This window comes from Alicyclobacillus fructus (assembly GCF_017329605.1).
Lineage (GTDB): Bacteria > Bacillota > Bacilli > Alicyclobacillales > Alicyclobacillaceae > Alicyclobacillus > Alicyclobacillus fructus.
The window spans coordinates 57,672-115,342 of the sequence record NZ_JAFMTY010000008.1 but is presented as its reverse complement, the minus strand read 5'-3'; the positions used below and the strand labels follow the sequence as shown (position 1 = coordinate 115,342).

Below are 57,671 nucleotides of genomic sequence, written 5' to 3'. Positions count from 1 at the left end.
GCGGCGTCCGGCGGTGCTCATGTTCACCTCGGGCACCACGGGCGAACCGAAGGGCGTGCTGTTGACCCACGGTCATCTTTGGGCCGCAGTCCAGAACGTGATCGGAAGCCACCGACTGACGCCTGCCGACGTCGCGTATTGCATCTTGCCGCTGTTTCACATCAACGGGCAGGTGATCGTGCTGCTGTCGACGCTGGTGTCGGGCGGCCGGATCGTCATGCGCGACAAGTTCCACGCGTCCCTCTTCTGGGACGACATTCGCCAGCACAGGGTCACCTGGGTCTCCTGCGTCCCGACGATTTTGTCCATCGTCGCGAAGCGGCCCGCGCCCAAGGGGGCGCTCGAATCGCTTCGCTTCCTGCGCTCGGCTTCGGCGCCGCTCACGCCGGCCGTGGCCGCGCGCATCGAGGCGGCGTTTGGTGTGCCAGTCATTGAGGCGTACGGCATGACGGAGGCGGCGGGGCAGATCTGCACAAACCCGCTGCCGCCGGAGGTGCGGAAGCCGGGATCGGTCGGCAAGCCGGTGGGGATGTCGCTTGTCATCGTGGATGCGGATCGGAGGCCGCTCGCGCCTTATGAGCTCGGCGAGATCGCCATCCGGGGCGACAACGTCATCGAGCATTACGTGGGCATGGAACCCGCGCCCGACTACGGCTACGGGCCCGGGTGGATTTACACGGGCGATCTCGGCTACATGGACGAGGACGGCTATGTGTACATCACCGGGCGCGCGAAGGAGATGATCAACCGGGCGGGCGAGAAGATCTCGCCGCGGGAGATCGAGGATGTGCTGAACGCGCACGAGGCGGTGGCGAGATCGGCCGTCGTGGGGATGCCGGATCCGCTGTACGGGGAGCGGGCGGTGGCTTGGGTCGTCCCGGAGGAGCCGGATGGCGTGGACGCGGACGCCCTGCGCGCCGAGCTGGAGTCGTTCTGCGCGGCCCATCTCGCCAAGCCCAAGCGGCCGGCGCAAATCGTCATCGCGCGGTCGCTTCCGGTGAACGCCACGGGCAAAGTGCAAAAGCACGTGTTGCGAAACCTGGAGCCCCGTGATAGGCTTGCTTGAACTGGGATATGGAGCCCAGGGTGCGGAAGGTCTGAAGGAGGATGGCATTGAAGAAGGAACGGTGGATTTCCGGGTTCGTTGGCGCGTGCGCTGGGGCGCTGATCGTGGGCGGCGTGTGGTTTGGCACGTACGCCGCGCACGGGGGTGGATCGGTGGTGGCGATGGTGGGGAAGACCCCCATCACGAGGCAGGAGCTGGCGCAGCAGTCAGAGGCTTATGCCGGATCGGCCATGCTGGAGGAGCTCATCGCCAACGCCCTCATTGAGCAGGCCGCGGCGCAGCGGCACATCACGGCGACGGACGCGGAGATCAATCAGCAGATCACCGCCATCGAGATGCAGAACGGGATCACCTCGGAGGCGCAGCTGAATTCGCTTCTCGCGCAGAACCACATGACCAAGGTGCAGTTTGTCGAGCAGATTCGGGACAACATCCTGGCCACCAAGCTGGCCGAGTCGCAGGTCCAGGTCACGGACAAGCAGATTGAATCGTACTACAGGCAGAACACGTCCATGTTCACCGTGCCGGAGACGCGCAAGATCGCCATCATTCGGGTGAAGACGAAGGCGGACGCGGAGAAGGCCCTCGCGGAGATTCAGTCCGGAAAGTCCTTTGCTTCGGTGGCCCAGGCCGTGTCCATCGACACCGCCACCCGATCCAAAGGCGGCTTGCTTGGCACATTCACGGAGGATGAACTGAAGGCCGACGATCCGGCCATCGCCTCGGCCGCGTTTGCCCTCAAGGCGGGAGCGGTGAGCCAGCCGATTCAAGTGCAGGGCGGGTACGAGCTGGTTCAATGCCAGGCCGTCACGCCCGGCCATGTGGAGCCGCTCTCCGCCGTTCGCTCGCAGATTGTCCAGGCCATCAAACAGCAGAACGCCGAGAGCGAACCGAAGCTCGTGGCGCAGCTCGCGAAGTCGGCGAACATTCAGATCCTCGACAAGTCGTACGCGGCGGTGCTCACGGCCATCAAGAATCCGACGTCGACCTGAGGGCGTGATCGCGGTGGTGGCCCTCGCGGCCGCCCGCTGCGGGGGGTTCCAACGCCTTGTCCTCAACTTGCGATCGCCTCAAATTTCGAGTATCGTAATGTTTACAACGCCATCATTTTGTCGCGATCGAAGCGGCAGCGCTGAATTCCTCCTGTCGGAGGAAGCGGGGGAACCACATTCTGGGGTGAAACGACTCGTTCGTGGGGCGCCTTTCCGACCCAACCCGTCAGCTAACCTCGTAAGCGCAAGGAAAGGGGACGATCACGTGCATGCCGCACAGCAGGCGAATCCTGTGGAAGACGCGAAGTTCAGCCGATTTCACCTCAAGCTCACCGTGTATTCATCCGGCGGGCCGTTTCTCGACGGCTACATCTTGAGTATCATCGCCATAGCGCTGACGCAGATCACGCCCGAGTTGCACCTCGACGCCATGTGGAGCGGGCTCATCGGGGCGTCCGCGCTGATGGGCATTTTTATCGGCGGCCTGCTCGGGTACGTGACGGATCGGTTCGGCCGCCAACTGATGTACACCGTCGACTTCATCCTGCTGATTGTCGCTTCCCTGCTTCAGTTTTTCGTCCAAAACGCGTGGGAATTGTTCCTTCTTCGCGTGCTCCTGGGCATCGCGGTCGGCGCCGATTATCCCATCGCGACGTCGCTTCTCACGGAGTTCGCGCCTCGAAAATACCGCGGCGCGATGCTCGGCGTGACGGTCATCGCGTGGTACGTCGGGTCTGTCGTCGCGTATGTGGTGGGGCAGTGGATGCTCGCCATCGGCCCCAACGCCTGGCGGTACATTCTGGCGTCGAGCGCGGTGCCTGGGATCGCGTTGGTCTTGCTCCGCCTCGGTACCCCGGAGTCGCCGCGCTGGCTTCTGCAGCAGGGCAAACCGCGTGAGGCGCTCAAGGTGCTTCGGGAAGTGTATGGTCCGGGTGCCAGCTTGAAGCACATCGTGGTCCCCGAGGAAAAGCGGACGCGCACGAGCTACTGGACGCTCTTCAACCGCACGTATCTGAAGCGCACGCTGTACGTGAGCGGGTTTTTCACGGCCGCGGTCGCGCCGCTGTTTGCGATTTTGACGTTTGGACCGACGCTGTTGACATCCTACCACCTGTTTGACGGATCGTCCGGCTACGGTTCGGCGCTCGTGAGCCTTTTGTTCATCGCCGGGTGCGTGCCGGCGCTCTGGCTCGTCAACCGCATGGGCAGGCGGCTGACGATGATCGCGTCATTCGCCGTCATGACCGTCGGCATGTTGCTCCTTGGGCTGTTTCCGAATGGGCCGCTCTGGATCATTGGCCTGGGTTTCCTGCTGTACGCCCTGTTTTCCGGAGGGCCGAACATCATGGAGTGGCTCGCGCCGAACGAGTTGTTTCCGACCGAGGTGCGGGGCACGGCGGTCGGGGTGACGACGTGCATCAGCCGCCTGGGGGCGGTGGCCGGAACCTACCTCCTGCCGTGGGCGCTGAGCCAATATGGCGTTGGCCCCACCATGCTGGCGGGCGCCGTGGTCACGTTCGGCGGCTTTCTCGTCTGCCTGTTCCTCGCGCCGGAGACGCGCGGACTCACGCTCAACGCGGCGAGCGTGGGCGAGGAAGACGAGGCGGCCGCGGAGGCGCGCGGCCGCCGGTTGCGCGTCGGCGAGTGACGCTTCCTGAACACGCAGAAGGCCCTGGCGCGACGACGCTCGTTCGCCAGGGCCTTTGCGCGCGGCCGCTTGGTCAGGTGCGAACCGCCTGACTTTTGACCAGCACAGCGACCAGTTGCCACAGCGCGCCGAGTCCGACCAGCGCGTACACGAACTGCGAGAGCCACGTCGCGCCGAAGATGGCACCCACGAGGTTGTAGTTGGCAAATCCAATCAGGCCCCAGTTGATGCCGCCGATCACGATGAGCGCCCAGGCGATCCAATCCACGGCGTTCCAACGCACGGTCTCACCTCCAAACCGGATCTGTCGCTAGCATGTTCCTCAGCCCAGGGCGGTATGCGCGTGCGCTGGACCGCAAATTTCCGTTGCCCCGCAGGCCGGTGCGCGTATATACTTGTGTCTGAATCTTTATTCAGGTTCGTGCAGTCCAGTCGAGGCGCGGCCCAACAGAGAGACCAGGGCGGATTCAGAGAGACGATAGGAGTGGACGGCGTGAAATCAGAACACCTGTTGGACGTGAGTCCGGGGGTCGACGCGCATTTTCCGAGAAATGAAGAGGGCCACCTTCTCATCGGCGGCGTGAGCGCGGTCGATCTCGTCGCGCGGTTCGGCACGCCGCTCATCGCGTACGACGAGGGGCTCATTCGCGAGACCATCCGCGCGTTCCATCGCGTCTTTCAAGAGGAAGGCGTGCCGTATCAGATTTCGTACGCGAGCAAAGCGTTCTGCACCATTGCGATGTGCCAGCTCGCGCACGAGGAGGGGATCGGCATCGACGTGGTGTCGGGCGGGGAACTGTACACCGCGCTCGCGGCCGGCGTGCCGCCGAAGAAGCTGCACATGCACGGAAACAACAAGACGCCTGAGGAGCTCGAATATGCCATCGAGAGCGGCATTGGCGCCGTGATCGTGGACAACTTTGACGAGATCGACCTGTTGGCCGACATCCTGGAACAAAAGGATGGCGCGGTCGACGTGCTGGTGCGCGTGGCGCCGGGCGTGGAGGCGCACACGCACGACTACATCTCCACCGGGCAACAGGACTCGAAGTTCGGTTTCGACCTCGCCAGTCACCAGGTGGAGGAGGCGTTTTTGCGCCTGAGTCAGGTGGAACGCGCGCGCGTCATCGGGGTGCATGCGCACATCGGCTCGCAGATTTTCGACGTGGAGGGCTTTCGGCTGCTCGCCGAGCGGATGGCCGGCGTGTACGAGGCGGGGCTGCGCCGGTTCGAACTGCCGTTTTCCGTGCTCAACCTGGGCGGCGGATTTGGCATCCCCTACACGGATGAGGACGCGCCGCCCGTTGCCGATCTCGTCCGCGGCGTGATCCGCGCCGCGAAAGACGCCTTCGCGGCCCGGGGCATGGATGTGCCGGTGCTGTGGATTGAGCCCGGCCGCAGCATCGTCGGGCCGGCGGGCGTGACGCTGTACCGCGTGGGCAGTCGAAAGGTCATCCCAGGCGTGCGGAATTACGTCGCCATCGACGGAGGGATGACGGACAACCCTCGCCTCGCGCTCTACGGCGCAAAATATCACGCCTGCTATGCGAACCGGCCGGCCGAGGAGCCGGATCGACCTTGGTCCGTGGCCGGGAAGTGTTGCGAGAGCGGCGACATGCTGATCTGGGATCTGCCGCTCGCCGATCCGCGGCCTGGAGATCTCCTCGCCGTCTTCGCGACAGGTGCGTACACGTACGCGATGGCGAGCCACTACAATCGCATTCCCAAGCCGGCTGTCGTCTTTTGCCGCGACGGCGAGGCGCGCCTCGTGGTCCGGCGAGAAACGTGGGCCGACGTGGCGCGGCTGGACCTTCCGCTTCGATGAGGGGCCTCTCGGGGTCCCTCTTTTCATGGGCCGATGATGCCGCGATTCCGGGTTCTCGTGCGCCAAGTGATATACTGAAGAAGGGGCACCAGGCACGTGCTGTGAAAGGGGTAGTGGCAAGTGGCGACGAAAGCGTTTGATAGCTTGCTGGAATTGATCACGGAGACCTCCACGAATCTGCCGCCGGACGTGCGCCGGGCCATCAAGCGGGCACAGCTTCAGGAGGAGTTGGGCAGCCGCGCGTCCATCGCGCTGAACACCATCGTCGACAACATCGTCTCCGCAGAGGAGGACGTCCAACCCATCTGCCAGGACACGGGCATGCCGACCTTCATCGTCCACTGCCCGGTCGGTTTCAATCAAATCGAGTTCGAGCGCGAGATTCGGAGGGCGGTGGCGGAAGCGACGCGCCTCGGCAAGTTGCGGCCCAATTCGGTCGATCCGCTGACCGGCAAGAACACCGGCGACAACCTCGGTGAAGGTACGCCCATCGTGCACTTCCACCAGTGGGAGAAAGACGAGGTCGAGGTCAAACTCATCCTGAAGGGCGGCGGCTGTGAGAACAAGAACATCCAGTACGCGCTGCCAACCGATCTTCCCGGCCTCGGCCGTGCGGGGCGCGATCTCGACGGCGTCCGCAAGTGCATCCTGCACGCGGTCTACCAGGCGCAGGGTCAAGGATGCAGCGCGGGCTTCATCGGGGTGTGCATCGGCGGCGATCGCACGAGCGGCTATGAGGGTGCAAAGGAACAGCTGTTCCGGCCGCTGGACGATGTCAATCCGAATCCGCAGCTCGCGGAACTCGAACAGTACATCCTTGAGAAGGCGAACCAGCTCGACATTGGCACCATGGGCTTTGGCGGCAAGGTGACGCTCCTCGGCTGCAAGATCGGCGTGCGCAATCGCATCCCCGCGAGCTTCTTCGTCTCGGTGGCGTACAACTGCTGGGCCTTCCGGCGCCTCGGCGTGGTCCTGGATCCCGAGACCGGCGAGATTCGCCGCTGGTTGTACAAAGACGGCGAAGGGAAGCTCGAGCGGCCGAAACAGGCGTTTTCGACGGAGGACGCGATCGTGCTTCAGGCGCCCATCAGCGAGGAACAGATCCGCAAGCTGAAGGTGGGCGACGTCGTGCTCATTCGCGGCGAGATTCACACGGGGCGTGACGAGCTTCACAAATACCTCATGCATCACGATTCGCCCGTGGATCTGCGGGGGGGAATTCTCTACCACTGCGGTCCGGTGATGCTGAAGGATGAGAACGGCGAGTGGCACGTGAAGGCCGCGGGCCCGACGACGAGTTCGCGCGAGGAGCCGTATCAGGCCGACATCATTGAGAAATTCGGCATTCGCGCGGTCATCGGCAAGGGCGGCATGGGAGAGAAGACCCTGCAGGGACTGAAGAAGTCAGGCGCCGTGTATTTGAACGCGATTGGCGGCGCTGCGCAGTTCTACGCGCGTTGCGTGACGAAGGTGAAGGGCGTCGACTTCTTGGATCAGTTCGGGATTCCCGAGGCGATGTGGCATCTCGAGGTGGACAACTTCCCAGCCATCGTCACGATGGATGCGCACGGCAACAGCTTGCACAAGGAAGTGGCCGAGGAATCGATGCTCAAGCTCGAGGACCTCAAGGATCCTGTGTTTGTGTGATGGCTTGGAAACGGCGTGTCGGAAGCTGTCCCGGATCCATTCGCAAGGGTGGTGAAGGGGCAGCTTTCTTTTCCATGCAGCACCCTCGGTTGCTTTCCTTCAACGGTTGTTGTCATCTGGCAGGACCATGTGACGCCAGGTCGTCGACGCCTCATGCGTGATGATGTGCGTGACCCTCCCCTCTCCTTTTCGCACGCTGGTTGGCTTTCCTGATGCTCACCCGGGCCCGTCCATTTCACGTGGTCCACTTTCCCCAAACCAAAAATTTTTCCTCAGGTCAAATGTGCGGGTCACAAATCGCCGAGAGCGTCGTATAATAGGGTCAGAAAGTTTCCTTGGGCTAAAAATCTTATCCGAACGCAACTCGTGCCCGGCGTGTCGAGACGATGGAGGAGATTCCGGGTAGAGGGGGCGATGAGGTGAGTGTGACGACCACGAGCATGCAAACGTCCGATTCCAAGGCTGTGCGAGCCGCGAGAGCGGCGTTGGATCATCGGCGCAGAGGTTTGCGCGCGCTGCTGCCGTTTCTCGGCCCGGCGTTTGTCGCCTGTGTGGCGTACATCGACCCGGGCAACTACGCGACCAACATCCAGAGCGGATCGGAATTTGGGTATCGGCTGCTGTGGGTGGTGGTGCTCGCCAACCTGATGGCGATGCTGATTCAGCACTTGTCCGCGAAGCTCGGCATCGCGACGGGCAAGAGCCTGCCCGAGATGTGCCGAGATCACTTTCCCAAGTGGCTGACCTACGTCATGTGGGCGTTCTCCGAAGTGGCGGCCATGGCCACGGACATCGCGGAGTTTTTGGGCGCGACCGTCGGCCTGAACCTGTTGCTCCACATCCCCATGCTCTGGGGGACGCTCGTCACGGGTGTCGTGACGTACCTGATTTTGACGCTGGACCGCCTGGGATTCCGCCCGCTGGAGAAGTTCATCACGGCGTTCGTCCTCATCATCGCCCTGTGCTACGTGGTGGAGACGGCGTTTTCGAAGCCGAACTGGGGCCAGGTCGCGTACCACAGCGTGGTGCCGTGGCTCGGCAATCAGGCGGCGGTTCTGCTCGCGGTGGGCGTGATCGGCGCTACGGTGATGCCGCACGTGGTGTACTTGCATTCGAGCCTCACGCAGAATCGGATTCAGCCGCGAGATGAGGAAGACAAGGTGAAAATCGCGCGGTTCAGCACGAAGGAAGTCGCCATCGCCATGTCGCTCGCTGGGCTCGTGAACTTGTCGATGATGTTCATGGCCGCGTCGGTGTTTCATAACACCGGTCACACGGGCGTGGCGGACATTTCGACCGCGTACAAGACGCTCACGCCGCTGCTCGGCCCGGCGAGCGCCGCGGTGTTCCTCATCTCGCTGTTGGCGTCTGGCTTCTCCAGCTCGGCCGTCGGAACCATGGCCGGGCAGGTCATCATGCAGGGGTTTGTCGGCTTCACGATTCCGCTCTGGCTCCGGCGCGTCATCACCATGATTCCGACGGTCATCATCGTCGCCCTTGGCATCGATCCGACGCAGACGCTCGTGTTGAGTCAGGTGGTCCTGAGCATTGTGCTGCCGATGCCCGTGGTGGCCCTGATTTACTTCACCCGCAGGCCGGACCTCATGGGGCGATTGGTCAACCGCCGCTTGACCACGTGGGTGGCCAGTCTGTGTGCCGCCGTGATCGTCGTCTTGAACATGCTTTTACTCTATCTGTCCTTCGGCGGCAGGTTTTGATGGCCGCTTGAAGCCCGGCATGCGCCGGGCTCTTTTTATGGGGTGCGGGCCGCTCGCGGGCGAAGCTTCCGGACGAGGTCGAGATACGGGGCGAGATCGCCGCGGGTCACGCGCCAAAGCGCCCGGCTGTCGCGGCCGGAAGCGCGCCGATACCAGGTGACGTACAGGGCGAGCTCCAAGACGTACGACAGTGTCGAGGCGATGGATGCGCCGTACATCCCTGCGAGCGGGATGAGACCCAGGCACATAAGCGCGTTCGAGGCGATCACGGCCAGGTTCACCCAGGTGAGAGCCGTCGGCCGGCCGAGGGCGTTGGTGAAGTACTGCGCGATGACGTTGGCGGTTGCCTTCAGCACAAGCCCCGGCAGCAACACGTAAAACGGCCCGAGGCTTCCCCCGTACTTGTGCCAGCTGTAGATGAGCACGATGACGGGCATGCCCGCGGCCAAAGCGCACGCGGCGAGAAAGGACGTGACCAGCGTCTGGCGCGACGCGTTCTCTGTGATGGCTCCGGCGTCGTCCACGCTGGCCGCGGTCACCCGGTGAAAGACCATGGTGGCGATGGTCTGGGTGAGGGTGTTGAGAATTTCGGCCGCCGCGACGGCCACGCCGTAGATGGAGAGCGTGGTGGCGTTGTGCATCAGGGCGAGCATCCAGAAATCCGTCCGGTAGTTGACGTAGCCCGTGACGATGGCCAGGGACGATGCTGTGCCGTATCGGTACAATCCTCTCCATTCCGCTCGGTGAAAGCGCCACTTGAGCGCCTCGCCGAAGCCGAGCTTGTGGTAGGTGACGGCGAGCGTCAGGGCGACGCACACGGCCCACGAGACGAGCCAGATGCGAAACGTCCACGCGAGCCGGGGTCCTTCGGGCATGTGCCAGTGCGATGCGATGAACGCGAGATACAGTGCGAGAAAAGCGGTGGCCTGCGCGATGTTCACGCGGTTCAACCACGAGATTTCCCCGAGCGAGTTCAACAACTTCGAGCCGTAGCCAAACAGAAACGTGAACGGAATGCCGACCATGGCGTAGGCGATGGAGATAGGCGGATGCCAGATCCAAATGGCGATCACGGCGAACAGCCAGACGGCGATGCTGAAGAGGAACATGACCAAGTTCCCCATCTGGACAATCTGCGCCTTGTCCTGCGGCCTGCGGGGCAGCGCGTAGGAGAAGTAATTCGTGTATCCGCCCGAGAACGACTGCCCGAGCGTGGCGACCGTGGTGGAGAGTTGAAATTCGCCCCGGCTCGCCGTCGGAAGGTAGCGCGCGGCGATGGCGCTGTTGGCGAAGGTGAGGAACGAGGACAGCCCCCGATAGGCGAAACTGTATAGCGTGAGTTTGCGTCCGGTCACGATGGTTCGTCTCCATTTCCGGCGTAGCCAAGAATCGCGCGCAAATCTGCCACGTATCACTTTACTGAAGTCCGTCCCATCCGTGAAGGGGAATTGCGCGCATCGAGGCGCGGACGAGCCGCGCGGCGCTGTGGTACGATGGACGCGAATGACCTCGAGACGAGAGGGTGGCTTACGATGCGAGCGGTGGACGTGATCGACAAAAAGCGGAGAGGGGAGGCGCTGACGGAAGAGGAACTGCGCTTTCTGATCGAGGGCTACGTGGGCGGTAAGATTCCCGACTATCAGATGAGCGCCTTTCTGATGGCGGTGGTCTGGCGCGGCATGACGCGCCAGGAGACCTTCGCGCTGACGAGGCTCTTGGCGGACTCGGGCGAACGACTGGACCTCTCGATGATCCCGGGCATCAAGGTTGACAAACACAGCACGGGCGGGGTGGGCGACAAGGCGACGCTTGTCGTGCTGCCGCTCGTCGCATCGCTCGGCGTGCCGGTCATGAAGATGTCTGGGCGCGGGCTCGGGCACACGGGCGGGACCATCGACAAGCTCGAGTCCATCCCGGGGTTCCGAACCGATTTGAGCGTCGCGCAACTCGTGGCGCAGGTGAAGCAGGTGGGCATCGCGCTTGGCGGGCAGACGGCCGATTTGGCCCCGGCCGACAAGAAGCTGTACGCGCTTCGGGACGTCACGGGGACCGTCGAATCCCTGCCGCTTATCGCCAGTTCTGTGATGAGCAAGAAGCTGGCCGGCGGCGCGGACGCCATCGTGCTCGACGTCAAGGTGGGGGACGGCGCGTTCATGAAGTCGCTTCCCGAAGCGCGCAGGCTCGCGCGGCTGATGGTGGAGATTGGCGAAGCCGCGGGGCGGAGGACGGTCGCGGTCCTCAGCAACATGGATCAGCCGCTTGGGTGCGCCATCGGGAACGCGCTCGAGGTCGCCGAGGCCATCCGCGTGCTCTCCGGCGAGGGGCCGTTCGATCTCGCCGAAATGGCCCTCGCCCTGGCCGAGGAAATGGCGGTCCTCGCGGGCGCGGCCGCGACACGCGAAGAGGCGCGCCACAAGCTGCGGGCGTCGGTCGCCGAGGGCCGAGCCATCGCGACCCTGAAGCGCTGGATTGCGGCGCAGGGCGGCGATCCGTCCGTGGTGGACGATCCAAGCCGGCTCCCGCAGGCGCCGGTCGTGAAGCCGTATCTTCCTCCCAAGGCTGGCTTTGTCGCCAAGCTGCCCGCGCTCGCGTTCGGCCTCGCGGCGATGCGCCTTGGCGCGGGACGGGAGACCAAGGATGCGGCCATCGATCCATCCGTCGGCATTGTGCTGCACGCCAAGGTGGGCGATCGCGTCCAGACGCACCGCCCGATGTTCACCGTGCACGCGCGCACGCAGGAGGACGCTATCCGCTGCATCGAGGAACTCGAGCGCGTCATCGAGATCTCGGACGATCCCGTCGAGGCGCCGCCGCTGGTTTTGGCCCGCATCGACCGAAGCGACGCTGCGCCCCACGCGGATCTCATGGAGGCCGCGCGAGAGGCGCGCGAGCGGGCGTATGTGCCGTATTCCGGCTTCGCGGTGGGCGCGGCGCTGGAGCTGGCGGACGGGCGCATCGTGACGGGCGCGAATGTCGAGAATGCTTCGTATGGGCTCACCAACTGCGCCGAGCGATCCGCCGTATTTCGCGCCGTGGCGGAGAGCGCGCCGGGCGCGAGGCCCGCGATTCGCGCGGTCGCCGTCATCGCGGACAGCCCCGATCCCGTCTCGCCCTGCGGCGCGTGCCGGCAGGTGCTGGCGGAATTCTGTTCGCCCGAGACGCCCGTGTATCTCGGCAATCTGAGCGGCGCCGTCGCGGAGACCTCTGTGGGCGCGCTTCTTCCGGGCGCGTTTAGCGATGAACAGATGGCCAACGTCAGGCGTCAGGACAAGGAGGCGTGAACCTTGGCATCACCCGTCATTTGGGCGCGCGATGTGCGCGGCAAAGCGAGAGACGAGATCGATCCGGAGTACCGCTGGAATCTCGAAGACATCTATCCGGATGAACAGGCGTGGCGCAAAGACGCCGAACGGGCCCGTTCACTCGCCGGGCAGTTCGTTCAATATCGCGGCCAGCTGAATGCCTCGGGCGAAAAGCTTCTCGATGCGCTCCGCGCGCACGACGAATTGAGTCAGGTGCTCTGGAAGCTGTTCGTGTACGCCAAGATGAAGCTCGACGAGGACACGACGGAGAGTTGGCGACAGGCTCTCTTTGCGGAGGCTCAGCGTCTGGCGGCCGAAATTCAGGCGCTGACGTCGTTTTTCTACCCGGAGCTGGTTCAACTGCGCCCCGACGACGTGGAACGCTGGCTGAACGAGGTGGAGGGCCTGAAGCTGTACCGGTTCTTCCTCGAGGAGACGCTGCGCCAGCGCGATCACGTCCTCAGCCCGGAGCAGGAGGAGGTCTTGGCGCAGTTCAGCGAGGTGCTTCACGCGCCGTCCGAGATCTTCGAGATGTACAACAACGCCGACACGGTGTTTCCGGTCATCCAGGACGAGAACGGCGAGGCCGTGCAAGTCACGCACGCCTTGTACCACGAGCTGTTGGAGCGGCGCGATCGCGGCGTGAGAGAGCGCGCCTTCCACGCGGTGTACGACACGTACAAGAAGCACCGCAACACCATCGCGGCGCTGTATGCGGCGAACGTCAAGCGAAACGTGGTGAACGCCCGCGTGCGCCGGTATCCTTCGGCGCTCGATGCGGCGCTCGACGGCGACAGGATTCCTCGGTCGGTGTACGAGAACCTGATCCGGGCCGTGCGCGACTCCATTCCGGCTCTGCAGTCGTATCTCGCCTTGCGCAAGCGGGCGCTCGGGCTCGACGAGCTGCACATGTGGGATTTGTACGTGCCGCTCGTGGGCGAGATCGACTGGAAGGTGCCCTATGCCGAGGCGCGCGAGACGGTGCTTGAGGCCGTGAAGGTGTTTGGCGACGCGTACGCGAGCGCCGCCCGGCAGGGACTGTACGGTCGATGGGTGGACGTGTACGAGACGCGTGGCAAGCGATCCGGTGGATACTCGTGGGGCACGTACGGGACACACCCGTATATCCTGCTCAACTACACGGATTCCGTCCAGGACATGTTCACGCTGGCGCACGAGCTCGGGCACTCGATGCACAGCTACTTTTCCCGCAAAACACAGCCCTACATTTACAGCGACTACACCATCTTTGTCGCCGAAGTGGCGTCGACGGTGAATGAGACCATCCTGTACGACTTTCTTCTCGGCCGGGAACAAGATCTCCGCCGGCGGGCGTACCTGCTCAACCGGCAGGTGGAGACCATCCGCACGACGCTCGTCGCGCAGACGCTGTACGCGGAGTTCGAGAAGCGGACGCACGAGCGCATCGAGTCAGGGGGCGCCATCACCGCGGATTGGCTGGACGAAGTCTTTTACGAGCTGAACCGGGCGTATTACGCGCCGGAAGTGACGGTGGACGACGACATCGCTCACGGTTGGATGCGGATCCCGCACTTTTACTCCGCGTTCTACGTGTACAAATACGCGACCGGCATTTCGGCCGCGCTCGCCCTCGTGGAACGGATCCGGAGCGAGAAAGATGCGGCGGTCGAGCGATATCTGCAATTTCTTTCCTCGGGGAGTTCGAACACGTCGATTGAGCTCCTGCGGATGGCGGGCGTCGACATGACGAGCGACGTCCCTGTTCGCCAGGCGCTCGAGCGGTTCGGGCGGCTGACGGAGGAACTTGGGGGACTCTTGGCGGCGCGCTGACTATGCGCGCCGCAGGGCGCACCTGGGGATGTCCACAGTGACCGTCGTGCCTGTTCCGACCTGGGAACGAACCGAGATGGAACCGCCGTGCGACTCGACGATGTGTTTGCACACGAACAGTCCGAGGCCCGTTCCGCTGGATTTGGTGGTGTAGAACGGCCGGAAAATGTGCTCCACGTTTTCGATCCCGCAACCGTTGTCGGTCACCTGGACGAGCACACGGTCTTCCCGCCCGGCCACATCCAGCGCCACCACGGCGTTCGGGCGTTCCCGGCAGGCCTGAATGGCATTCTGAACGAGATTGATGAGGACCTGCTTGATTTGAGAAGGGCGGACGGCGGCCAGGATTGGGGTGGCGGGGACGCGGAGCTCAAGTTCGATGCCGCAGAGGCTCGCTTCTGGCCCGAGGAAGCGATGGACGGATCGCGCAAGTTCGGCCATGTCCACTTCCGCCGCCGCTTCGCGTTCGGGGCGGCACAAGCCCATGAAATCCTCCAGCAGTTCCCGTATCCGGTCCAACTCGCTGATGGTCAGTTCGAGGTAAGCGCGATCTTTCTCGTCGCACCGCTCGGCAAAAAGCTGCAAAAATCCGCGGGCGGTGGTGAGCGGATTTCGAATCTCGTGCGCGATGCCGGCGCACAATTGGGCCAAGGCCGACAATTTCTCGAATTCCTGCAATTTCTTTCGCGTGCGTTCGATCACGGATTGGCTTCTTCGCGCAAGCATCCGCTCGCAGGTCGTCCACGCTTGGGTCGCGGCGTGGGCGAGGTGCAGCGCGAGGCGCGCGAGATGGCGCGGATCATCCCACGGCATACGCCGGACCACCGCGAGATGGCGCGCTCGTCCGACGGCCGCGGGCAGCCTCGTCCATGCGGTCCACCACCGGTCGACGCGCGCGACGGACACCCGTGGTTCACCCGCATCCCTTGGCGCAAAGGGCCGCGGTTCGTGCGCTACCGAGGCGAGGGTTTCGCACCATGCCGTGTTCAGGAAGGCGTCGATCTCGTCCGGCCTCCAGTCGCCGTGCGCTGCGCTGGTCAGGACGCTGCCTTCGGCGTCCAGGATGAGGCACAGAAAGGGTTCGGCGTCCGGATGTGTGGCGGCGAGATCGCGCAGGAACTCGAAAAAGGACGTTTCGCGCGCGCTCGCTCGGACCAAGCGGGAGGATGCCCGGAGGCGGGCGGGAGATGATGTGTCCGAGACCTCTTCAGGCCTGCAGACCTCGTTGTCGTTGGAAGCCATGGGTGCGTATCCAGAGCCCAACTTGACGACCACCTTTGACGTCATGCCGAACACATTTCTACACTTGTATTCATTATGCGACTTGCGAGAGTAGCGCACAAGGTGGTGAATTCCAGTTCACGCCCGTTCGACAAAACTTGTCAAATCTCGATCTCGAACGGCGCGCTTCGAACCTCTTTGCGCAAGCGGTTCAAAGCGGGGGCGGCGCGTCCGGATGTCCGCTCGCAAAGCGCGCGGTGCGGCGGTGGAGGTCGGCGAACACGCTTTCGGCTTGCGCGAGCGCCGCAAGGCCTGCCTCGGTGACGCCGCCTGGCACGCAGATGGCGTCCAGCACTTCCGCGAAGGACCAGCCGGTCTCCAGCAGGCGCGCGAAGCCGATGGCGGTCTCCCGAATGAGCGCGGCCGCTTCGGCGCGGTCCATCGATCCGACGGCAGCCGCGGCGTTCGACCAGGCGAGACAGAGCCGCGCAAGGAAAGCTGGGCCGCAGCTGGTGAGATCGGCCGCGAGGCGCACCTGTTCTTCCGGGACGGAAAACGGCTTGCCAAGGGGGGCGAGGAGTCGCTCGACGCGCCGCTTGACGTCTGGATGAGTCGCCTCAGGGTAAATGACGACAATGACGCCCGCCTTCGCCCATTGGGTGAGGCTCGGCACGATTTTGACCGGCGCGGCGGGAGTGAGGCGGCGCCAGGCGGCGAGATCGGCCGTCGAGATGGTGGTCACGAGGAGGCTGCTCGGCATAAGCCGCGGGCCGATGTCGCGAACCACGCCTTCTCCGTCCGGGGCGCGCGTGCAGATGAACACCGCGTCGCACATGTCCGCGATGGTCTGGAGGTCTTGGGCCACCTCGATGCGGGGATGGCGTGCGGCCACGAGGGCGGCCTTTTCCGGCGTGCGGTTGAACACGAGGACGCGATCGCCAGACGTCTCCGCAAACAAGGCGGCCAGCATGCCGCCCATGTTTCCGGTCCCGATGATGCCGATGGTCATGGTGGGCCACCCCCGATGCGATCTCGCTCTTGCCATGTATATGTCGCCCTTCAGCCCTTTAGACGCGCGCGGCAGGGTCTGGTACAATACAAGCGGAACAGCACCCGAGATCAGACGAAGCTTGGAGATGGGAGGATTTCTGTGCCAAAGAAGACGGTGGAAGATGTCGCGTGGCAGGGCAAGCGCGCGCTGGTGCGCGTCGACTTCAACGTGCCCATGGACGATGCGCGCCGAATCACGGATGACACGCGCATTCGCGCGGCGCTGCCGACCATCACCTATCTGTCGGATCGCGGCGCTCGCGTCATTTTGATGAGCCACCTCGGCCGGCCGAAGGGAGAGCCGAATCCCAAGTACTCCCTCCAACCGGTGGCGGAGCATCTGGCGTCGCTTCTTCCGGGGAAACGCGTGTCGTTTTGCCCGGCGGCCGTCGGGGATGAGGCGCAGGCGGCGGTGTCGGCGCTCGCGGACGGGGACATCCTGCTCTTGGAGAACGTCCGCTTCTACCCCGGTGAGGAGAAGAACGATCCCGCCTTCGCCCGGCAACTGGCCGATCTCGGCGACGTGTTTGTGAACGACGCGTTCGGTTCGGCGCACCGCGCGCACGCGTCGACGGCCGGGATCGCGGCCTATCTGCCCTGCGTGGCGGGCTTCCTGATGGAGAAGGAAGTCGGCATCATGGGCAAGGCGCTCGCCCATCCGGAGCGTCCGTTTGTCGCGATCATCGGGGGCGCCAAGGTGTCGGACAAGATCAAGGTGATTGAGAATCTGCTGCCCAAGGTGGACGCGCTCATCATCGGAGGGGGCATGGCCAACACCTTCCTGGCGGTCGAAGGCCACGACATGGCGAAGTCCCTCGTCGAGGAGGACGCCAAGGATACAGCGCGGCACCTGCTCGATCTCGCCCGCACATCGAACCGCAAGCTGCTGCTTCCGGTGGACGTGGTGGCGGCCAAGGCGTTTGCGCCGGACGCGGAGCACACGGTGCGGCTCGTGAGCGAGCTGCAGCCCGACGAGATGGCGCTCGACATCGGGCCTGTGAGCGTGGAGATGTTCCGCAGCGAGATCCTCGGCGCAAAGACCGTCATCTGGAACGGGCCGATGGGCGTGTTCGAGATGCCCGCGTTTGCCAAAGGCACGTTTGCCATCGCGCAGGCCATGGCGGAGGCGGATGCCACCACCATCGTCGGCGGCGGCGATTCCGTGGCGGCGGTGGAACAGGCCGGCGTGGCGGATCGGATGACGCACGTGTCCACGGGCGGCGGCGCGTCCCTCGAGTTCTTGGAGGGCAGGACGTTGCCTGGTGTGGCCGCGATCGAGGAAAAGTGAGGAGGTCTTTTGGATGGCGAGGACGCCCCTTCTCATGGGCAATTGGAAGATGTACAAGACCGTGGCGGAGGCCCGCGCGTTTGCGGAAGCCTTGGGGCAGCAGTCGCAGAGGCTCGACGGCCGAATGGAGTACGCCATCTGCGCGCCGTACACATGTCTGCACGTGCTGCGCGTGATGCTGCCGGCGCAGGTGCGGCTGGGTGCACAGAATGTATTCCCAGAAAAGGAAGGTGCTTATACAGGCGAAATCGCGCCGGGCATGCTTGCCGAGTTCGGGACGAAATATGTCCTGGCTGGACACTCAGAGCGCCGCATGCTGTTCGGGGAATCGGATCAGTTCATCAACCAGAAGGTGAAGGCCATCGCAGCGAACGGCATGACGCCCGTCCTGTGCGTCGGTGAGAATTCATCGCAGAAGGAGGACGGCGTGACCAAAGAGGTGGTCACGGGCCAGGTCCTGCAGGGACTCGATGGTCTCTCGGCCGAAGAGGTCGCGCGCGCGGTGGTTGCGTACGAGCCGGTCTGGGCCATCGGCTCCGGCAAGGCGGCGACGCCCGCCGATGCGGAGGAAGTGGCACAGGCCATTCGCGCCGCGGTCGCGGAGGCGTGGTCGGCGGAGGCGGCGGAAGGGTTGCGCGTCCTGTACGGAGGCAGCGTCAAGCCCGAGAACGTCGCTTCGTTCGTGCGGGAGCCCAATCTCGACGGCGCGCTCGTCGGCGGCGCGAGCCTCGATCCCACGTCGTTCGCGGCCATGGCGGAAGCCATCAGGGAGGTGCTGGAATGAGCGGATTCGCGCGCAAACCGCGCCCGAACGGCAAAGGGCCCGTTGCGCTCATCATCCTCGACGGCTTCGGGCTGAGTCCGCACCACGAGGGGAACGCCGTGTATCTGGCCAGGACGCCGAATTTTGATCACTACTGGGAGACCTACCCGCACACGACGCTTCAAGCGTCGGGCGAGGCCGTGGGCTTGCCGGAAGGGCAGTTCGGCAATTCGGAAGTCGGCCACTCGAACATCGGCGCGGGCCGCGTCTTGTATCAGGATCTGACTCGCATCACGAAAGCCATCCGCGAGGGCGACTTCTTCCAGAACGAGGTCCTCGTGCGGGCCATGGATTTGGCGATCCGCCGCAAGAAGACGCTCCACATCTGCGGCCTCGTGTCGGACGGCGGCGTCCACAGCCACATCGATCACCTGTTCGCCCTCCTGCGGATGGCGGCAGGGCGAAAGGTGCCGCGCGTTGCGGTGCATGCGTTTCTCGACGGCCGGGATACGCCGCCGACCACGGGGGTGGGCTACCTGACCCAACTTCAGGCGCTCATGGACGATCTCCAGACAGGCGTCATCGCCACGGTGATGGGGCGGTACTACGCGATGGATCGCGACAGGCGCTGGGAGCGCGTCAAACAGGCGTACGACGCGATGGTCCACGGCGAGGGCGAGCGCCAACAGGACGTGATCGCGGCGGTCAAGGCGAGCTACGAGGCGGAGGTCACGGACGAATTTGTGAAGCCCATTGTGCACGTGGACGCGGACGGCAAGCCGCTGGCGACGGTGGAAGACGGAGACAGCCTCATTTTCTTCAATTTCCGGCCGGATCGCGCCATTCAGCTGTCGCTCGCCCTCACGGACCCAGGGTTTGACGGGTTTGACCGCGGCCCGAATCCGCCGAAGGTGCACTTTGTCTCGATGACGAAGTACAGCGACGACGTGAAGAGCGAAATCGCGTACCCGCCCGATTTTCCGAAGGAGACCTACGGCGAGGTCGTTTCGAAGGCGGGGCTCACGCAGCTTCGCATTGCCGAGACCGAGAAGTTCCCGCACGTGACCTTCTTCTTCTCCGGCGGGCGCGAGGAGCCGTTTCCGGGCGAGGAGCGCGTGCTCATCCCGTCGCCCAAGGTGGCGACGTACGACCTGAAGCCGGAGATGAGCGCCTATGAGGTGGCGGACGCCGCAGCCAAGCGGATTCGCTCGGGCGAGATCGACACCATGATCCTGAACTTCGCCAATCCGGACATGGTGGGTCACACCGGCTCGCTCGAGGCGGCCATCAAGGCGTGCGAGGCGGTCGACGAGTGCCTGAAGACCGTGATGGACGCCATTTTCGACATGGACGGCGTCGCCATCATCACGGCCGATCACGGCAACGCCGACGTGATGATCTACCCCGACACGGGCGAGGTGTGCACGACGCACACCACGAACCCTGTGCCGTGTATCGTCACCGTGCCGGGGCTCAAGTTGCGCGAGGGCGGCATTTTGGCCGATCTCGCCCCGACGCTGCTCGATCTGCTCGGCGTGCCGCAGCCCGCGGCGATGACCGGCAAGACGTTGATTCAACACTGAACGCACACACGCACGAAAAGGAGAGGATCGCGATGTCCGAGATCTTTGACGTCCATGCGCGAGAGGTGCTCGACTCCCGAGGCAATCCCACGGTCGAGGTGGAGGTGGAGCTCGAGTCCGGCGCGAAGGGCCGCGCGATTGTGCCGTCCGGCGCGTCGACGGGCGCCCACGAGGCGGTGGAGCTTCGCGACGGCGACAAAGGCCGTTATCAAGGCAAGGGCGTCCTGAAGGCGGTCAAGAACGTGAACGAGATCATCACGCCGGAGATCATCGGCGAGGACGCGCTCGATCAGATCGCCATCGACAACCTGCTCATCTCGCTCGACGGCACGCCCAACAAGGGCAAGCTCGGCGCGAACGCCATCCTCGCGGTGTCCATCGCGGTGGCGAAGGCTGCGGCGGCGGAGGTGGGCCTTCCCCTGTACCGGTACCTCGGCGGCACGTACGCGCACACGCTGCCGACGCCCATGATGAACATCCTGAACGGGGGTAAGCACGCCGACAACACGGTGGACATCCAGGAGTTCATGGTGGTGCCGCACGGCGCGCCGACGTTCCGCGAGGCGCTGCGCATGGGCGCCGAGATCTTCCACAGCCTGAAGAAGGTGCTCTCGGACAAAGGCCTCGCCACGACGGTCGGCGATGAGGGCGGGTTTGCGCCCAACCTGAAGACGAACGAGGAGGCCATTCAGGTCATCGTCGAGGCCATCGAAAAGGCCGGCTACAAGCCGGGTGAGGAAGCTTCCATCGCGCTCGACATCGCCTCGACGGAGCTGTACAAGGGCGGACAGTATCACTTCGAGGGCGAGGGCGTGACGCGATCGGCCGATGAGCTGATTCACTACTACGAAGGGCTGCTCGCCAAGTATCCGATCCTCTCCATCGAAGACGGCCTCGCGGAGGACGACTGGGACGGATGGAAGAACCTGACCGCTGCGCTCGGCGGCAAGGTGCAGCTGGTGGGCGACGACCTGTTTGTGACGAACGTGGAACGGCTGAAGATGGGGATCGATCGCGGCGTGGGCAATTCGATCCTCGTCAAGGTGAACCAGATCGGTACGCTCACGGAGACGTTCGCCGCGGTGGAGCTCGCGAAGAAGAACCGATACACGGCCATCATCTCACACCGCTCGGGCGAGAGCGAGGACACGACCATCGCCGACATCGCCGTGGCGTTGAACACGGGGCAAATCAAGACGGGTGCGCCGAGCCGGACGGATCGCGTGGCCAAGTACAACCAGTTGCTGCGCATCGAGGAGGAGCTGGGCGCGGCCGCCGTCTACGCCGGGCGCGGCGCGTTTGTGCAAGGTTGACAGCCGTGCTAGACTAAGTTTGGGATTCGGGGAGCGGAGGTGACAAGACCATGATGCTGGCGGCCAAGATTGCGCTTGTGGCGCTCTGTGCCTTGCTCGTGCTTGTCATCCTGCTCCAGTCGGGAAGAAGCGCGGGCCTGTCCGGCGTCATCACGGGCGGCGCGAACCAGTTTTCCAACCGGCGCCCGAGAGGCGTCGACTCGCTGTTGGCCCGCGTCACCGTGGTGCTCGCGGTGCTCCTGTTCCTCGTGACGGGGCTCATCGCGGTGATGTATCACTACAACGTGCACTAGATGCGCGACATTCCGAGTTGAACCAGGCTTCAGGTGCTCTTCTGCGGCGCAGAAGGGCTCCTTTTTTGCGCGCGGATGAAAGGGAGGAACGGCGATGGGGAAGGCGCTCTGGCTTTTGGCAACGGCGGTGTTTGTGGTCTCGCTCGATCTGCGTCCGCCCATCACGTCCATCGGGCCGCTCGTCCTCACCATCCAGCGATCGCTCCACATGAACGCCGCGGAGGTCAGCCTGCTCACGTCCATTCCCGTATTTTGCATGGGCGTGTTCGCGCCGCTCACAGGCGCGGTGGCTGCGCGGCTCGGCATGAACCGCGCGGTGTTCGCGTGCGTCTCGCTCGTCGGCGTTGCGACGCTCGTCCGATTCTTTGCGCACGCGTCCTGGCTGTTGCTGTTGTCCGCATTTGCGGCAGGCGTCGGCATTGCCGTCTGCGGGCCGCTGCTTTCTGGATTCATCAAACATCATTTCGGCGAGCGCGCCCCGGCCGTGATCGGCCTGTACTCGGTCGGGATTGGCCTTGGCGCCCTCGCCAGCGCCGCGCTCTCCATCCCGTTGGCACAGGCGCTCGGGTCCTGGCAGGGATCGCTCGGCATGTGGACGGGGCTCGCGTTGCTGGGGCTCATCGCGTGGGTGCCGGTGCTTCGCGGCGCGCGCCGCAGTGCCGAAGGCGGCCATGGCGAAGTCGGAAGTGAGTCCGGCGGCGCGATTCCGACGCGATCCCCCTGGCGAGCCGGGAGGGCCTGGCTGCTGCTTTTGGCGTTCGGCCTGCAATCCGGCATCTACTACTCCACGACGACTTGGCTTGCACCTCGCGCCGAAGAGCTCGGCTACTCGGCGGGCGGCGCGGGCGTGGTGCTGACGGTGTTCGCGCTCATTCAGATGTTCGCGAGCCTTCTCTTGCCCGTGGCCATGAGCTGCAGCCAACATCGCGCGCCGTGGCTCGTGGCGTCGGCATCCTTCACGCTGGCGGGACTGGTGATCTGCGCCCTTCCGCTTCCCGCGTGGAGCGCCTGGGCGGCGGATGCGCTTCTTGGCGTCGGTCTCGGCGGATTGTTTCCCATTCTGCTCATCCTGCCTCTTGACGAGACGACAAACGGCGACGACGCGAGCCGCTGGACAGCCATGATGCAGTGCGGCGGATACATCATCTCCGGCGTGGTGCCCATCGCGGCGGGCGCCATCAAAGACGCAACCGGCAACTTTCTGGACTCGTTCTGGCTGCTCGTGGCGCTTGCCGCTGGGCTCGTGATCTGCTCGCTCTTCCTTCACAAGCGGGCGCCCCGCCAGAAGGCCGCTTGAAACGCGCTTGGCGTTCATTTGCCGCACGGGACAAATTTCTTCTCCCGCGTGTGGCGATCTCGTCCATTTGAGTTCATACTAGTAGCAACGCACGCGGGTGCATCCGGCGAATGGACGATGGAGTGAAGCCTTCTTGTGGAAAGAGCGATTGCTTGAATACATGCGTTCGGAGGAATACAGGCCGAGCACGGTCCAGGAACTGTGCGAGCGGCTCGGCGTCACAAGCGCGGCGGATTTTCGCGCGTTTGTCCGCCTTCTGAACGAGATGGAAGACGCGGGGGATCTCGTTCGCACCAAAAACAACCGCTACGCGCTGCCTGAGTCGATGAATTTCATCGCGGGCAAGCTCCAGCTCAAGGCGCGAGGATACGGCTTTGTCATCCCGGACCATGAGGCGGAGGCGGATATCTACATCCCACAGTCCGCGCTGAACGGCGCCATGAGCGGAGACCGCGTTCTCGTGCGCCTGCGGGACGAACGCGGCAAGGGATCGCAGGCGCACCGCGAGGGCGAGATCGTCAAAATTCTGGAGCGCGGGAACGACCGAATCGTCGGCCAGATTGCCATCTACGCGCATCATGCGTTCGTCACGCCGCTCGACAAGCGGTTCCCGGAGGACGTGTTCGTCCCCAAGGACGCCGTGGGCGGCGCGCACGACGGGCAGGTGGTCGTGGTGGAACTCACGTCGTACCCCACGGCCACGCACGGTCCGGTGGGACGGGTGGTGGAAGTCCTCGGCCATCCGGACGAGCCTGGCGTGGACATTTTGGCGATTGTGCGCAAGTACAACCTTCCGGAGGCTTTCCCCGAGGACGTGCTGGCTGAGGCCGAGCGGATCCCGGTGGAGATCCCTCCGGACGAGATCGCGCGGAGAAGGGATTTTCGCAGCGAGACCATTGTGACCATCGACGGCGACGACGCCAAGGATCTCGACGACGCGGTTCACGTGAAACGCCTGCCGAACGGCCACTACGAGCTCGGCGTGCACATCGCCGATGTGGGCTTCTATGTCAAGGAAAACAGTCCGCTTGACAAAGAGGCCTTCCGGCGGGGGACGAGCGTGTATTTGGTCGATCGCGTCATTCCCATGCTGCCTCAGCGCCTGTCCAACAACATCTGCTCGCTCAATCCGAAGGTGGATCGCCTCACGATGTCGTGCGTGATGGAGATCGACGGACAGGGCCGCGTCGTGTCCCACGAGATTGTGCCGAGTGTGATTCGGACGGCGGAGCGGATGACGTACAACGACGTGCGAAAAATCCTCGAGGATGGCGACGACGAGCTGAGGGCGCGTTACGCGCCGCTCGTGCCCATGTTCGAGCTCATGCGCGAACTGGCGCTCATTCTGCGGGAAAAGCGCTTGCGGCGCGGCGCCATTGACTTCGACTTCGACGAAATCAAGGTTCGTGTGAACGATCTCGGCGAACCCACCGCCATCGAACCGCGCCCTCGCTCCATTGCGGAGCGGATCATCGAGGAGTTCATGCTCGCCGCCAACGAAACCGTGGCCGAACATTTCCATTGGCTGGGTGTGCCGTTCATCTATCGCGTGCATGACGAGCCAGATCCAGACAAGATCATTCATCTCAATCTGTTCCTGCACAACTTTGGGTACCATGTGAAGGGATCCGCCGGGGGCAAGGTCCATCCGCGCGCGCTTCAGGAAGTGTTGAACCAGGTCGAGGGCAAGCGCGAGGCGCGGATGATCTCGATGGTCATGCTCCGATCGATGCAACAGGCGAAGTACCGCCCCGAGTGCACCGGTCACTTTGGGCTTGCGGCGGAGTATTACACGCACTTCACGTCGCCCATCCGCCGGTACCCGGATCTGGCCATTCACCGCATCATACGCGAGGTGTTGACGCGCGGCTCCCTGAGTCCGCAGCGCGAGGCGCAGCTCCGCGAGTTTGTCGCGGACGCGAGCCGACAGTCGACCGAGCGGGAGCGAATCGCCCAGGAGGCCGAGCGCGAGGTCGACCAGTTAAAGATGGTCGAGTACATGCAGGCGCACATCGACGAGGAATTCGACGGTATCATCTCGGGCGTCGTCCCGTTTGGCCTGTTTGTGCAGCTGGACAACGGTGTCGAGGGACTGATTCACATCAGCGAGCTGTCGGACGATTATTACGTATTGCACGAGCGGCAGATGGCGCTCATCGGGGAGCGGACCCGGCGCGTGTTTCGGATTGGCGATCCCGTCCGCGTGGTCGTGATTCGTGCGGCAAAAGAAGATCTGCGGGTTGACTTTGGACTCGTGGAACACCTGCGCGAAGCCACGTACGTCGGTGGGGAAGGCCCCGGCGCCATCGTGTATGATGAGGATCTGACGCCCAAAGAGCGCCGGGAAACAGAGCGGCGCCGGCGGGAGGCATCACGGACTCGCGGGCCGCGAAGGGAGAGGGATGCGCCGAGCGGGCGGTCCGGCCGTGGAGCAGGCGCGGGGCGGTCGGTGCGCCTGTCTGACTGGGACGACGGTGAGGAAGATCGTTCCGCGCCCGCGGGCGACCAGTTGCCTGAGCTCCCGTATGACGTCTGGGACGCGGAGTATCCCGATCCTCGGGCGCGCCGTGGACGCAAGGCGGGAGGCCGCCGCGGGGGAACCGGCTCGGCGCGAGAAGATGGGAAGCCGGGCGGGCAATGGGAGCCAGCGTCGGCTCGGCGCGGCGGTTACCGCACCTGGCCCACGTGGGAGGCGGAAGGAAGCGGCGGTCAGCGGTCGAGGAAGGGCAAGGCCGGATCGTCGCGGCGAGGAGAGCCAGCGGCTGGGAAGCGCAAATCGGAGACAGGGAAATCGGGCAAGCGCGGTTCGCGTAAAAAGCGCGGACGCTGAGACGGACGGGCCCCGTCGTGCGGGCAAGGGGCTCCTCGTCGACTTCCGGACACGGCGGCGAATCGCGCGCCCGTCAGGGCATCGGAGTGAACTGGGATGGCGAGATCGCAGGGAATTCGGTTGATAGCGCAAAATCGGAAAGCGTACCACGATTATTTCATCGAAGAGACGTACGAAGCGGGGCTCGTGCTGACCGGCACGGAGATCAAGTCGATCCGCAAAGGGTCCGTCAGCTTGCGAGATGCGTATGCGCGCGTGGATGACGGGGAAGTGTTCATCTACAACATGCATATCGCGCCCTACGAGCAAGGCAATCGGTTCAATCACGATCCGCTTCGGCCGCGCAAATGCCTGTTGCACAAGAAGGAGATCCATCACTTGTACGGCGCGGTGCGGCAGCGCGGCGTGACCTTGGTGCCTACCAAAATCTATATCAAGGACGGTTGGGCCAAGGTGGAGCTCGCTCTCGCAAAGGGCAAGAAGCTGTACGACAAGCGCGAAGCTGCGAAGGAGCGCGACGCAACCCGCGAGATTCAGCGAGCCCTGCGCGCGCGTGCGCGAGGGGAATGACGGGCCTTGTTCCGCACGGACGGTTGGTCGTCTGCCTCAGAGAGGGACATGATGGAAATGGGTTGATCTGTCTTCGGAATGGAGTATAATAAGGTGTGCTGTTGAACGATAGGCGATTCGCTTGAGACATGCCGAACGGCTGTCGCCAAAACGCGGGGGCGTTTTGGATTCGACGGGGACTGTTCGAGCATGTACGGCGGGCCGTGGGGCTGCGACCACGTTATGCACGCAGGTCTAAATTTAACTGGCAAAGCGAATCGCTTTACCACTCAAAACAAGCTCGCTCTCGCTGCTTAATCCAGCGAGACCGTTGCGTGATGCGTCGCCTGCGCGCGTCGCGTAACGTCATCTGAGCAGGCTGGCGGCATCCCTCGTTCGCGGGGGTGTCGCGAGACATCAGCGAACTTGCCTGTGCACCAGCGTGACCGTCCGCGGGTCACAGGGACATGAATCGACGGTCTACGCCCGTAGATGTACATGTGGCGAGGTCTTCGGACGCGGGTTCGATTCCCGTCGCCTCCACCATGCATAACCCTAACTCGCAAGTTGCAATCGAATTCGTCGGTTCCGTCGTCGAACGTGATGATGACGGAGTCGACGAATTCTTGTATGATGGCCTTTTTCGCCGCGTCGTCTCCGTGGAGGAGCTGGTACTTCTTTTCGCGGATCACAGCCTCAATCGCCGCATCGTCAAGATGGTCTCGTTTTTCCATGACTTCAAGACGAACAAGCGCTTTTTCGATTTCATCCTTCCGGTCCTTTGCTTCATTTGAACCGCCTTCAGCGCCTTCTCTGCGTAAGCCTCGACAAACGCATCTTTGAGCAACCGTGCAGTTTTCAGGTCAAGCGCATCCAGGACCGCGCGGACCTGTTGGTAGACCTCCTCCTGCAACGCCTTGGGTGTGGCGTCCAAGAGATTGCGCATGAAGTGGGTCTGCTACCGTTCCACGTGCAGCCTTGAAATTCGGTCTGAAGTGCCTTGACGAGTCCGCTATGGCTGTCGAACACGACGATGTCGACGCCGCTCAAACCGCGTTGCTTCAGCCAGGCGAAAAATTCCCGCCAACTCGATTCGGATTCGCTATTCCCAAGCATCAGCCCAAGAATCTCACGATATCCCTCGTCATTCACGCCGACGGCAATCAAAGCCGCGCGCGAACGAATGCGTCCGTCTTCCCGAATCCAGAGGACCAGGGCATCGACGAGCAGAAACGGATAGCGGTGCTCGGCGAGGCTTCGGTGGTTCCACGCCTGGACGATTGGGTCAAGGCGTTTGCACAGGTCCGAAACCGTCGATTTCGAAAGGGACGTGCCACACAACTGCTCCGTAAGCTTGGTCACATCTCGGGTAGACACGCCGTTCACCACCATCTCCATCAAGGCGAGGAGAAAAGCTTGCTCGCTACGCTGATACCGAACAAAAAGCTCGGTTGAGAATTCGCCATTTCGAACCCTCGGCACACGTAACACGAGCCTTCCCACCCGTGTGGTGAGCGTGCGCGTGACGGCCCTATTGCGGTAACCCCTTCGCGCCTCTGTACGCTCGTAGGGTGCGGCCTTCAGCTGTTCTTAAACCTGCGCTTGGAGATTGGAGAATTGGATGAACGCCGCTCTCCACCAGCTTGGCAATCCCTCCATCCCGCTGAAAGAGCCCTTCCAAAATCGCGTCGTCCACGGTAATCTGGTATTGAGCCATTGGGGAACCCTCCTTGAGATGTGTGATTTTGTCCAACTCACATTCTACCGAAGAGGGCCCGGATGGCTCTTCATGTTTTCGGTTGGCAGCCCCTTTTTACACATGATATCGGACACAACTTATCGGATTTCGATGTACCGCGTATTCATGTTTCACGCGCCTCCTCTGGGGAAAGGATGGCGCGTGAGAGATGAAGAATTGCGCCAAGTTTAGGCCATCTCGCAGTTTATCCAAACATATGTTCGTAAAAACTTGCTCGGAATCGTATAATAGAAATCGTCGTAGACGACCTAGCGGTCTGAGGGTGTGGTAAACCACCTCCCGGTCATGGGGCGGTGTGGCTCCCGTTCGGGTAGCGGGAGGTGGTCCGAATGAAGGTTAAGCTTCAGGTAATTCCCATACCTGTAGGTCACCTTTGGCTCTTTGCGTTTCGCATCGAGTTCGATAAAGACTGATGGCCAGCCCGTGCCACCGAGCTGACCATCGCTTAACCGTATCTGTGAGCTCATTCGGCCCGAACGGCCGCTACACCGTCCGTCGCCCCTACTCGTTCCCGCGAGTGGGGGCACTTATATTATACACCTCTTCCCCGCTTTTTCTCCGCCTCTCTTGCAGTTTTCCTCATCATCCAATGCTCGTCCGATGGTGCTATCACCATATTTAGTTATTTGCGTTGTTCCCAAACGGTATATACTCACTATGAGAACACATGTTTGTATAAGAGGTGTCCCTATGCACCGTCCTACCGCCTTACTTCGCCAGTTGCTCATTCTCGAACTCATCCAAGCGTATAGCGCACGCGAGTTAGGGCGCGTCAAGGCAGAGATGCCCGCGGACGGTTTGGAGGTCATCGAGCGTTCCCATGAACGAATGACAGGTGCCACGATTCGACATGGGGGTGGGGAATTCATCCCGATAATTTTGAGGAATGTAGGCCGATAATCTTGGGGAATTCTCATCAATTATTGGGGATTTTACACCCGATGTTGACAGCTTGGTACGCCGGTAGAGCCGGTAACCGCCGCCAAGAGGCGGCGCTGAACGAGCAGGAGTCAGCAGAGGTCATCGTACGCAGGTGAGCGGTCACCCGCGGAAGGACCGACCATGAAACGAGGATGGACTGGATGCGTTCATACGGCGAGCAAAGACAGTAGAAAACCCCGGACGGGGCCTTGAACCGGAAGGAAGCGGTGAAGCCGCAGGGGTCCGGGTATCAAGGGCCGAGTTCGTCGTTGGCGATTCGACGAATGGATACGGCGGCGGGTGCGGATGTGCATCTGGACTCGATACCGAGAACTGCGCGCACTCGGGATAGCGCAACACGTCGTCCACATGACGGCGAATTCGCGCATCGGGCCGTGGTTCATGGCCAAGATACTGAACGGTATCCTCGACCGAGTGTACCTCACAAAACTGGGACTTAGGAGCATGTACACGCGATATCTCGAACCCCGTAGCGTTTCATGAACCGCCGTATGCGGGACCGCACGTACGGTGGTGTGAGAGGACGGGGGGCTAGCCGCCCCCTCCTACTCGATGGCGTCATGGAGGACCCTGCACCCCGCCATCTTTTTCGGACTCGTGTTCCGTATATCGGAAAACGGCAATGGTTCGTCCTTGAAAGCGCTTTTACCATGATCCTCGAAACGTGTGCCGCGACATGCTCGGCGAGGAATGGGAGGTCAACATGCTGGACCGTGCTCAACTCTCTCATCAATATATCGCTGGCGAGTGGCGCGAGGGACGGAGTTCCCGCGTGCACCGCGATCAAAATCCGTTCGATGGCTCGACGGTCGCCGAAATTCGGCTGGCTACGGTCGAGGACATCGATGAGGCGTACCGGGCCGCCGCGGAGGCGCAGAAGGCCTGGGCTCAGGTCAATTCCTTCGAACGGCAGGCGGTGATGGAACGAGCCCTACGCATTTGGGAGGGGTATCGCGACGATGTGATTTCGCTTGTCGCGGACGAGATCGGCGGGACGCACATCAAAGCGGTCATTGAGTTTGAATTGGTCAAAAACTTTCTGCGCGAGGCGGCGACGTATCCGCTCCGGATGGAGGGGCGCCTGTTGCCCGCCACCGTCCCGGGCAAGGAGAATCGCCTGCTGCGCCTGCCGGCTGGCGTGGTGGGCATCCTGAGCCCGTTCAACTTCCCGATGTGCCTGTCCATGCGCGCCTTGGCGCCTGCCATCGCTTGCGGCAATGGGGTCGTTCTGAAACCCCATGAGGAGGCGGCCATCACCGGCGGCACGCTGCTTGCGAAGGTCTTTGAAGAGGCGGGGGTGCCGAAGGGGCTGGTCAACATCGTCATCGCCGACGTCGCCGAGATCGGCGACGCGTTTCTCGAGCATCCGATTCCGAGGATCATCTCCTTTACCGGTTCGACTGCTGTGGGTCGACATATCGGCGAAGTGGCCGGCCGTCACCTGAAGCGCGTGACGCTCGAACTGGGCGGAAACAGCGCGCTCATCGTGCTCGACGATGCGGACCTGGATCTTGCCGTCGACGCCGCGGTATTCAGCCGATTCATGCATCAAGGTCAGATCTGCATGTGCGCCAATCGCGTGATCGTCGTGAAAGATGTGTATGAGTCATTTCTCGGGAAATTTGTCGAGCGCGTGTCGAAACTGAAGTTGGGGGACCCGCGAGATCCCGAGACGGTGATCGGGCCGCTCATCAACCGGCGCCAGGTCGAGAGGCTGCTGGCAGTCGTCGATGCGAGCATCGAGCAAGGTGCTCGCGTCGCCTACCGGGGGCCTGTGGAAGGAAATGTGGTGGGTCCCGTCGTGTTGGCCGACGTGCGGCCGGAGATGGCCTGCGCCAAAGATGAAATGTTTGGTCCCGTGGTGGCGGTGATGCCTGTGGCGGACGAGGATGAGGCCGTGCGTGTCGCGAACGACAGCGACTACGGGCTGACAGGTGCCGTGATCACGCGAGACGTGGAGCGGGGCGTGCGGATTGCGATGCAGGTGGAAAGCGGGATGTTCCACGTGAACGACGGCACGGTGAACGACGAACCTCTTGTCGCGTTCGGCGGCGAAAAGGCCTCAGGCGTCGGGCGCTACAACGGCCGATGGGGCATCGATGAATTTACGACGCTCAAGTGGATCTCCATTCAGCGCGATCGGCGCCAGTACCCCATCTGAGTCTTTTCATGCCTCTTGGATGAACCGAACGCCCGGGCCGGACCTGGGCGTTCGGTCCTGTTTTCCCCTTGTCGCCATGAGCGTTCCCTTGTTACAATATTCACTGATGTCCAGCGCGAGGCCGTGCAGCGATCGCGGTAGAGGGAGAGAGACATGGCGGCATCCAAGCTGAAAGGCTGCATCGAGGCTGACATCAGCAACGCCCTGACCAAATGGGAAAAGGACTATCTCGGGCGCGGCTCGGTCTCGGTCAAGACGGATATCTTGAGGGACATGATCATCGTTTCGCTGCATGGCATTCTCTCGTCGGCGGAGTACGCGCTTTGCGAGACGTACGAGGGCATGTTGTCCGTCAAGCGGACCCGCACGAGTCTGGTGGAGTCCGGCGTTGAGGATCTGAAGGAGATCATTCGCCGGATCACCGGGGAAGAGGTCAAGAGCTTTTTCACCGACCTCAGCACGCGGACGGGCGAGCGGATCATGGTGTTTCGGCTTCATTCGGATCTCGAGCGGAAGCTTGCCTCCGGCGAGTTCGAGGGCGGCCGCGAGACGGTGGACGCCGGGCGCGATACGTAAGGCGTCGGAACCGCGCCGGCGGTGGATGGCGGCGTCAGGTGCATAGGGGAACATCGAAATTGCAGATTCGTGGTGGTGTGCCTATCGCGGCGTTCGACTTCTGAAGAAGGGGCCGACGAGGCGATTGGGCCACCTATACAACCCGGGTGTTTGTCCGGCTGGAATCAGTTGGCGAAAAACCGGCGTGACTCGAAGGATGGAGTGTGACACTCCATCGCCGAGCGCGCCGGTTTTTCCGTTTTCATGTCGAATTCCGCGGCCACAGGTCGCGGACGAGGAGGGCGCAGATGACTTCGTGGATGACCGAACATGGGATGGAATTGGCGTGGCTCTCAGCCTGGGGATTGGCGTGTGGCACCGGAGCGGCGCTGTGGCCCGTTCGAGAGGTCGGGCGCCGCGTCCGGATTCACCTGGCGGCTCTGGGCCTTGTGAGTCTGCTGTCCGTCGTTGGCCTGGCCGGAGGTGCGACGGCTGTTCGCGTCGGACCGCTTCATCCGACTCCGCTCGGCTGGGCGATCTCGTCCTACATCAGCGCGCTCGGTCTCTTGGTTCAGGCGTTTTCCATTCGACACCTGTCAGGGGACGAGCGATACGGAGCCTACTTCGGATGGATGACGTGGACGACGTTTTTCGCCAGCGCGGCGTGGATGGCTGGCGACGCGTGGTGTTTCGCGGCGTGCTGGCTGGGCATGGATGTCGGCCTGCTTCGCCTGATGGCGTTGCAGCGGCGAAGCCGAGCGGCGCGCGAGGTCGCGAGGATGGCCTGGCTCAGGCTGGCACCAAGCCTCATCGGCGTGATCGCCGTCTGCCTCATGGCCGCAGCGGTCTCTCGCTCCCCGTTTCTCGATGCGGGCATCCGCGCGCTCGCCACGCATCCGTCGGCGAGCTTTGCGGCGAGTCTCTTCCTCGTCGCGGTGGCCCTCTCGCAGGCGGGCAATTGGCCGTTTGGGCGCTGGCTGCTCGATTCCGCGGTGACCCCGACGCCTGTGTCCGCCTTGATGCACGCCGGTCTGGTGAACGGCGGCGGCCTGCTCCTCGCCAAATTCGCGCCCGTGCTCGCGGCCGCAGGCGTAGGGCCGGACGCGCTGCTCCTTGCCTTCGCGTGGCTGAGCGTGCTGATCGGGACGGGAGCCATTCTGGTGTCGGCCGATTATAAGCGCCAGCTCGTCGCGTCCACCATGGCCCAGATGGGTCTCATGCTCATCGAGTGCGCCATCGGCGCGTACGCGATCGCCGTGGTGCACCTGATCTTGCACGGCATCTTCAAGGCCACCTTGTTTCTTCGCTCCGGCTCCGCCGTCCCGCCTCCCGAGGACGCGCTCGTTTCGCCGCCTTCGCAGCCGAGGCGGACGATGTGGCCGGCCGCCTTCGGCGCACTCTTCTTCGCCGCCTATGTCCTCCCGCATCTCGCCGACGGAATGCGGCTTTTATCCGGGCTTGCGCTCGGCGCGGGTTGCGCCATTGCGGCGCGGAGCATCGCCGCGCTTGACGCCGGCCGCTGGCTGGGGCTCCTCGCGGTCGCGGGAGCAGTGGGGATCGCCGAAGAGGTCCATGCGGCCCTCGTCCGCGCCATCGCGTCTTTCGGCCAGGGCACGGTCCGCCCGAATCCGGCGCTCGCCACCGCCGCTGCCGCACTCATCGTCATCCAGGCCGTCGCCTTGACATGGTGGCGATCTCGCCCGGCCCGTCCATGGTCGATGCGCGCCTACGCGTGGCTCGTGCATCTCGCCGATCCGCGCCCGGCGTCCATCGAGCCGCAGCCGACTGCGCTCGAACAATTGATCAAGGAGGCCATCTTGAAGTGATGCACACCGCGAATGCATGCTCCGCGTCAGGCTGGACGGCGTCGTCCGCCGCCAGCGCCGCTCGGCTCGCGCTCGACGCCACCGCCGTCCAGTGGCCCATCTCCGTGTTCATCGCTCGGCATCCGTGGCCGGATCTCGAGGCCGTCCCATTTATGGAGGCGATGCGCAAGCTACAGACGCTCGGCGGCGTGAGCCTGTATCCACCCATGCGTATCCTTCGCCACGCCCTCCATCGCGGCGAGATTGATCCAAATCTCCTGCGGGCGCGTATGGATGAGTACCTGGAGGAAGCTGTGCCGCCGCATGTGCGGGACGCGTTTGCCGCTGTGCAAGAGGCGCTCACCGAGGAAGAGGGCTCGGCCATCGACGTCCCGCCTGAGGCGATGGCGCTTGCCGCGCACTGCGCGGGCATGCCTCATCTGCCCGAGGAGGCGCTCTGCTTCTCGCTCCCTTCCGATGGCGACCGAGCGCGCGTGGACGCGCTCTCCATCCGGTACCTGAAGCTCTTTCTGGACCGCGGCCAGGCCGCATGGCCGATGCCGCTTCGCGAGCAAGGGCTGTTTCGCGCGGCGCGCACACTGGCCGAGCGCGATCCGGCCTTTCATCGCGACGAAAGGCGCCGCTTGGCGGAGTTGCCGGATGACCCGGAGGACGTGCTCGCCTTCGGACTTGAGCGCTTCGAGGTGGCTCCGCGCCTCGCGGCGGATTACTTTCGCGTTCACTATCTCCGGCTTCCGGGATTTGTGGGCGCGCTTCGCTTTCGCGGTCGGGAGCTGGAGCAGGAAGAGCGGCTCATGCGCGACTATCTGGCGATGCGCATCCTCTTGGAGTGGGCCATCGCGGGGGGCGCCAACCGAACGTTTCTGCCTCATCCGGATCTCGCCGGGCTCGCCACCACTGCGGCCTACGTGCTGCGGATGGCGCCGAACTCGGCGAGTGCCGAGCTGCTACTCGCCGCGCATCGCTACCGCGTCGCGGATCGGTACGCCGTGTGGCTCGACGCTTGGGAGCGGACGTACGAGGCGCGCCTGATCAAAACCTGCGGCGCGTCCGCCCCGCGCGAGACCGCCGCGCCGCAGGCGCAGCTTTTGTTCTGCATCGACGTGCGTTCGGAGATCTTGCGCCGCCACATCGAGGCCGAGGGGCCCTACGAGACGTTCGGGTGTGCCGGATTTTTCAACCTGCCGGTCTGGACGCGATCGCTCGACAGCCCCTATGCGCATCCCAGCTGTCCAGCTATCGTGGAGCCCGTGGCAGAGGTGCGCGAGGAGGGGGTGGATGAGGCGGATGTGGCGCCGTGGCGCTGCCTTGCAGGCGCATGGCGCGCAGTCGCGCAGAGCTTCAAAAAGGTCAAGCAGAGCAGTGTCGCATCCCTCGCTCTGCCCGAACTGTCAGGACCGTGGCTTGCCCTCTATGCCGCCTTGCGAACCGCCTCTCCGCTTCGCCACCTCGCGGCGCGGCTTAAGCGCGCGGGTTGGCCGAAACCGAGGACGAAGGTCGTCATCGAGCGGCGCGAACCGCTGTCCGATGTGCCAGTGGGTCTCACGGTCGAGGCGTTGGCGAAATTCGCGGCGGATCTGCTTCAGTCCATCGGCCTCGCGCGGTTTGCACCTCTGGTCGTCGTCTGCGGCCACGAGGCGCGCGCAGAAAACAACGCTCATCAGGCGGCCCTCGACTGCGGGGCCTGCGGCGGGCGATCCGGCCGCTTCAACGCGCGGGCCCTGGTTGCCGCGCTCAATCGCGCAGATGTCCGATCGCGCCTGGCCACCGAGCACGGCATCTCGATTCCGGAATCGACGCGGTTTGTGGCGGCGGTGCACGTGACGACGACGGACGAGATCGAATGGCTGGATGTGCCGCCGCTTACCGGTGAGGAGCGCGCCCACTTTGAGGCGCTTTGTGCCGCGGTGCGGCGCGCGGGCGAGAAGGCCGCGGCCGAACGGGCGCGGGCCCTACCGGGCCTGCAAGGGACTCGGGCGACGCGCGAGGTCAGGCGGCGTGCCGCCGATTGGACGGAGGTCCGGCCCGAATGGGGCTTGGCGAGAAATCGCGCGTTCTGGATCGGGCGTTTGGATCTCGCCTTCGAAGCGGCGCTGGGCGAGGCGTTTTTGCACGACTACGATTGGCGGCTGGACCCCGACATCCGCAGCCTGCGCTCCATTGTGGCCGGTCCGGTCACGGTGGCCCAGTGGATCAACCTTCAGTATTACGCATCGGCGGTTGCCCCGCACGCGCACGGCGCGGGCAGCAAACCGACGCAGACGGTGACGAGCGGCATCGGCGTGATGCAGGGGAACGGGAGCGATCTCTTGCCCGGCCTGCCGTGGCAATCGGTCGCGAGCGACGATGGCCGCCTGTACCATCGGCCCGTGCGCCTGCTGGTCGTCATCGAGGCGCCGGTGCGCGCCGTGGAGCGGCTGCTCCAGGAAGACGAGCGATTCCGCCGCAAGGTGCAGAACGGCTGGCTCCGCTTGTTGATTCGCGATCCGGAACAGGGCGCGTGGGTGCGCGCAGACGAGTTGGTCGCCGCTGCGGTGTAAACGTGAGGTTTGCCCTGGAAGAGTTCACAGAGGCTTCACGTCCATTCCGCATTTGGCTGTTGTGGCCATGCGTGGTCTTCCTTATACTGAGTCAAGGTATGTCGGTTTGCGCGCAAATCAATTGCAGGATGTAAATCACAAGGTGCGAGGTGAGCTGGTGATCGATCCAAAGGCACCCACGTTCCATCAGGGGATGGAGCTCTATGCCATGGGGGAGTACGGTGAAGCGCTGCGCGTGTTTCTTGAGGAGGCGAGATCGCGCGAAGGAGAGATTCCTCAGCGCGCCGGGATTGCCTATCGGCAAGCCGCCCTGTGCGCTAGGCACCTCGGGCGCATGGACGAATTCGACCACTACATGCGCCTGGCGGGCCGCGAGTTCCTGCGGGCGAGCGAGCTGCCTGATCAACCGGCGCAACACATTCGGGAGTATTCCCTTCTCGCGGCTCAATGTTTCTTGGCCGTAGAGAACCTGGATTTGTCGTCGAAGAGCGTGAGCCGGGCAAAGACCGTGGATGTCGCCCTTCAGGAGCCTGTGGCGGAGGCGTTTGCGGTTGAGGCGACGGCGCCACGCGATGAGTTTTTAGAAGCTCAACGAAAGGACGCTCAGGGTCCTCCCGAGAAGCGCCAGGCGATGGAGGCACCGAGCGGCGGGCCGGACGCCGAGAGCGGGGAACTCGATGCCGCCCTGCGGGCTGTGGAAGCGCGCTGGCTGGGCGGAGAATCGGCTGTTCCATCAGGTCCGCGAGCGGCGCATGAGTCCGGGTCCCACCGGACCGAACGGGAACGGGCGCGCACGGAAGCGGCGTGGGCGGCGGACGTGCTCCACGAGCTGGACGAGATGCATGCCCTCGTCGTCGATCTGCAGAAGCGCATCCAGGGGCTCGAGCGGCGCCTGCAGCTCGCGATGCGCCAGAGCGAGACGGAGGGAACAAGGTGAGGGATTCACGTATCCCGATCTCGGATGTGCTCCTGGCGACGGAGGGGACGTATCCGTACACGCTGGGCGGCGTCAGCGCTTGGGCGGATCGGCTGATCCGCGGATTGGCGGACCGGACGTTCACCGTGTATTCGGTGGTGGCCAATCCCGGGGCCAGCCAGCGATACGAGCTGCCGAGCAATGTGGATCGCCTGCTGATGGTGCCCTTGTGGGGGACGGATCGACACGAGGAATTTTCTTGGAATGCGCCCGTGTCGCGCCCGTTTGGCGCGCGCAGGCTCTTTCGGCGTGACTTTTTGCCGGCCTACGAGGCCTGGGTCTCGGCCTGTCTGCGCCCGGCCGAGACGAAGCTCTCGGACGCGCGGGAGGCCTTGATGACGTTCGCCCGCATCGCGGAGGCAGGCCTGATGAAATACGCCCTGCGGCATCCTCAGACCTGGGCGATTTTGCGATCTCGGCTGGCCGAACACCCTGTGTTTCGCCATCTCAACTTGTTCGAGGCCATCGACATCGGCAAGCTCTTGTACCGTTATCTTGCTCCCTTGGCCTTTCCCGCGCCCGAAGCGCGGGTCTATCACGCATCCGCCGCCGCCTTCTGCGCGCTGCCGCTGATCGTCGCGAAAGAGCGCTACGGCCGGCCGCTGCTCGTGACGGAGCACGGCGTGTACTACCGCGAACGCCTGCTTCAACTGGCGCGTGTGGAGCGGGGCGCGCCCTACCGATATTTTCTCTCGAGCCTCTACAGCCTTGTGGTTCGCTTGGCGTATCAGGCCGCGGACAGCGTGGCTCCAGTCGCCAGATTCAACGCGATGTGGGAGGAACGCCTCGGCGTGCCGCCAAGCAAGATTCATCCGATTCCAAACGGCGTCGACCCCAAGGCTTTTCACATCGTGCGCGAAGCGGGATCGGGAGAGAATCCTCTCCGCCTGGTGATGGTGGCACGCATTGATCCGCTGAAGGACATTCACACGGCCATCCGCGCCATGCGATGGTTGCGGGACGCCCACGGGCGGCGCCCGGAGCTGGAGGGCGTCACGCTGACCATCTACGGTCCGGCGCCCGATCCCGTGTACGAGGCGTCTTGCCGCGATCTCGTCCGCGAGTACGGGCTCGAGCCCATAGTGCGTTTCGCCGGGCCGACGGACGATGTGAACGGCGCGCTGAACTCGGGTGACATCGCCATCTTGTCGAGCTCGTCGGAGGGATTCCCGTACGCGGCTGTGGAGGCCGTCATGGCAGGGCGGCCCATCGTGGCGACGGACGTCGGGGGAATGCGGGAAATTGTGCGTCAGCCGTACGGCATCCTCGTGCCGCCGCGCCGTCCGCGCGAGCTGGCGGACGCCATCGCTCGATTCGCCGGCATGCGCCAGCAACTGGCGGAGCTCGGCCGGGTGGGGCGAAATCGCATGTTGGCGGAGTATACGCTCGAGCGGTTTCTTGCGCGCTACCGCGCATGGTACGACGAGTGGTCGGACGGAGGAGAGCGGACGCATGAGCACAAGGTCTCCGTTTGAAAGCGGCGTGGCGCCGGAGGAGTGGGAGCAGGAGCTGCACGCGCTGGCGTACATGGTGGTGAGCCGCCAGCCTCACCCCCGGAATCTGCTCGAAGTGGCGGTGCACCTCGAGGACTGCGGTTACGGCGGGGATGCCGCGAGATCGCTCGGCTTTCGCGACGTCTTCGAGCTTGCTGAAGAGGTGTGGGCGCGGATTCCGCTGTATCAGACGCCGGAGGAATTGACCCGACCAAGCCCGCTCGGCTGGTTCCGGCGGGCGGCGGAGCAGTATCTTCGGGGCGTGGGCTACACGGCGCCGTGGATGATGAGCGTCCTGATGCTGTTCATCACGCGCATCGCGCTCTGGTCCTCGCTGTCGGCGTCGCAGGAGATCGCGACCGCCGTGAGCCTCGCGTTCTTCGTGGCCACCATGTGCGCCGGCGCGGTGTCCCAGGTGTTCGCCGTGCGCGCCCTGTTCTACCTCGGGCAGGGAAACTGGATTCTGTTCCGCTGGATTGCCACGCGAGCCATTGTCCATGGATCGGCGGCGTCCGCGCTGCTCATCGCGCTGGTGTTTCGATTCGCCGTCGCTCCCGTGTACGGCCCTGCGTACGGGAACCTGTTTCTCGAATACGCGATCGCCATCTACATTTTCCAAATCGCGCTCGCGCCGCTCTATCTGCTTCGCCGCATCGCGGGGCTCGTCCTCACCACCGGCGCGGCACTCGTCGTGACGTGGCTGGCCATATGGACCATCGAGCGCGTGAATGCGGGATCGTACGCCGCGCAGGCCGTGCAGCAGGCGCAAGTGCTGGGGCTTCTCATCGCGGGGGCTGGCGCGCTCATCGGCGTGTACTCTTACGCCGTCATCCGATCGCGGCGGCAACTGCGACGCCTCTTGCCCGAGGAGATCGGCGACGGCCCGCACGATCGGGACGGCGAGGCGCAGACGCGGGCTCGGGTTCAGATTCCGCGCTTTCTGCCGGTCTGGCGCCAGTTGTGGCCGTATGCCCTCTATGGAACGGGGTACTTCGCCATGCTGTTTGTCGATCGCGTCGTCGCCGGTGTCCACTTCGGCGCCGTGCAGGGGCTGGCGCATTACGTGTACCCGCCGACGTACGAATTGACGACCGATCTCGCCACCTTGGAGCTGTTTCCCATGATGGGGCTCGTGTTCTACTTCATGACCGAGCTCTCGGAACGGTTTTTCACCTGGATGATGAAACACCGCGTCACCGAGCATCGGGCGTTGCGGCGCACGCTGCTTGCGTTCTTCGCGTCTCGGGTCGCCATTCTTGCCGCCGTCGGCCTCATCATCGGCGCGCTCGCGCCGCCCGTGTTGCTGAGCTTGCCGGGGACACTCATCGCGCCCATCCTGGTGGCCGGCCCCTCGTATCAAATGGCGCTGCACGTGGCGACGCTCGTTTACGGGATTCTGCCGGTTGGACTGTTCGCCAGTCAGTTTCTGTTCTTCTGGGGCGTTCGCTTTGCATCAGCGCTCGGCGTATGGCTCGGGACGGCTGCGGGAGGGCTCGTCGCGGCTTTGTCGGTGACGAGAGGCGACGCCTACGCCGTCTATGGCATGGTGACCGCCATCGGCCTGTTCACCGCCGTCACGGTCGTCGTCGGCATGAGGACAGCGATGAGAGGAGATTTTCACCTGTATGCCAGCCATTGAGACGTCGAGATCGGGCAGACTGCGTTATCGGCCGTTGGAACGCGTGTATCTCGCCGCCGCACTGGTGCTGGCGGCGCTCCTGGTGGTGTGGGGCGCGGCCGTGGAGCGCGGCCCGCGCGCGGTTCAGCCGCTGTTGGCCGGGCCTGCTGGCGCGCTCGCCGTCCAATCCGCGCCGGCCGTGACGGTCTTCGACCAACCGTCGCAGGCGCCGCACCAATTGCAGAGCTCCACGTCTCTCCTTCTGCCCCCGTACTACCAGTGGCAGGCGAACGGAAGCGCGGGGCAGAAGCTGGGCTTTGTCCGGGTGCAAAACGGCTACCTGACGGTCGGCGTTCGAGAAGGGACGCCACAGTTTCGAGGTTACTTTTTGACCACGCGCGATCCCTTTCCGGCCAATTGGTACGCGCACGCGTGGGCCGTTTCGCCACCGGCGGTGTCGCACGGCATCGGGGAGCTGGTATTCGCCGTCCAGACGAGCACCACTGACCAGACCGGTCTCATCAACTACGTGTTTGTGTCCCTGGTGACCACGCGCGTCCACGGCAAGCTTCGCTCGACGTGGGAGATCGGCTACGCGTACGGCTTCGAACAAAACGCCCACAGCGTGATTCTGAAGAAGATCCCGGGGAGCGCCCTTGCGCCAAGCCACGGCGAATACCACGTGGTCATCTGGACGGACGGCAAAGCGAGGTATCGCGCCTGGGTGAATGGCGAACAGGTATTCTCATCGGACAGCCTGCACATGCAGATTGCGCCGCCCTTTGACGCGTATCTGGAAGTTCAGGAGAAGAACACGCCATACGCGGTTCAATACCGCCAGTTCGCCGCGCTCGCCGGCGACGGCGTCACGCTGAAGGGGTTGCCGGACGGCGCCACGGTGATCTGGCAGGGACGCGCGTACCAGGCATCGCGCGGCGTGGTGGTCTTGCCGCTCTCCGCGCTGACCGGCGAGGCGACGGGATCGCTCGCCGTGGTCACGGGCGGCAAGGTGACGCGAGGAACGGTGCGCCTGTGGGCGGGCGAGACGCTCCAGTACGTGCAGGGCTAAGGCGCCAAGGTTGCGTCATGCCGGGTCTCATGCCGGGTCGGGCGGAAGACCCGGCCCGGCATGCGCACTCGCCCGGTCGGCCGAGATGATGGGACCCGAATCCAACGCGCGAAGCCTGTCCTCCAGCTCCGCGATTCGGCGGCGCCCCGCGCGGATTTCGCTTCTCAACCTCCACGCGTGAATCGACCACAAGATGGCTATGAGGATCATGCCGAGCAAGACGGACAACAGGATGACGAGGACGAGGTTCACGCGCGCCTTCGTCACGATGAAGTCGACGGAAACATCGGTCGAGTTGGCCAGGGTAAACGCCACGATCAGGACGGCGAAAATCACGGCACCGAGCACCTTCCAGCGCATCGCGGGCCCTCCTTTCGGATGTTCGCAGTATACCATGACGGGCATCGGGGCATGTAGAACTTGACAACTTGCCTGGCCTGCGCGACGCTTGGCTCAGGTCGCGCGGATGACATGCGCACAGGCGCGATGCTTCGTGAGGAGGATGTTTATGCCCCATGTCTTTCGACCGGAACACGCGATGCGGCTGATTGGCGAGGATCGGGAGCGGTTGTTGCCTGTGGACCGCGTGATGGACGCCCTTGATGTCGGCGGGCATCACGACGTGATCGACATCGGTGCGGGGCCGGGTTACTTCGCTTTGCCGTTGGCGCGCCGCACGCGGGGCCGGGTTCACGCCGTGGATCTGTCCTCCGACATGCTTCGGATGCTGGCGGATCGGGCCAAGGATGCCGGCGTGGAGACCATCGTGGCGCATCAGGCGACCGCGGAACGCCTGCCGCTGGAGGATGCGTCGGTCGATCGCGCCCTGATGGCGTTTGTGTTGCACGAAGTGCCCCATCGCGAAGCGGCCATCCGCGAGGTTCACAGGGTCCTGCGGGCAGGAGGCCGCTTTTTGTTGTTGGAGTGGGACAAGCGGCCCATGGAGATGGGCCCGCCTGTGGAGGAGCGGCTGGCCGTGGAAGAGGTTGAGGCCCTGCTTTTGGCTGGCGGTTTTCGCGTCTTGCACCGGATTTACCCGAACGACGTTCACTACGGTGTGGTGGCGGAGCGCGGCGAATCCTTGTCACGGTGATGGCTGGCCGGTGCATGTCCTGTGGCGGGCATGCTTCGCCAAGGCCGTCAGGACCACGGGGAACGCGCAAATACCCAAATTTTCATTGATTTACACAACCTTTCGCTGGCGCGTGCTATACTGAGAAGAGCGAAGCCTGAAGCCTGACATGCCCAATCGGATCCTCTCGCTTGGAGAATGGAGTGGAAGGCGATGAGCGACATGGAGAAGCCGTGGACGGAGGGCGCAGAAGAGCGAAGGGTGCTTGCCGGGCACGCGCGCACGCAGGCGCCGAACGCCGTGGACAAGGGGCCCGTGGCACCGGATCATCGTATTTCGGTCACCGTCGTGCTGCGGCGCCAACGGGCCGACGAGCTCGAGGCGCGCGTGCATCGCCTGTCGGCTGAGCCTCCTCATGCTCGCGAACATCTGGAGCGCGAGGAATTTGTCCGCCAACACGGTGCTGCCGTGGATGACTTTGTCGAGCTTCGGCGGTTCGCGGAAGCCCATGGCCTTGCGCTCGACAGCGCGCACGCGGCTGCGGGCACGGCAGTGCTCAGCGGGACGGCGGACGCCGTCCGTCGAGCGTTTGGCGTGGAGCTGCGGCACTTCGATCATCCGGACGGCTCGTATCGAAGCTATCGGGGTGAGGTGAGCGTGCCGGCCAGCGTCGCGCCGATCGTCGAGGCGGTGCTGGGACTCGACACGCGCCCCGTGGCGCGGCCGCATTTTCGGCTGCGGCGGGAAACCGCCGAGTTTGAGGCGAGATCGCAGGCGGCGGCTCACAAGGCCTACACGCCGCTCGAGGTGGCGAAGGCCTATCAGTTCCCCGAGGGGCTCGACGGCACGGGCCAGTGCATCGCCATCATCGAGCTTGGCGGCGGCTATGACGAAGAGTCGTTGTCGCAGTATTTTGCGTCTCTCGGCGTGCCGGCCCCGCAGGTGGTGAGTGTCTCCGTGGACGGCGCCACCAACCAACCCACGGGCGATCCCAACGGACCGGACGGCGAGGTGGAACTCGACATCGAAGTCGCGGGGGCGCTTGCGCCGGGCGCGAAGATCGCCGTGTATTTCGCGCCGAACACCGACGCCGGATTCCTCGATGCCATCAACGCGGCCATTCACGATCCGACGAACAAGCCTTCGATTGTGTCCATCAGCTGGGGCGGGCCGGAGGACGGCTGGGCTCCTGCGTCGCTTTCAGCGATGAATCGCGCCTTCCTGGACGCGGCGTCCCTCGGGGTGACAGTGCTCGCGGCCGCGGGCGACAGCGGATCCACGGATGGCGAAGACGATGGCCAGTACCACGTGGATTTTCCAGCGTCGTCGCCGTATGTTCTGGCCTGCGGCGGAACGAGGCTCGTCACGAGCGGCGGGCAAATCGAACGGGAGACGGTGTGGAACGACGGACCGGACGGCGGATCGACGGGCGGAGGCGTGAGCCGCGTGTTTCCGCTGCCGGCGTGGCAGGAGCAGGCCAACGTCCCGCCGTCGGCGAATCCGGGGGCAAGTAGCGGCCGCGGCGTCCCGGACTGGGCGGGCAACGCCGATCCGGCCACGGGCTATGAGGTCGTGATCGACGGTCAAAAGGCGGTCATCGGCGGGACCAGCGCCGTGGCTCCGCTGTTTGCCGCCCTGGTGGCGCGGATCAACCAGCGACTCGGCAAGCCCGTGGGCTACCTGAATCCGACCCTGTATCAGTTGCCCCAGAACGAGGTGTTCCGGGACATCACCGAAGGCAACAACGACATCGCCAACCGGGCGCGCATTTATCAGGCCGGGCCGGGATGGGACCCTTGCACGGGCCTTGGGAGTCCGATTGGGGTCAAGCTCCTGCAGGCGCTGGTGCCGGCGGAGGGCCAACCGCAGGCGTGACGTGCGTGCCGCTTCAGGCAAGGAATACAATTGCGAAAGTTTGCAAGCGATGCTATAGTAGCGCCACGTAGAGATGGCGTCGGCTCACGGCGACGCCCGGAGATGATTCCGGGCGCCGCTCGTGTGTCGGGGAGGCACGCGTCGTCAGCGATTCGGCCGCGCCATTGCGATTCTGCGAAGGAGGAGAGAACAACTTGGCCATCACCGCCTCAATCGGATTTCCCCGCATGGGGCCTCACCGCGAGCTCAAGCGGATGGTGGAGCAGTTTTGGCAGGGCAAGATCGGAGAGGACGAACTCATCGCTCGGGCCGCGGAACTTCGAAAGCTTCGCTGGCAGGTCCAGAAGGATCGCGGCGTGGACTGGATCCTCGCCAACGATTTTTCCTTCTACGATCACGTCCTGGACGCGGCCTGCCTCTTTCAGGCTGTTCCCGAGCGGTTCCGCGGCCTTGCGCCGGGATCGCTTCAACAATATTTCGCGATGGCGCGCGGCACGCAGGAAGCCACGGCCCTCGAGATGACGAAGTGGTTCGACACCAACTATCACTACCTGGTCCCTGAATTGGACCCGGACCAGGTGTTCACACTCGGCGTCAACAAGCCGCTCAACGAATATCTGGAGGCGAAGGCGCTCGGGTTCGACACGGTGCCGCAGCTCGTCGGGCCCATCACCTTCCTCAAGCTGTCCAAGGTGGTCGGCGGCGGCGTCGATCCGCTCTCTCTGCTTCCCAAACTCATCCCGGCCTATCAGGCGTGGCTCGCGTCCCTTCACGCGGCGGGCGTGGCGTGGGTGCAGCTGGACGAGCCCGCCTTGGCGCTGGACCTGACGGAGGCGGAGCGCCAGGCGTTCGCGGACGCGTATGCGGCGCTCGCGAAGGCGGATCGCCCGAAGATCCTCCTCGCCACCTACTTCGGGTCGCTCGGGGACAATCTGGCGACGGCGCTCGAGTTGCCGGTGGACGGCTTGCATCTCGATCTCGTCCGCGGCTCCGAGTCGCTCCAGCAGGTGCACGCGCTCGGCTGGCCGAAGGGGCGGCGGCTGTCGCTCGGCGTGATCGACGGTCGCAATGTCTGGCGGGCCGATCTCGACACGGCCTTGGCGCACGTGGAGCAGGGCGTGCATCTCGCCGGCGCCGAGCACGTGATGGTGGCGCCCTCGTGCTCGCTTTTGCACGTGCCGTGGGACGTGGAACTCGAAACCGACATGGATCCCGAGATCAGATCCTGGCTCGCGTTTGCGCTGCAGAAGCTGGACGAGATCGCGCTCATCAAGCGGGCGCTCGACGAGGGGCGCGCGGCCGTGTCGGATGAGCTGGAGGCGAATCGGGCGCTCCTATCCTCCAGGCGCGCGTCGGCCCGCCTGAATCGCGAAGACGTGCGTGCGCGGCTCGATGAGGCGCGGACGTGGAACCTTCAACGCCAATCGCCGCACGCGGAGCGGAAGGTCAAGCAGGCGGAGCGGTTCAAGCTTCCGCTTCTGCCCACCACGACCATCGGCTCGTTCCCCCAGACTCAGCCGGTGCGAGACGCGCGTGCGAAATGGCGCAATGGCGATTGGTCGACGGACGAGTACGAGGCGTATTTGCGCAGCGAGATCAAGCGTTGGATCCACATCCAGGAGGACATCGGGCTCGACGTGCTCGTGCACGGGGAGTTTGAGCGCACGGACATGGTCGAGTACTTTGGTGAGATGCTCGACGGCTTCGTGTTCACGAAGCACGGCTGGGTGCAGAGCTACGGGTCTCGCTGTGTGAAGCCGCCCATCATCTACGGTGACGTGGCGCGGCCTGCGCCGATGACGGTCCGCTGGAGCACCTACGCCCAATCGCTGACGGACAAGCCCGTGAAGGGCATGCTGACGGGGCCGGTGACCATCCTGCAGTGGTCGTTCGTGCGCGATGACATTCCGCGGGCTGAGACGTGCAGGCAGATCGCCCTTGCCATTCGGGACGAGGTGCTGGATCTTGAGGCGGCGGGCATCGGGATGATTCAAATCGACGAACCTGCGCTGAGGGAAGGATTGCCGCTGCGCCGCGCGGACTGGGAAGCCTATCTCGCCTGGGCGGTGGAGTGCTTCCGCATCGCGTCCTCGGGCGTGCGCGACGAGACGCAGATTCACACGCACATGTGCTACGCGGAGTTCAACGACATCATGCCCGCCATTCAGGCGATGGACGCGGACGTGATTTCCATTGAGACGTCCAGATCCCATATGGAACTCCTGAAGGCGTTCGAGCATTTCCGCTATGAGAACGACATCGGCCCGGGCGTGTACGACATCCACAGCCCGAGGGTGCCGTCGGTCGAAGAGATGGTCGCGCTTCTCCGCAAGGCTTCGGAGGTGATCCGGCCCGAGCAGCTCTGGGTGAATCCGGACTGCGGCCTGAAGACGCGCGGCGAAACGGAGACTGTCGCGGCGCTTCGGAACATGGTGGACGCCGCGCGGCGGATGCGCGCGAGCCTGTCGCAGCCCGTGAGCTGACGGCGTTTCGGAGCGGCCTGCCTCCGGGGGTATAATGGCGATGGGCCGATTGTGCCCGTCGCAAACCGGGAGGAGGCCTGCTCATGGACTGGGGCTTGACGAAGGACGGGACGGCGCTGTCTGTGCTCGATCTCGTCCCGATTCCAGAAGGCAGCACGCCTGCGGAGGCGTTCCGCAGGAGCGCCGAGCTGGCGCAGCTCGCGGAGCGGCTCGGCTATCGCCGATTTTGGGTGGCGGAGCACCACAGCATGCCGGGCATCGCGAGTTCTGCCACAGCTGTCGTGATCGCGTACCTGGCGCAGCAGACGCGCACCATCCGCGTCGGTTCGGGCGGCGTGATGTTGCCGAATCACGCGCCGCTCATCGTGGCGGAGCAGTTCGGGACGCTCGCCTCGATGTTTCCCGGCCGGATCGATCTCGGCTTGGGCCGGGCGCCCGGCACGGATGCGCCCACCATTCGGGCGCTGGGCGGAGATCCGGATCGGCACGGGCACGACTTCCCCGACCGGCTGGCGCAGCTTTTGCGCTATTTCCATCCCGCGGACGGCGACGAGCGCCGCGTTCGGGCCGTCCCCGGAGAAGGCATGGAGATCCCCATCTGGCTGCTCGGCTCGAGCGATTTCAGCGCCCGGCTCGCGGCGGAACTCGGGCTGCCGTTTGCGTACGCGAGCCATTTCGCGCCGGACTACCTGATGATTGCGTTGGAGACCTACCGGGCCAACTTTCGCCCGTCGGCGTGGCTCAAGGAGCCGTACGTCATGGTCGGTGCGGCGGTGGTGGCGGCGGCGACGGACGAGGAGGCGCGCTACCTGGCCACATCCGCGCAACTGCAACAACTCTCGCTCATCCGAGGCAAGCCGTCCCGGCTTCAGCCGCCGGTGGAGCGCGTGCAGGATTTGTGCTCGCCGTACGAGTGGCAGATTCTCCAGACGCGCGGCCGTTTGGCCATCGTGGGTGGGCCGGAGACGGTGCGGGATCGGCTCCGCGCGTTCATTGAGCTGACGAAGGCGGACGAGGTGATCGTGATGTCACAGATTTACGATCACGCCGCCCGTCTGCGATCGTACGAGTTGGTCGCCGAGGTCATGCGCTCTTAATGCAAAAGCCCGGGTCTCTGCCGAGGGAGACCCGGGCTTGTGTATGCCGCTGTCGAGGGCCGGACGCCGAGACGGGTCATTTCGGCCGCTCGATGGTGAAGATGCGGCCGAGCAAGCTGTAGTCGTTGCCGGCGAGGCGCGCCACGGGCGCGAGACCGTGCGGGTCGATCCGCCCTCGATCGTAGAGCGACGCCTCGATGTGAAAGCGAACCACGCGCCCGATCAGGAGGTCGCACGCGGGCGCCTCCGGCGTGCCGCCGAGCGGAAGCGCGCGTTCCAAAACGCATTCCATGCGGATCCGCGCCTCGCGCACGCCCGGCACGTCAATCGCATCGCTCGCAACCGGCGTAAGTCCTGCGAGCGCCACCTCGCTCTCGTCGGGAGGCAGTGTGGCCGCGGTCTGATTCACCTGCTCAACATACGGTTCGCTGACGATGTGGACGACAAACGCTCCGCGGTGAATGGCGTTGCGCGCCGTGTCCTTCGGCGCCCCGCCCTGCCGTTGAACCGAGATGGAGACCATAGGAGGGTCCGGGGTGACCACGTTGAAGAAGCTGAAAGGTGCCGCGTTCAACACGCCAGTTTCGGAGAGGGTGGTCACGAACGCGATGGGGCGCGGAATGACTGCGCCGATCAGGAACTTGTAGCAATCGAGCGGCGTCATCTCCTTCGGATCGAGCGAAACCAATTCCATCACCTCCATTCCAGCTTGCCCTCTTCGGTTCTCAAAGTCAAATACCCGTACAAGTATAGGTAAGCTAGAAGAAACCGATTTCAGCGGCTTGTATGTCATGTTACTTAACAATTTTTCTGAAAATCGCGTCGAATCTGTTGATGATGATCCGCATTAGTGATATATATAGTCACACAAGGTCTCTAGGGTTCCGCCGGCGACGCCGGGACTGGTCCGAGAGAGACCAGCTCTCGAAAAAAACGGGAGCCACACGGAGGGATAAAAGCCCGGGAGGTCTTTCGCAATGGGGCTTTTATCCCTCTTTTTGGTGCAACGAGTTTAAACATGATAGGAAAGTTGACAAATCGGACAGGAGGCGAGCTGGTTGGAAGACTCCGTGGCGTTTGTCGACACTGCCAGGCTTCAACATCTCGGCTATGCGCAAGAGTTAAGCCGAAAGCTCCATTTGCGGGACGTCGTGGGCCTGGCCATCGCCAACGTCTCGCCGACGATGGCTGTCCTTCTGCTGACCTCCGGCGTGTTTTCCATCGGCGGCACATTCGCCATCGGTGCAGACGTCATCCTTGGGGTCGTCGTGATCCTCATCTCCATGTGCCTCGCGGAACTCGGTTCGATGTTTCCTGTCGCCGGGGGCATGTATTCCCTCGTGCGCTTCGTGCTTCCCGGGCCCATGGCATTCATCACGCTGTTCAACTACCTGATTCAGGGCGTGATTTTGCCCGCGAGCATTGCGCTCGGGATCGGGCAATTCGTCAAGGACCTGTGGCCTCACCTGCCCCTGTCCGAGGCCGTGATCGCGCTCATCTCCGTCGCGGTCGCCGTGAGTATCGGTGTCGTGCGCGTCGAACTGGGCGCTTACGTCACGATGGCCATGGTGTTTGTCGAACTGCTCGTGCTGTCGACGGTCACGGTGGCTGCCTGGATCCACCCGCATCAATCGCTCGTCGCGGTGACGTTCCACCCGGTGTATCTCGCCGGAGGCGAGCTGAGGCCTGTGACTTTGGCCATGATGGCGGCAAGCTTGGCTCCTGCGTTCAACATCATCAACGGCTATGACGCCACGCTGGGATTTGCCGAGGAACTGGTGGGCGGCCCGAAGAAACTGGCACGAGCCGTCATCACCGCCGCCACAACGGCCGCCATCGCCATCGTGGTGCCGCTCACTTCGGCGGTCGTGACGGCGCCCGACCTGAAGGCGTTTTTCAGCGCCGCATCGCCTGTGATTTACGCCGTGGAGTCATCGCTGGGGCCCGGTTTCCGAATGGTTCTGGATGTCGGGGTCTGCATCGCGCTGTTCAATTCGATGCTGGTCTACTTCATGTACTTCGGCCGCGTGTTCTACACCACGGGCCGAGACGGGCTGTGGTGGCCGTTCGCCAATCGGCGGATTGGCCGGGTGAATCGATTCAAGGCGCCGGGGCTCTGCGTGTTGTTGCTGGGCCTCCCGACCGCCGTGCTGCTGTTCATGAGCCAACTCAACTGGCTGATCATCTTTTCCGGCACGGTGACGACGGTCGTGTACTTTTTCATCGGCCTCGCGGCGCTGTGGAGCCGGATCCGGTTTCGCGGCGAAGCCCGGCCGTACCGGATGCCCGCCTGGCCCGTGGCACCGCTGGTGGTGACTCTGTTCACTGGGTTCGCCATCGTCACCCAGGAGGCGCAATACCTGCTTGGCGAGGCCGCGCTTGCGGCGGCATCCCTCGCATGTTACGCGCTGTCCCGTTGGGTTTGGCGATCCCGCCAGCCCTCCGGCGCCGCGCCAGAGTGGCGGGAAGACGCCGTGAGTGGCTGACGAGATCGCAGAAAGATTTGAAAGTTCAAGGAGGAACGAGAACATGTCCATTGGCCTGTCTTCGTTCACGCCTCTTTACACCCTCTCCATCCCGGCCGGGGGACGCTGGTCCATGCGCATTGGGCGGGGCAAGCGGTTGGTGGTGCGCGCCGAAGGGGAGGGAGCGAACGCCGCGCTCTGGCTGTATCGCGCGGATCATCCGGCGGAACGCCTGAATCTCCCTGACACGCTGAAGGCGCAGCACACGGCGAAAATTGCCCTTCACGATGTGCTGATGAGCGATGAGGGACGCGCCATGGCCACCGTTGTGCACGACACGGTCGGCTGGCACGATCCGCTCTCGGGCGTGCAGACCAGGTCGGATGTGGATCGACGCTACGGCGAGACCAACTTTCAACGCCATCGCAACGCCATGCTCCGCTCGGGCTACGAAAATGCCGTGAAGGAGCTCGTGCGCAATGGATTGGACGCGGGCGATCTCGTTCCGCCGCTCAACCTGTTCTCGAAGGTGTGGTGCGACGAGTCCGGTCGGATGCACTTCGTCCCTGGATTTGCGCCGAAGGGAAGCGAGGTGGGGCTGCGGATGGAGATGGACGTCACGGTCATCCTGAGCAACACGCCGCACCCCTTGGACTCGCGCCGCCCGTATCCGTCGGTGCCCCTCACGCTCGCGGTGTATGCGGACGAACCGACGGATCCCCTGGACCCACGTCTCAAGACGGAAGAGGCCCGCCGGGCCATGGAGAACACCGCATGGCTCTACGCGCTGTTGCGATAAAGGGATCCCGCTTGTCCCGACCCTACACGTTTCCTGCGAGGAGGATGCCTATGCCATCTCTAGCATTTGACCGCGATCGCGACGTCGTGACGGCCGACACTCGCCTCGTGCTTCCCAGCGGGGAAGGGTACATGTGCACGCTCCAGCCCGGCGATATCCTTCGCATCGTGGATCTCGAGGGCAACCAGGCCGTCGACACGCTGTTTTTTGACGCGGACCGCCCCTACGACCACTACAGCGCTGCGATGACCATCGCGGCGCAGGGCAACATCTATCTCACCACCGGGTCCGTGCTCCTCACCGAGTCCGGACGGCCGCTCGTGCGCATTGTCGAGGACACCTGCGGCCGACACGACACGCTGGGCGGCGCGTGCTCGGCCCAGAGCAACACCGTGCGCTACGGCCACGACAAGGTGCACATGCACAACTGCCGGGACACGTTCATGCTGCAGATCGCCATGCACGAGCCGCGCCTCGCGAAGCGCGATCTCGCCCCGAACGTCAACTTCTTCATGAACGTCCCGGTGACGCCCGACGGCGGGCTGGAATTCGCGGACGGCATCTCGGGCCCCGGCCGCTACGTGGAGATGGAAGCGATGAGCCGGGTCATCGTGCTCATGAGCAACTGCCCGCAGATCAACAACCCGTGCAACGCATACAACCCGACGCCGGTCGAGATCGTCATCTGGCGGCGCGGGGTCTGAGTGGAGTCGACTTCGTCAGCGAGGGGGATGCCGATGTTTCGGAAAGTGTTGATCGCCAACCGCGGCGCCATCGCGGTACGCATCATACGCACGCTGAAGAAGATGGGGATTGCATCGGTGGCCGTGTACACCACGGCGGACGAGGACAGCCTGCACGTCGATCTCGCCGACGAGGCCGTCTGGATTGGCGAAGGGCCGGTGCACGACTCGTACGTCAACGCGGAGAAGATCCTCGACGCTGCGCGGCAGTCGGGCGCCGACGCCATTCACCCCGGCTACGGGTTTCTGAGCGAAAACGCGACCTTTGCCCGGCAGTGCGCCGAGCGCGGGCTGGTGTTCATCGGCCCGGATCCCGAGCAGATTGAGAAGTTCGGGTACAAGCACGTCGCGCGCGACGTGGCGCGGCGGGCGGGCGTCCCGCTCTTGCCGGGGACCGATCTCGTCCGCGACCTTGAAGAACTCCGCTGCGTGTGCGCCGACATTGGCTACCCGGTCATCCTGAAGAGCACGGCGGGCGGCGGAGGCATTGGCATGCGCGTGGTGGAGCGCGAAGACGCACTCGCGGACGCCTTCGAGAGCGTTCGGCGATTGGCGGGTCAGCACTTCCGCGACGACGGCGTGTTTGTGGAGAAGTACGTGCCGCGCGCCCGCCACATCGAGGTCCAGATCTTCGGCAATCGCCAGGGCGAGCTCGTGGCCATCGGCGAACGCGACTGCACGCTGCAGCGGCGCAACCAAAAGGTGGTGGAAGAGTGCCCGGCGCACGTGCTCTCCGATGAGACGCGCCGGCGCCTGCACGAGGCGGCACTGTCCGTGGCGCGCGCCGTAGGCTACCGGAGCGCCGGAACGGTGGAGTTCCTCTACGATCCGTCGTCCGCATCGTTCTACTTTCTCGAGGTCAACACCCGCCTGCAGGTCGAACACGGCGTGACGGAAGAGGTGTACGGGATCGATCTCGTCGAGTGGATGATCCGGGAGGCGGCGGGGGAGCTCAGGGACCTGGAGGCGCGCCTGCCTGCGCCCACCGGCCACAGCATCCAGGTGCGTGTGTACGCGGAGGATCCGGGGCGCGAGTTTCGGCCGTGCGCCGGGCGGGTGGACGGCGTCGTGTGGCCCGAGGGCACGCGCGTGGAGACGTGGATCGACCAAGGCGTGACGGTCAGCTCGTACTACGATCCGCTTCTTGCCAAACTGATCGTCCGCGGCGCGTCGCGCGGCGAGGCGGTGGAGCGGCTCCGTGCGGCGCTGGCGCAGGCGCGGGTGTACGGAGTCCAGAGCAACCTGCGCTATCTGCGCGCCATCGTGGACTCGGCGTCATTTGCGGCAGGCGAGGTGCACACGAAGTGGTTGGAGGCGTTCCAACCGGTCGAGCGCGCGCTCGAGGTGTTGGACGGCGGCCTTCAGACAACGGTGCAGGACTGGCCAGGGCGGCTGGGCCTGTGGGACGTCGGCGTTCCCCCGTCCGGCCCGATGGACGCACTTTCCATGCGCATGGGCAATCGGCTTCTCGGCAACCCGGAAGGTGCCCCTGCGCTTGAGCTGACCTTGCGCGGTGGCACTTACGCCTTTCGCGACGACGTGTGGTTTTGTCTCACCGGCGCGGACCTGGGCGCGACGCTGGACGGGGAGCCGGTTCCGCGCTATCAGCCGGTGCTCGCTCGCCGCGGTCAGACGCTGCGGTTCGGCGAAGCGGTGGCGGGGCTGCGCGCGTACCTGTGCGTCCAGGGAGGGTTTGACGTCGCCCGCATCCTCGGCAGTGCCGCGACGTTTGCGCTCGGCGGCTTTGGGGGGCACGGGGGCCGAGCGCTCGTCGCGGGGGACGTGATCGGCATCGGCGCGCCGCAAGGGGAAGTCACAGCGCGGGGCATCGAGCCGCCCGCCTTTGGGCGCGTTTGGGAGATAGGCGTTGTCCCGGGGCCGCACTGTACCCCGGAATTCTTGCCCGCCTCGTATTTGGAAATGCTCACGTCTTCCGACTGGACCGTTCACTTCAACAGCTCGCGCACCGGAATTCGCCTTTCCGGCCCCGCGCCCGAGTGGGCGCGCGAGGACGGCGGCGATGCGGGGCTTCATCCGTCCAATCTGCATGACAATCCTTACGCCATCGGTTCACTGAACTTGACGGGCGATCTCGCCGTGCTGCTCGGGCAAGACGGCCCGAGCCTAGGGGGATTTGTCTGCCCCGTCACGGTACCCGCGGCCGAGATGTGGAAGGTGGGGCAACTGCGCCCCGGAGATGCCGTGCGCTTTCGCCTGCTGAGCCTCGACCAGGCCCGGCGGCTGGACGCCTTGCAGGCGGAGTGCCTTGCGGACCCGGCCAGGTTTGACGAGGCCTACCGCGTGCCGCTCCCCAGCGCACCCTTTGCCTCGTTTGCCGAGGCTGCACAAGCCGCGTACCTCGCGCGCGAATCCGAGGGGCACGCGTTTCCCATCTGCATCCGGGCCGCAGGAGACGAGTACGTCCTTGTGGAATTTGGCGAGATGGAACTCGATCTCCGCTATCGGTTTCAGGCTCATCTCCTGATGGAGGCCATCCGAGCTGCGGATGACATCCCATGGATCGATCTCACACCTGGAATTCGGTCCTTGCAGATTCACTTCGATTGTTCACGCATGACGAGTGAAGAGGTGGCGCGCCGCGTGCTCGATCTCGACGCCCGCCTGCCCGACCTTTCGACCGCGAGCGTCCCGTCGCGCAGGGTGCGCATGCCGCTGTCGTTTGACGATCCGTCCGTAAAGCTTGCCATCGAGCGCTATCAGAACAACGTTCGTCCCGACGCGCCTTGGTGTCCCAGCAACATCGAGTTCATGCGCCGCGTGAACGGGCTTGACAGCACCGACGACGTGAAGCGGATGATCTTCGAAGCCAAGTATCTGGTGCTCGGGCTCGGCGACGTCTACCTGGGTGCACCTGCCGCGACGCCGGTCGATCCGCGGCATCGCCTGGTCACGACGAAGTACAATCCCGCGCGCACGTGGACCCCGGAAAACGCGGTGGGAATTGGCGGATCGTACATGTGCATCTACGGCATGGAGAGCCCCGGCGGGTATCAGCTGTTCGGCCGCACCCTGCAGATCTGGAACACGTTCAGGCAGAAGGGTTCGTTTCGCGACGGCAAACCGTGGTTGTTGAGGTTCTTCGATCAGGTTGAATTCTATCCCGTGACGCCTGCGGAGCTGGACGAGATGCGGAAACAGTTCGTGCGCGGCAGGTACGAGATCGAGATGGAGGAGACGGAGTTCCATCTCGGTGATTACCTCGCGTTTCTCGAGACGATTCGCGAGGAAACGGCTCAGTTCAGGGCGCGGCAGAAGCGGGCTTTTCACGAAGAACTGGAGCGGTGGAAGGCCATGGGTCTCGCGGTCTACACCAGTGAAGTGGGGCGTGAGACGGAGGAGGCCGAAGAGGCGGACGGCCTGACCGTATTGCGTGCGCAGATGCCGGGGAGTGTGTGGAAGGTGCACGTGCAACCGGGCCAGCTGATCCGGCCCGGCGATACCATCGCCGTGATCGAGAGCATGAAGATGGAATTTCCTGTGGAAGCGACCTGTGCCGGGGTCGTCCGCACGGTGCACGTTCGCCCTGGACAGGAACTTCGGCCCGGGGGGCCCATCGTGGGCATTGAGGAGGTGTCGGCTTGACCATGGCGACGGTGGCCGAGTTGCGAAGAGCGTATCGAAAGGGACTGAGGACACCTGCGGAGGTGATGAGCGCTCTCCTCCGAGAGGCAGAATCGCACGCCGCATGGAACGTCTGGATCACGCCGCCGTCGTGGGAGGCCATCGAACCTTATCTCGAGGCGCTTCGGCCGGAGGAAATGGAGCGGAAACCGCTCTGGGGAATCCCCTTCGCCGTCAAGGATAACATCGACGTCGCGGGCATGCCGACGACGGCGGCCTGTCCGGCTTTCGCGTATGAACCGGGCGCCCACGCCGCGGTGGTCGACAGACTGGTGCAGGCTGGTGCCATTCCGGTCGGGAAGACGAATCTGGATCAATTCGCCACCGGGCTCATCGGCACTCGCAGTCCGTACGGCGAGGTGGCGAATGCGCTGCGGCCCGAGTGGGTGAGCGGCGGCTCGTCGAGCGGCTCGGCGGTCGCGGTGGCTCTCGGCGTGGTGCCTTTTGCGCTGGGCACGGACACGGCGGGATCCGGGCGCGTGCCGGCGGCGTTGAACGGCATCGTCGGCTACAAACCGCGCGTCGGCGGGTGGCCGAACGAGGGAGTGGTGCCTGCCTGCCGGACCCTCGACTGCGTGAGCGTGTTCACTCGCTCCGTGGCGGACGCCGCGCTCGTGCAGCAGATCATCGCGCCGGCGCCCGCTGCGGCGTCGGCGCCCGAGCGGGCGGTCGTGCCGCGATCGCTCGACGCCTGGTTTGGGACTCAGGCGGCCGAATTTCGCAAGGCTTGGACGGCTGCTGTGGCGAGGCTGCAGGAAGCGGGAGTTCCGGTGGTGGAGATGGACCTGCCCGAGCTCGACGAGGCGAGCGCCATGTTGTACGACGGCCCGTGGATCGCGGAGCGGTGGGCGAGTCTCGGGGCGTTTGTCGAAGCTCATCGGGACGCTGTGCTGCCCGTCACGCGCGCCATCCTCGAGTCCGGCCGGGATCGCCTCGCGAGCGATTTGTTTCGCGCACAACATCGGCTCGTGGATCTGCGCCGCTCCGTGACCGAGAAGCTGCGCGGCGCTGTTCTTCTCATGCCGACGGTCGGCGGCACGTGGACGCGGGAGGAGGCGCGGCAAGACCCGTTTGGCACAAATAGAGCGCTTGGCGCCTACACGCATCATGCGAATTTGCTTCATTTTGCGGGTCTGTCGCTGCCCGCCGGCACCGCCGGCGGCTCGCCGTTCGGCATATCTCTGTATGTTCCAGGCGATCGCGAGGCGGAGTTGCTTCTGGCGGCCAAGTGGTGGGGCGATCTCGACGACGATGTCGCGGAGACGTGGAGTGAAGGGCAGTTGCTCGCGGTCTGCGGCCTGCACATGCGCGGCATGCCGCTCAATGATGAACTCGTGCAACTTGGAGCCGAATTTGTCGGTGTGGCCCGCACGGCTCCTCTGTATCGCCTCTACTTGTTGGACACGGATCCCGTGAAACCAGGCCTCGTGCGAACGGGCGATGGTGCGGAGGTGGAGATCGAACTGTGGCGGTTGCCCAAGCGCGCTTGGTCAGCATTTCTCGCGCGGGTCAGGCATCCGCTGGCACTGGGGCAAGTCCGACTGTCGGATGGCCGCGACGTAATGGGATTCGTCTGCGAGGCCGGCGCGCCGCGCCGCGAGGACATCACGCTGTATGGCGGATTTCGGGCGTGGCGCGATAGTGGCGGGGTGTTGTCGCCGTGAGGACGCGCCGGGGCGTTTCCGTTGCCCCGGCCGGTTTATCCATCTTGAGATCTTCGTTTGAAGGGCAATTTGCGTTTTTGTGAAACGATTGTAAGAAGTCTGTACAATTTGTGCTGGCTTTCATCCTTCACTCGCCACCGGTCCGGTGACGCGGATGCGGAGATTCTGGGCATGCTAAGCAGCGAGGGGGGAAGCAGGCGGTGAGAAAGGACATCCAGTCCACCAAGGAGCAGACGCCGGTGACGGAGGCTTCCAATGCTTTGGCGCAGGCGGAGCGGGCCGTCAAACAGGCGCTGTCTCACACGCATGACGCCACGCTTGCGGCTGCGGAGCGGGCATTGGTTCAAGCGGAACACGCCGTGCAGGGCGCAGCGGGATCGTCGAATCCCCAGGCCGTCGCGAGGCTCGACGAGCAGCTCGCCGATGTGCAAGCGGACTTGCGCGACGCAAAGGCCCAACAACCGTGAGGCTCCGGCTTCACGGTTGTTTCATTTGGCCGGGCGCTTCACGCGAAGGGGATGTTGCTTGGCCAAGAGGGGGTGCGTCTCAATGTGCCGGTAATCCGGGGTTGCGTATAGGGCGGCGAAGGCGGCGGCCACCCCGACGCCGCAGGCCAACAAGAGCAATTCGGGCGCGACGCCTTGTTGCAAAATCCACGAGGACAGGGCATAGCTGATGGGCGTGAAGCCGACGCT

At 64.1% G+C, this 57,671-nt stretch carries 41 protein-coding genes, 1 other RNA gene, 2 pseudogenes and 2 riboswitches (2 of these 46 cut by a window edge); of the genes and pseudogenes, 36 read left to right on the top strand and 8 right to left on the bottom strand.

Annotated features, from left to right (window positions below):
• From J3481_RS05940 to J3481_RS05930, 3 genes are all read left to right on the top strand, one after another.
• On the top strand, positions 1-1,066 hold the 3' portion of the coding sequence (locus tag J3481_RS05940) for an AMP-binding protein (protein ID WP_328702010.1). It extends 497 nt beyond the left edge of the window; only the last 1,066 of its 1,563 coding nucleotides appear in the window; its start codon lies beyond the left edge, outside the window; it ends in the stop codon at positions 1,064-1,066.
• Between the two features lie 41 nt (positions 1,067-1,107).
• Positions 1,108-2,058 (top strand): peptidyl-prolyl cis-trans isomerase, encoded by a 951-nt coding sequence (locus J3481_RS05935; RefSeq protein WP_236011268.1) that lies wholly within the window; start codon positions 1,108-1,110, stop codon positions 2,056-2,058.
• A gap of 128 nt (positions 2,059-2,186) precedes the next feature.
• A riboswitch (cyclic di-AMP (ydaO/yuaA leader) is annotated at positions 2,187-2,319 on the top strand.
• 4 nt (positions 2,320-2,323) lie between these two features.
• Positions 2,324-3,706 (top strand): MFS transporter, encoded by a 1,383-nt coding sequence (locus J3481_RS05930; protein WP_206830276.1) that lies wholly within the window; start codon positions 2,324-2,326, stop codon positions 3,704-3,706.
• A 73-nt stretch (positions 3,707-3,779) separates the two neighbouring features.
• On the opposite strand, the gene J3481_RS05925 is transcribed toward J3481_RS05930, so the two are convergent.
• Positions 3,780-3,989, bottom strand: a complete 210-nt coding sequence (locus J3481_RS05925; protein WP_008338448.1) for a DUF378 domain-containing protein — start codon at positions 3,987-3,989, stop codon at positions 3,780-3,782.
• Positions 3,990-4,199: 210 nt separating this feature from the next.
• Here J3481_RS05925 and lysA point away from each other — a divergent pair, with 210 nt between their 5' ends.
• The 3 genes from lysA (at position 4,200) to J3481_RS05910 (ending at position 8,896) form a co-directional block, all read left to right on the top strand.
• Positions 4,200-5,531, top strand: coding sequence for a diaminopimelate decarboxylase (gene lysA, locus J3481_RS05920; protein WP_206830277.1), 1,332 nt, complete (start codon positions 4,200-4,202; stop codon positions 5,529-5,531).
• 120 nt (positions 5,532-5,651) lie between these two features.
• Positions 5,652-7,178, top strand: a complete 1,527-nt coding sequence (locus J3481_RS05915; RefSeq protein WP_206830278.1) for a fumarate hydratase — start codon at positions 5,652-5,654, stop codon at positions 7,176-7,178.
• Between the two features lie 440 nt (positions 7,179-7,618).
• Positions 7,619-8,896: an Nramp family divalent metal transporter gene (locus tag J3481_RS05910; protein WP_206830371.1), complete on the top strand. Its 1,278-nt coding sequence runs from the start codon at positions 7,619-7,621 to the stop codon at positions 8,894-8,896.
• A gap of 35 nt (positions 8,897-8,931) precedes the next feature.
• Here the strand turns inward: J3481_RS05910 and J3481_RS05905 are convergent, their stop codons facing one another.
• The gene (locus J3481_RS05905; protein WP_206830279.1) at positions 8,932-10,251 is read right to left on the bottom strand and encodes an MATE family efflux transporter; all 1,320 of its coding nucleotides are present in this window, start codon (positions 10,249-10,251) and stop codon (positions 8,932-8,934) included.
• Between the two features lie 177 nt (positions 10,252-10,428).
• Here J3481_RS05905 and J3481_RS05900 point away from each other — a divergent pair.
• The 3 genes and pseudogenes from J3481_RS05900 to pepF all read left to right on the top strand — a co-directional run.
• Positions 10,429-11,727: pseudogene (locus J3481_RS05900) on the top strand (pyrimidine-nucleoside phosphorylase); the annotation flags it as partial.
• 33 nt (positions 11,728-11,760) lie between these two features.
• Positions 11,761-12,177 (top strand): cytidine deaminase, encoded by a 417-nt coding sequence (gene cdd / locus J3481_RS15050; protein ID WP_407929319.1) that lies wholly within the window; start codon positions 11,761-11,763, stop codon positions 12,175-12,177.
• A 3-nt stretch (positions 12,178-12,180) separates the two neighbouring features.
• Positions 12,181-14,010: an oligoendopeptidase F gene (gene pepF, locus J3481_RS05895; protein ID WP_206830281.1), complete on the top strand. Its 1,830-nt coding sequence runs from the start codon at positions 12,181-12,183 to the stop codon at positions 14,008-14,010.
• Here pepF and J3481_RS05890 read toward each other — a convergent pair whose 3' ends face one another.
• The gene (locus J3481_RS05890; protein ID WP_236011266.1) at positions 14,011-15,252 is read right to left on the bottom strand and encodes a sensor histidine kinase; all 1,242 of its coding nucleotides are present in this window, start codon (positions 15,250-15,252) and stop codon (positions 14,011-14,013) included.
• A 190-nt stretch (positions 15,253-15,442) separates the two neighbouring features.
• Positions 15,443-16,240 (bottom strand): pyrroline-5-carboxylate reductase dimerization domain-containing protein, encoded by a 798-nt coding sequence (locus J3481_RS05885; protein WP_206830283.1) that lies wholly within the window; start codon positions 16,238-16,240, stop codon positions 15,443-15,445.
• Positions 16,241-16,381: 141 nt separating this feature from the next.
• Between J3481_RS05885 and J3481_RS05880 the strand changes: the two genes are divergently transcribed.
• The 9 genes from J3481_RS05880 to ssrA all read left to right on the top strand — a co-directional run bounded on the left by J3481_RS05880 (position 16,382) and on the right by ssrA (position 26,743).
• Complete coding sequence (locus J3481_RS05880) at positions 16,382-17,569, top strand: phosphoglycerate kinase (protein WP_206830284.1); 1,188 nt, start codon at positions 16,382-16,384, stop codon at positions 17,567-17,569.
• Between the two features lie 13 nt (positions 17,570-17,582).
• On the top strand, positions 17,583-18,353 hold the full coding sequence (gene tpiA / locus J3481_RS05875; protein ID WP_206830285.1) for a triose-phosphate isomerase: 771 nt from the start codon (positions 17,583-17,585) through the stop codon (positions 18,351-18,353).
• Positions 18,350-19,915 carry a 2,3-bisphosphoglycerate-independent phosphoglycerate mutase gene (gene gpmI, locus J3481_RS05870; RefSeq protein ID WP_206830286.1) on the top strand — a complete coding sequence of 522 codons (1,566 nt, stop codon included), beginning with the start codon at positions 18,350-18,352 and terminating at the stop codon, positions 19,913-19,915. The genes tpiA and gpmI overlap by 4 nt, the downstream gene beginning before the upstream one ends.
• Positions 19,916-19,947: 32 nt before the next feature.
• Positions 19,948-21,228 carry a phosphopyruvate hydratase gene (gene eno, locus J3481_RS05865; RefSeq protein ID WP_206830287.1) on the top strand — a complete coding sequence of 427 codons (1,281 nt, stop codon included), beginning with the start codon at positions 19,948-19,950 and terminating at the stop codon, positions 21,226-21,228.
• Between the two features lie 50 nt (positions 21,229-21,278).
• The gene (gene secG, locus J3481_RS05860; RefSeq protein WP_206830288.1) at positions 21,279-21,521 is read left to right on the top strand and encodes a preprotein translocase subunit SecG; all 243 of its coding nucleotides are present in this window, start codon (positions 21,279-21,281) and stop codon (positions 21,519-21,521) included.
• 94 nt (positions 21,522-21,615) lie between these two features.
• Positions 21,616-22,818, top strand: coding sequence for an MFS transporter (locus J3481_RS05855; RefSeq protein ID WP_206830289.1), 1,203 nt, complete (start codon positions 21,616-21,618; stop codon positions 22,816-22,818).
• Positions 22,819-22,951: 133 nt separating this feature from the next.
• On the top strand, positions 22,952-25,648 hold the full coding sequence (gene rnr, locus J3481_RS05850) for a ribonuclease R (protein ID WP_206830290.1): 2,697 nt from the start codon (positions 22,952-22,954) through the stop codon (positions 25,646-25,648).
• Positions 25,649-25,744: 96 nt separating this feature from the next.
• Positions 25,745-26,218 (top strand): SsrA-binding protein SmpB, encoded by a 474-nt coding sequence (gene smpB / locus J3481_RS05845; protein WP_206830291.1) that lies wholly within the window; start codon positions 25,745-25,747, stop codon positions 26,216-26,218.
• 154 nt (positions 26,219-26,372) lie between these two features.
• Positions 26,373-26,743: a transfer-messenger RNA gene (gene ssrA / locus J3481_RS05840) on the top strand.
• Between the two features lie 241 nt (positions 26,744-26,984).
• On the opposite strand, the pseudogene J3481_RS05835 reads toward ssrA, so the two are convergent.
• Positions 26,985-27,914, bottom strand: a pseudogene (locus tag J3481_RS05835) (IS256 family transposase); the annotation flags it as partial.
• 1,687 nt (positions 27,915-29,601) lie between these two features.
• On the opposite strand from J3481_RS05835, the gene J3481_RS05830 reads away from it, so the two are divergent.
• The 8 genes from J3481_RS05830 to J3481_RS05795 all read left to right on the top strand — a co-directional run bounded on the left by J3481_RS05830 (position 29,602) and on the right by J3481_RS05795 (position 41,136).
• Positions 29,602-31,059, top strand: a complete 1,458-nt coding sequence (locus tag J3481_RS05830) for an aldehyde dehydrogenase family protein (protein WP_206830292.1) — start codon at positions 29,602-29,604, stop codon at positions 31,057-31,059.
• Between the two features lie 153 nt (positions 31,060-31,212).
• Complete coding sequence (locus J3481_RS05825; protein WP_206830293.1) at positions 31,213-31,635, top strand: DUF2294 domain-containing protein; 423 nt, start codon at positions 31,213-31,215, stop codon at positions 31,633-31,635.
• Between the two features lie 287 nt (positions 31,636-31,922).
• On the top strand, positions 31,923-33,440 hold the full coding sequence (locus J3481_RS05820; RefSeq protein WP_206830294.1) for an NADH dehydrogenase subunit 5: 1,518 nt from the start codon (positions 31,923-31,925) through the stop codon (positions 33,438-33,440).
• Positions 33,440-35,980: a DUF2309 domain-containing protein gene (locus J3481_RS05815; protein WP_206830295.1), complete on the top strand. Its 2,541-nt coding sequence runs from the start codon at positions 33,440-33,442 to the stop codon at positions 35,978-35,980. The genes J3481_RS05820 and J3481_RS05815 overlap by 1 nt, the downstream gene beginning before the upstream one ends.
• A 157-nt stretch (positions 35,981-36,137) precedes the next feature.
• A complete protein-coding gene (locus J3481_RS05810; protein ID WP_328702162.1) occupies positions 36,138-36,917 on the top strand; it encodes a hypothetical protein in 780 nt (259 codons plus the stop codon).
• On the top strand, positions 36,914-38,431 hold the full coding sequence (pelF, locus tag J3481_RS05805; RefSeq protein WP_206830296.1) for a GT4 family glycosyltransferase PelF: 1,518 nt from the start codon (positions 36,914-36,916) through the stop codon (positions 38,429-38,431). The genes J3481_RS05810 and pelF overlap by 4 nt, the downstream gene beginning before the upstream one ends.
• Positions 38,409-40,088 (top strand): hypothetical protein, encoded by a 1,680-nt coding sequence (locus tag J3481_RS05800; protein ID WP_206830297.1) that lies wholly within the window; start codon positions 38,409-38,411, stop codon positions 40,086-40,088. Before pelF ends, J3481_RS05800 begins: the two co-directional genes overlap by 23 nt.
• On the top strand, positions 40,075-41,136 hold the full coding sequence (locus J3481_RS05795; RefSeq protein WP_206830298.1) for a hypothetical protein: 1,062 nt from the start codon (positions 40,075-40,077) through the stop codon (positions 41,134-41,136). The genes J3481_RS05800 and J3481_RS05795 overlap by 14 nt, the downstream gene beginning before the upstream one ends.
• 27 nt (positions 41,137-41,163) lie before the next feature.
• On the opposite strand, the gene J3481_RS05790 is transcribed toward J3481_RS05795, so the two are convergent.
• Positions 41,164-41,496, bottom strand: coding sequence for a lipopolysaccharide assembly protein LapA domain-containing protein (locus J3481_RS05790; RefSeq protein WP_206830299.1), 333 nt, complete (start codon positions 41,494-41,496; stop codon positions 41,164-41,166).
• Positions 41,497-41,644: 148 nt separating this feature from the next.
• On the opposite strand from J3481_RS05790, the gene J3481_RS05785 reads away from it, so the two are divergent.
• The 4 genes from J3481_RS05785 (at position 41,645) to J3481_RS05770 (ending at position 47,663) form a co-directional block, all read left to right on the top strand.
• Positions 41,645-42,229: a class I SAM-dependent methyltransferase gene (locus J3481_RS05785; protein ID WP_206830300.1), complete on the top strand. Its 585-nt coding sequence runs from the start codon at positions 41,645-41,647 to the stop codon at positions 42,227-42,229.
• Between the two features lie 192 nt (positions 42,230-42,421).
• A complete protein-coding gene (locus J3481_RS05780; protein WP_206830301.1) occupies positions 42,422-44,083 on the top strand; it encodes a S53 family peptidase in 1,662 nt (553 codons plus the stop codon).
• A gap of 194 nt (positions 44,084-44,277) precedes the next feature.
• The gene (gene metE / locus J3481_RS05775; RefSeq protein ID WP_206830302.1) at positions 44,278-46,566 is read left to right on the top strand and encodes a 5-methyltetrahydropteroyltriglutamate--homocysteine S-methyltransferase; all 2,289 of its coding nucleotides are present in this window, start codon (positions 44,278-44,280) and stop codon (positions 46,564-46,566) included.
• A gap of 83 nt (positions 46,567-46,649) precedes the next feature.
• The gene (locus tag J3481_RS05770; RefSeq protein ID WP_206830303.1) at positions 46,650-47,663 is read left to right on the top strand and encodes an LLM class flavin-dependent oxidoreductase; all 1,014 of its coding nucleotides are present in this window, start codon (positions 46,650-46,652) and stop codon (positions 47,661-47,663) included.
• Between the two features lie 76 nt (positions 47,664-47,739).
• Here J3481_RS05770 and J3481_RS05765 read toward each other — a convergent pair whose 3' ends face one another.
• Positions 47,740-48,351 carry a flavin reductase family protein gene (locus tag J3481_RS05765; RefSeq protein WP_206830373.1) on the bottom strand — a complete coding sequence of 204 codons (612 nt, stop codon included), beginning with the start codon at positions 48,349-48,351 and terminating at the stop codon, positions 47,740-47,742.
• Positions 48,352-48,528: 177 nt separating this feature from the next.
• A riboswitch (guanidine-I (ykkC/yxkD leader) is annotated at positions 48,529-48,632 on the top strand.
• A gap of 89 nt (positions 48,633-48,721) precedes the next feature.
• Between J3481_RS05765 and J3481_RS05760 the strand changes: the two genes are divergently transcribed.
• The 6 genes from J3481_RS05760 to J3481_RS05735 all read left to right on the top strand — a co-directional run bounded on the left by J3481_RS05760 (position 48,722) and on the right by J3481_RS05735 (position 57,443).
• The gene (locus J3481_RS05760; RefSeq protein ID WP_206830304.1) at positions 48,722-50,149 is read left to right on the top strand and encodes an APC family permease; all 1,428 of its coding nucleotides are present in this window, start codon (positions 48,722-48,724) and stop codon (positions 50,147-50,149) included.
• A gap of 43 nt (positions 50,150-50,192) precedes the next feature.
• Positions 50,193-50,927, top strand: coding sequence for an urea amidolyase associated protein UAAP1 (locus tag J3481_RS05755; protein ID WP_206830305.1), 735 nt, complete (start codon positions 50,193-50,195; stop codon positions 50,925-50,927).
• A gap of 50 nt (positions 50,928-50,977) precedes the next feature.
• Positions 50,978-51,631 (top strand): urea amidolyase associated protein UAAP2, encoded by a 654-nt coding sequence (locus J3481_RS05750; RefSeq protein WP_206830306.1) that lies wholly within the window; start codon positions 50,978-50,980, stop codon positions 51,629-51,631.
• A gap of 33 nt (positions 51,632-51,664) precedes the next feature.
• Entirely contained in the window at positions 51,665-55,273 is a 3,609-nt protein-coding gene (uca, locus tag J3481_RS05745; RefSeq protein ID WP_206830307.1) for an urea carboxylase, read from the top strand.
• Positions 55,274-55,275: 2 nt separating this feature from the next.
• Positions 55,276-56,976, top strand: a complete 1,701-nt coding sequence (gene atzF / locus J3481_RS05740) for an allophanate hydrolase (RefSeq protein ID WP_206830374.1) — start codon at positions 55,276-55,278, stop codon at positions 56,974-56,976.
• A gap of 200 nt (positions 56,977-57,176) precedes the next feature.
• Positions 57,177-57,443, top strand: a complete 267-nt coding sequence (locus J3481_RS05735) for a hypothetical protein (RefSeq protein WP_206830308.1) — start codon at positions 57,177-57,179, stop codon at positions 57,441-57,443.
• Between the two features lie 21 nt (positions 57,444-57,464).
• Here the strand turns inward: J3481_RS05735 and J3481_RS05730 are convergent, their stop codons facing one another.
• Positions 57,465-57,671 carry the 3' end of an MFS transporter gene (locus J3481_RS05730; protein WP_236011262.1) on the bottom strand. It continues 1,077 nt past the right edge of the window, so only the last 207 of its 1,284 coding nucleotides appear in the window; the start codon falls outside the window, past its right edge — the gene reads right to left on this strand; the stop codon is at positions 57,465-57,467.

Excerpts from the sequence above, each read along its gene's own strand:
- J3481_RS05935 (WP_236011268.1), top strand. The coding sequence starts at position 1,108 with ATGGCATTGAAGAAGGAACGGTGGATTTCCGGGTTCGTTGGCGCGTGC.
- J3481_RS05910 (WP_206830371.1), top strand. The coding sequence starts at position 7,619 with ATGCAAACGTCCGATTCCAAGGCTGTGCGAGCCGCGAGAGCGGCGTTG.
- cdd (WP_407929319.1), top strand. The coding sequence starts at position 11,761 with ATGGAGGCCGCGCGAGAGGCGCGCGAGCGGGCGTATGTGCCGTATTCC.
- J3481_RS05890 (WP_236011266.1), bottom strand. The coding sequence starts at position 15,252 with ATGGCTTCCAACGACAACGAGGTCTGCAGGCCTGAAGAGGTCTCGGAC.
- J3481_RS05885 (WP_206830283.1), bottom strand. The coding sequence starts at position 16,240 with ATGACCATCGGCATCATCGGGACCGGAAACATGGGCGGCATGCTGGCC.
- tpiA (WP_206830285.1), top strand. The coding sequence starts at position 17,583 with ATGGCGAGGACGCCCCTTCTCATGGGCAATTGGAAGATGTACAAGACC.
- gpmI (WP_206830286.1), top strand. The coding sequence starts at position 18,350 with ATGAGCGGATTCGCGCGCAAACCGCGCCCGAACGGCAAAGGGCCCGTT.
- eno (WP_206830287.1), top strand. The coding sequence starts at position 19,948 with ATGTCCGAGATCTTTGACGTCCATGCGCGAGAGGTGCTCGACTCCCGA.
- secG (WP_206830288.1), top strand. The coding sequence starts at position 21,279 with ATGATGCTGGCGGCCAAGATTGCGCTTGTGGCGCTCTGTGCCTTGCTC.
- J3481_RS05855 (WP_206830289.1), top strand. The coding sequence starts at position 21,616 with ATGGGGAAGGCGCTCTGGCTTTTGGCAACGGCGGTGTTTGTGGTCTCG.
- smpB (WP_206830291.1), top strand. The coding sequence starts at position 25,745 with ATGGCGAGATCGCAGGGAATTCGGTTGATAGCGCAAAATCGGAAAGCG.
- J3481_RS05830 (WP_206830292.1), top strand. The coding sequence starts at position 29,602 with ATGCTGGACCGTGCTCAACTCTCTCATCAATATATCGCTGGCGAGTGG.
- J3481_RS05825 (WP_206830293.1), top strand. The coding sequence starts at position 31,213 with ATGGCGGCATCCAAGCTGAAAGGCTGCATCGAGGCTGACATCAGCAAC.
- J3481_RS05820 (WP_206830294.1), top strand. The coding sequence starts at position 31,923 with ATGACTTCGTGGATGACCGAACATGGGATGGAATTGGCGTGGCTCTCA.
- J3481_RS05815 (WP_206830295.1), top strand. The coding sequence starts at position 33,440 with ATGCACACCGCGAATGCATGCTCCGCGTCAGGCTGGACGGCGTCGTCC.
- J3481_RS05800 (WP_206830297.1), top strand. The coding sequence starts at position 38,409 with ATGAGCACAAGGTCTCCGTTTGAAAGCGGCGTGGCGCCGGAGGAGTGG.
- J3481_RS05795 (WP_206830298.1), top strand. The coding sequence starts at position 40,075 with ATGCCAGCCATTGAGACGTCGAGATCGGGCAGACTGCGTTATCGGCCG.
- J3481_RS05790 (WP_206830299.1), bottom strand. The coding sequence starts at position 41,496 with ATGCGCTGGAAGGTGCTCGGTGCCGTGATTTTCGCCGTCCTGATCGTG.
- J3481_RS05785 (WP_206830300.1), top strand. The coding sequence starts at position 41,645 with ATGCCCCATGTCTTTCGACCGGAACACGCGATGCGGCTGATTGGCGAG.
- J3481_RS05780 (WP_206830301.1), top strand. The coding sequence starts at position 42,422 with ATGAGCGACATGGAGAAGCCGTGGACGGAGGGCGCAGAAGAGCGAAGG.
- J3481_RS05770 (WP_206830303.1), top strand. The coding sequence starts at position 46,650 with ATGGACTGGGGCTTGACGAAGGACGGGACGGCGCTGTCTGTGCTCGAT.
- J3481_RS05755 (WP_206830305.1), top strand. The coding sequence starts at position 50,193 with ATGTCCATTGGCCTGTCTTCGTTCACGCCTCTTTACACCCTCTCCATC.
- J3481_RS05750 (WP_206830306.1), top strand. The coding sequence starts at position 50,978 with ATGCCATCTCTAGCATTTGACCGCGATCGCGACGTCGTGACGGCCGAC.
- uca (WP_206830307.1), top strand. The coding sequence starts at position 51,665 with ATGTTTCGGAAAGTGTTGATCGCCAACCGCGGCGCCATCGCGGTACGC.
- atzF (WP_206830374.1), top strand. The coding sequence starts at position 55,276 with ATGGCGACGGTGGCCGAGTTGCGAAGAGCGTATCGAAAGGGACTGAGG.